Source organism: Burkholderia sp. Bp9015 (genome assembly GCF_003853505.1).
Lineage (GTDB): Bacteria > Pseudomonadota > Gammaproteobacteria > Burkholderiales > Burkholderiaceae > Burkholderia.
Map to the genome: position 1 here is coordinate 1 of NZ_QTPZ01000047.1, position 57,671 is coordinate 57,671.

45 protein-coding genes and 3 pseudogenes are annotated in these 57,671 nt (G+C 62.5%); 16 read left to right on the forward strand and 32 right to left on the reverse strand.

What is annotated here, in order from left to right; all coding sequences use genetic code 11:
* A partial coding sequence (locus DIE12_RS33595) for a WcaI family glycosyltransferase (protein WP_124489083.1) occupies positions 1–758 on the forward strand: 758 nt, incomplete at its 5' end.
* A 31-nt stretch (positions 759–789) separates the two neighbouring features.
* Entirely contained in the window at positions 790–2,199 is a 1,410-nt protein-coding gene (locus tag DIE12_RS33600) for a UDP-glucose/GDP-mannose dehydrogenase family protein (protein WP_124489084.1), read from the forward strand.
* A 260-nt stretch (positions 2,200–2,459) separates the two neighbouring features.
* Here the strand turns inward: DIE12_RS33600 and DIE12_RS33605 are convergent.
* From DIE12_RS33605 to DIE12_RS33615, 3 genes and pseudogenes are all read right to left on the reverse strand, one after another.
* A pseudogene (locus DIE12_RS33605) lies at positions 2,460–3,792 on the reverse strand (IS4 family transposase).
* A gap of 231 nt (positions 3,793–4,023) precedes the next feature.
* Positions 4,024–4,854, reverse strand: a complete 831-nt coding sequence (locus tag DIE12_RS33610; RefSeq protein ID WP_124489085.1) for a glycosyltransferase family 2 protein — start codon at positions 4,852–4,854, stop codon at positions 4,024–4,026.
* On the reverse strand, positions 4,851–5,273 hold the full coding sequence (locus DIE12_RS33615) for a putative colanic acid biosynthesis acetyltransferase (protein ID WP_311766908.1): 423 nt from the start codon (positions 5,271–5,273) through the stop codon (positions 4,851–4,853). The genes DIE12_RS33610 and DIE12_RS33615 overlap by 4 nt, the downstream gene beginning before the upstream one ends.
* 318 nt (positions 5,274–5,591) lie before the next feature.
* Between DIE12_RS33615 and DIE12_RS33620 the strand changes: the two genes are divergently transcribed.
* Positions 5,592–6,335, forward strand: a complete 744-nt coding sequence (locus tag DIE12_RS33620; RefSeq protein ID WP_260427350.1) for a WcaI family glycosyltransferase — start codon at positions 5,592–5,594, stop codon at positions 6,333–6,335.
* Positions 6,328–6,468 (forward strand): annotated as a pseudogene (locus DIE12_RS38820) (hypothetical protein); the annotation flags it as partial. The gene DIE12_RS33620 and the pseudogene DIE12_RS38820, both read left to right, overlap by 8 nt.
* A gap of 611 nt (positions 6,469–7,079) precedes the next feature.
* On the opposite strand, the gene DIE12_RS33630 reads toward DIE12_RS38820, so the two are convergent.
* The gene (locus DIE12_RS33630; protein ID WP_124489087.1) at positions 7,080–7,907 is read right to left on the reverse strand and encodes a hypothetical protein; all 828 of its coding nucleotides are present in this window, start codon (positions 7,905–7,907) and stop codon (positions 7,080–7,082) included.
* A 257-nt stretch (positions 7,908–8,164) separates the two neighbouring features.
* On the opposite strand from DIE12_RS33630, the gene DIE12_RS33635 reads away from it, so the two are divergent.
* The 3 genes and pseudogenes from DIE12_RS33635 to DIE12_RS33650 all read left to right on the forward strand — a co-directional run.
* On the forward strand, positions 8,165–9,478 hold the full coding sequence (locus tag DIE12_RS33635; RefSeq protein ID WP_185641040.1) for an O-antigen ligase: 1,314 nt from the start codon (positions 8,165–8,167) through the stop codon (positions 9,476–9,478).
* Between the two features lie 768 nt (positions 9,479–10,246).
* Positions 10,247–10,846 (forward strand): hypothetical protein, encoded by a 600-nt coding sequence (locus DIE12_RS33645; RefSeq protein ID WP_124489089.1) that lies wholly within the window; start codon positions 10,247–10,249, stop codon positions 10,844–10,846.
* A 173-nt stretch (positions 10,847–11,019) separates the two neighbouring features.
* Positions 11,020–11,631, forward strand: a pseudogene (locus DIE12_RS33650) (IS5 family transposase); the annotation flags it as partial.
* Positions 11,632–11,817: 186 nt separating this feature from the next.
* Here the strand turns inward: DIE12_RS33650 and DIE12_RS33655 are convergent.
* The 13 genes from DIE12_RS33655 to DIE12_RS33715 form a co-directional block, all read right to left on the reverse strand.
* On the reverse strand, positions 11,818–13,029 hold the full coding sequence (locus DIE12_RS33655; protein WP_124489090.1) for a glycosyltransferase: 1,212 nt from the start codon (positions 13,027–13,029) through the stop codon (positions 11,818–11,820).
* Positions 13,026–14,261, reverse strand: coding sequence for a polysaccharide pyruvyl transferase family protein (locus DIE12_RS33660; RefSeq protein ID WP_124489091.1), 1,236 nt, complete (start codon positions 14,259–14,261; stop codon positions 13,026–13,028). Before DIE12_RS33660 ends, DIE12_RS33655 begins: the two co-directional genes overlap by 4 nt.
* Positions 14,258–15,400: a glycosyltransferase family 4 protein gene (locus DIE12_RS33665; protein ID WP_124489092.1), complete on the reverse strand. Its 1,143-nt coding sequence runs from the start codon at positions 15,398–15,400 to the stop codon at positions 14,258–14,260. Before DIE12_RS33665 ends, DIE12_RS33660 begins: the two co-directional genes overlap by 4 nt.
* The gene (locus DIE12_RS33670; RefSeq protein WP_124489093.1) at positions 15,375–16,685 is read right to left on the reverse strand and encodes a lipopolysaccharide biosynthesis protein; all 1,311 of its coding nucleotides are present in this window, start codon (positions 16,683–16,685) and stop codon (positions 15,375–15,377) included. The genes DIE12_RS33665 and DIE12_RS33670 overlap by 26 nt, the downstream gene beginning before the upstream one ends.
* 756 nt (positions 16,686–17,441) lie before the next feature.
* Entirely contained in the window at positions 17,442–18,392 is a 951-nt protein-coding gene (locus DIE12_RS33675) for a GDP-L-fucose synthase (RefSeq protein WP_124489094.1), read from the reverse strand.
* A 5-nt stretch (positions 18,393–18,397) separates the two neighbouring features.
* Complete coding sequence (gene gmd / locus DIE12_RS33680; protein ID WP_124489095.1) at positions 18,398–19,516, reverse strand: GDP-mannose 4,6-dehydratase; 1,119 nt, start codon at positions 19,514–19,516, stop codon at positions 18,398–18,400.
* A gap of 65 nt (positions 19,517–19,581) precedes the next feature.
* Positions 19,582–21,795, reverse strand: coding sequence for a polysaccharide biosynthesis tyrosine autokinase (locus tag DIE12_RS33685; RefSeq protein ID WP_124489096.1), 2,214 nt, complete (start codon positions 21,793–21,795; stop codon positions 19,582–19,584).
* A 2-nt stretch (positions 21,796–21,797) separates the two neighbouring features.
* A complete protein-coding gene (locus tag DIE12_RS33690) occupies positions 21,798–22,238 on the reverse strand; it encodes a low molecular weight protein-tyrosine-phosphatase (protein WP_124489097.1) in 441 nt (146 codons plus the stop codon).
* Positions 22,235–23,326 (reverse strand): polysaccharide biosynthesis/export family protein, encoded by a 1,092-nt coding sequence (locus DIE12_RS33695; protein WP_260427351.1) that lies wholly within the window; start codon positions 23,324–23,326, stop codon positions 22,235–22,237. The genes DIE12_RS33690 and DIE12_RS33695 overlap by 4 nt, the downstream gene beginning before the upstream one ends.
* 137 nt (positions 23,327–23,463) lie before the next feature.
* Positions 23,464–24,843, reverse strand: coding sequence for an undecaprenyl-phosphate glucose phosphotransferase (locus tag DIE12_RS33700; RefSeq protein ID WP_124489099.1), 1,380 nt, complete (start codon positions 24,841–24,843; stop codon positions 23,464–23,466).
* A 45-nt stretch (positions 24,844–24,888) separates the two neighbouring features.
* Complete coding sequence (locus DIE12_RS33705; RefSeq protein WP_124523752.1) at positions 24,889–26,406, reverse strand: mannose-1-phosphate guanylyltransferase/mannose-6-phosphate isomerase; 1,518 nt, start codon at positions 26,404–26,406, stop codon at positions 24,889–24,891.
* 89 nt (positions 26,407–26,495) lie between these two features.
* Positions 26,496–27,470 carry a GlxA family transcriptional regulator gene (locus DIE12_RS33710; RefSeq protein ID WP_044846979.1) on the reverse strand — a complete coding sequence of 325 codons (975 nt, stop codon included), beginning with the start codon at positions 27,468–27,470 and terminating at the stop codon, positions 26,496–26,498.
* 660 nt (positions 27,471–28,130) lie between these two features.
* Positions 28,131–28,388 carry a hypothetical protein gene (locus DIE12_RS33715; protein ID WP_124489101.1) on the reverse strand — a complete coding sequence of 86 codons (258 nt, stop codon included), beginning with the start codon at positions 28,386–28,388 and terminating at the stop codon, positions 28,131–28,133.
* A 703-nt stretch (positions 28,389–29,091) separates the two neighbouring features.
* Between DIE12_RS33715 and DIE12_RS33720 the strand changes: the two genes are divergently transcribed.
* Entirely contained in the window at positions 29,092–29,553 is a 462-nt protein-coding gene (locus DIE12_RS33720) for a GDP-mannose mannosyl hydrolase (RefSeq protein WP_059681343.1), read from the forward strand.
* A gap of 68 nt (positions 29,554–29,621) precedes the next feature.
* Here DIE12_RS33720 and DIE12_RS33725 read toward each other — a convergent pair whose 3' ends face one another.
* Entirely contained in the window at positions 29,622–30,665 is a 1,044-nt protein-coding gene (locus DIE12_RS33725) for a GlxA family transcriptional regulator (protein ID WP_185641041.1), read from the reverse strand.
* A gap of 1,646 nt (positions 30,666–32,311) precedes the next feature.
* Between DIE12_RS33725 and DIE12_RS33730 the strand changes: the two genes are divergently transcribed.
* Complete coding sequence (locus tag DIE12_RS33730; protein ID WP_124523754.1) at positions 32,312–33,472, forward strand: porin; 1,161 nt, start codon at positions 32,312–32,314, stop codon at positions 33,470–33,472.
* Between the two features lie 137 nt (positions 33,473–33,609).
* On the forward strand, positions 33,610–33,774 hold the full coding sequence (locus tag DIE12_RS38300) for a hypothetical protein (protein WP_185641042.1): 165 nt from the start codon (positions 33,610–33,612) through the stop codon (positions 33,772–33,774).
* A 3-nt stretch (positions 33,775–33,777) separates the two neighbouring features.
* Here DIE12_RS38300 and yjfF read toward each other — a convergent pair whose 3' ends face one another.
* The 4 genes from yjfF to DIE12_RS33750 form a co-directional block, all read right to left on the reverse strand.
* Positions 33,778–34,896, reverse strand: coding sequence for a galactofuranose ABC transporter, permease protein YjfF (gene yjfF, locus DIE12_RS33735; RefSeq protein WP_124523756.1), 1,119 nt, complete (start codon positions 34,894–34,896; stop codon positions 33,778–33,780).
* A complete protein-coding gene (locus DIE12_RS33740; RefSeq protein ID WP_124523758.1) occupies positions 34,893–35,933 on the reverse strand; it encodes an ABC transporter permease in 1,041 nt (346 codons plus the stop codon). Before DIE12_RS33740 ends, yjfF begins: the two co-directional genes overlap by 4 nt.
* Entirely contained in the window at positions 35,930–37,444 is a 1,515-nt protein-coding gene (locus tag DIE12_RS33745) for a sugar ABC transporter ATP-binding protein (protein WP_124523760.1), read from the reverse strand. Before DIE12_RS33745 ends, DIE12_RS33740 begins: the two co-directional genes overlap by 4 nt.
* Before the next feature lie 68 nt (positions 37,445–37,512).
* Positions 37,513–38,475 (reverse strand): ABC transporter substrate-binding protein, encoded by a 963-nt coding sequence (locus tag DIE12_RS33750; RefSeq protein ID WP_124523762.1) that lies wholly within the window; start codon positions 38,473–38,475, stop codon positions 37,513–37,515.
* Between the two features lie 475 nt (positions 38,476–38,950).
* On the opposite strand from DIE12_RS33750, the gene DIE12_RS33755 reads away from it, so the two are divergent.
* Positions 38,951–40,015: a DNA topoisomerase IB gene (locus tag DIE12_RS33755; RefSeq protein WP_124523776.1), complete on the forward strand. Its 1,065-nt coding sequence runs from the start codon at positions 38,951–38,953 to the stop codon at positions 40,013–40,015.
* A 28-nt stretch (positions 40,016–40,043) separates the two neighbouring features.
* Here the strand turns inward: DIE12_RS33755 and pqqE are convergent, their stop codons facing one another.
* From pqqE to DIE12_RS33785, 6 genes are all read right to left on the reverse strand, one after another.
* Complete coding sequence (gene pqqE, locus DIE12_RS33760; RefSeq protein ID WP_124523763.1) at positions 40,044–41,162, reverse strand: pyrroloquinoline quinone biosynthesis protein PqqE; 1,119 nt, start codon at positions 41,160–41,162, stop codon at positions 40,044–40,046.
* 7 nt (positions 41,163–41,169) lie between these two features.
* Positions 41,170–41,451 carry a pyrroloquinoline quinone biosynthesis peptide chaperone PqqD gene (gene pqqD / locus DIE12_RS33765; protein ID WP_124489108.1) on the reverse strand — a complete coding sequence of 94 codons (282 nt, stop codon included), beginning with the start codon at positions 41,449–41,451 and terminating at the stop codon, positions 41,170–41,172.
* Entirely contained in the window at positions 41,448–42,167 is a 720-nt protein-coding gene (gene pqqC / locus DIE12_RS33770) for a pyrroloquinoline-quinone synthase PqqC (RefSeq protein WP_124523765.1), read from the reverse strand. Before pqqC ends, pqqD begins: the two co-directional genes overlap by 4 nt.
* A gap of 2 nt (positions 42,168–42,169) precedes the next feature.
* On the reverse strand, positions 42,170–43,093 hold the full coding sequence (gene pqqB, locus DIE12_RS33775) for a pyrroloquinoline quinone biosynthesis protein PqqB (RefSeq protein WP_124489110.1): 924 nt from the start codon (positions 43,091–43,093) through the stop codon (positions 42,170–42,172).
* A gap of 64 nt (positions 43,094–43,157) precedes the next feature.
* Positions 43,158–43,232: a pyrroloquinoline quinone precursor peptide PqqA gene (gene pqqA, locus DIE12_RS33780; RefSeq protein ID WP_006410019.1), complete on the reverse strand. Its 75-nt coding sequence runs from the start codon at positions 43,230–43,232 to the stop codon at positions 43,158–43,160.
* 302 nt (positions 43,233–43,534) lie between these two features.
* Positions 43,535–45,550 (reverse strand): sigma-54-dependent Fis family transcriptional regulator, encoded by a 2,016-nt coding sequence (locus DIE12_RS33785; protein ID WP_124523766.1) that lies wholly within the window; start codon positions 45,548–45,550, stop codon positions 43,535–43,537.
* A 330-nt stretch (positions 45,551–45,880) separates the two neighbouring features.
* Here DIE12_RS33785 and DIE12_RS33790 point away from each other — a divergent pair, with 330 nt between their 5' ends.
* The gene (locus DIE12_RS33790) at positions 45,881–46,876 is read left to right on the forward strand and encodes an alpha/beta fold hydrolase (protein ID WP_124523768.1); all 996 of its coding nucleotides are present in this window, start codon (positions 45,881–45,883) and stop codon (positions 46,874–46,876) included.
* On the opposite strand, the gene DIE12_RS33795 is transcribed toward DIE12_RS33790, so the two are convergent.
* The 4 genes from DIE12_RS33795 to DIE12_RS38825 form a co-directional block, all read right to left on the reverse strand.
* Positions 46,861–49,161 carry a TonB-dependent receptor gene (locus DIE12_RS33795; RefSeq protein WP_124523770.1) on the reverse strand — a complete coding sequence of 767 codons (2,301 nt, stop codon included), beginning with the start codon at positions 49,159–49,161 and terminating at the stop codon, positions 46,861–46,863. The two genes, DIE12_RS33790 and DIE12_RS33795, sit on opposite strands and share 16 nt — an antisense overlap.
* 88 nt (positions 49,162–49,249) lie before the next feature.
* Positions 49,250–49,678, reverse strand: coding sequence for a biopolymer transporter ExbD (locus DIE12_RS33800; protein WP_124489114.1), 429 nt, complete (start codon positions 49,676–49,678; stop codon positions 49,250–49,252).
* Positions 49,675–50,391: a MotA/TolQ/ExbB proton channel family protein gene (locus DIE12_RS33805; RefSeq protein ID WP_124523772.1), complete on the reverse strand. Its 717-nt coding sequence runs from the start codon at positions 50,389–50,391 to the stop codon at positions 49,675–49,677. Before DIE12_RS33805 ends, DIE12_RS33800 begins: the two co-directional genes overlap by 4 nt.
* A gap of 10 nt (positions 50,392–50,401) precedes the next feature.
* Positions 50,402–51,283 (reverse strand): energy transducer TonB, encoded by an 882-nt coding sequence (locus DIE12_RS38825; protein WP_260429069.1) that lies wholly within the window; start codon positions 51,281–51,283, stop codon positions 50,402–50,404.
* A 652-nt stretch (positions 51,284–51,935) separates the two neighbouring features.
* Here DIE12_RS38825 and DIE12_RS33815 point away from each other — a divergent pair.
* From DIE12_RS33815 to DIE12_RS33830, 4 genes are all read left to right on the forward strand, one after another.
* Complete coding sequence (locus DIE12_RS33815; protein ID WP_044849070.1) at positions 51,936–53,663, forward strand: methanol/ethanol family PQQ-dependent dehydrogenase; 1,728 nt, start codon at positions 51,936–51,938, stop codon at positions 53,661–53,663.
* Positions 53,664–53,745: 82 nt separating this feature from the next.
* A complete protein-coding gene (locus tag DIE12_RS33820) occupies positions 53,746–55,002 on the forward strand; it encodes a c-type cytochrome (protein ID WP_124523774.1) in 1,257 nt (418 codons plus the stop codon).
* A gap of 76 nt (positions 55,003–55,078) precedes the next feature.
* On the forward strand, positions 55,079–55,396 hold the full coding sequence (locus DIE12_RS33825) for a high-potential iron-sulfur protein (RefSeq protein WP_124489117.1): 318 nt from the start codon (positions 55,079–55,081) through the stop codon (positions 55,394–55,396).
* Between the two features lie 16 nt (positions 55,397–55,412).
* Positions 55,413–57,266 (forward strand): sigma-70 family RNA polymerase sigma factor, encoded by a 1,854-nt coding sequence (locus DIE12_RS33830; RefSeq protein ID WP_124523779.1) that lies wholly within the window; start codon positions 55,413–55,415, stop codon positions 57,264–57,266.
* The last annotated feature ends 405 nt before the right edge of the window (positions 57,267–57,671 follow it).

Consider the following 57,671-nt stretch of genomic DNA (forward strand, 5'->3'; position numbering starts at 1 on the left):
AACGCTTCGATACCGTGTCGACGATTTCCGGGAAGATGATCCAGCACGCGATGCGCAAGGGCATTCATCCGCACAAGCTCGTGCATTTCGCGAACTGGGCCGACACCCACTCGATTCATCCGCTCAAACGTCCAAGCGAATTGCGAGCGACGCTACACATATCGCCCAGCGCAACCGTGGTGCTGTATTCCGGCAACATGGGTGCCAAGCAAGGGCTGGAGATACTGGCTGAAGCGGCACAAAGGCTCGCATTGCGCGACAACCTCGTGTTCGTCTTCTGCGGCAACGGGCCCGCGCGCGACGATCTGATCGCGCGCTGCGGCAGCCTCAGGAACTGCCGGTTCATGGACCTGCAGCCCGCCAACCGGCTCAATGAGCTGCTCAATCTGGCCGACATTCACGTGCTTCCGCAACGTGCCGACGCTGCCGATCTTGTCATGCCGTCGAAGCTGACCGGTATGTTCGCGAGCGGCCGCGCGGTGATTGCGATGGCGAGCCCGGGGACGGAGCTGCATGACGTGGTGTCGCGGCGTGGCGTCGTGGTGCCGCCTGGCGAACCGGATGCGCTGGCGTCGGCGATTGATGCGCTGGCCGTCAACGCAGCAGAGCGCAGCCGGCTGGGGTTGACCGGGCGCCAATTCGCCGAGGCCGTGCTGTCGCGCGAGGCCGTTCTGAACGAATTCGACGCCAGGCTGCGCACATTGCGCGCCGCTCCGTCCAGCACCACTGTGTCCGGTACGCAGCATCCGGATTTCTGAAACCGCATTCGATCCTTCTACACACGGCAACATGAAAATCACCATCATCGGCACCGGCTATGTGGGCCTCGTCACGGGCGCATGCCTTGCCGAGATGGGCAACGACGTCTTTTGCGTCGACGTCGATCAACGCAAGATCGACATCCTGAACGACGGCGGCGTGCCGATTCACGAGCCCGGCTTGAAGGAGCTGATCGATCGCAATCGTGCAAGCCAGAGGCTGCACTTCTCGACCGACATCGAGGCCAGCGTCGCGCATGGCGATATCCAGTTCATCGCGATCGGCACGCCTCCCGACGAGGACGGTTCCGCCAATCTTCAGTATGTGCTCGCCGCAGCGCGCAATATCGGCCTGTACATGGACGGCCCGAAGGTGGTCGTCGACAAGTCGACCGTCCCGGTCGGCACCGCGCTGCATGTGCGCGATGCGATCGCCACGGAGCTCACGCGCCGCGGGCTGCGCCACGAATTCTCGGTCGTTTCAAACCCGGAGTTTCTGAAGGAAGGTGCGGCCGTTGACGACTTCATGCGGCCCGACCGCATCGTGATCGGCACCGACGGCGACGACGCTGGTGAGCGTTCGCGTGAGCAGATGAAGCGGCTTTACGCACCGTTCAACCGGAACCATGAGCGCACGCGCTATATGGACGTGCGCTCCGCGGAGTTCACCAAGTATGCGGCGAACGCAATGCTGGCGACGCGGATCTCTTTCATGAACGATCTCGCGAATCTCGCGGGTCAGGTCGGGGCAAATATCGAAGCGGTGCGGCGGGGGATCGGCTCGGATCCGCGCATCGGGTATGACTTCCTTTACGCCGGTGTGGGATACGGCGGCTCGTGTTTTCCGAAGGATGTGCGCGCGCTGGTGCAGACCGCTGCCGAGTACGGCCGGTCGCTGCGGATTCTCGAGGCGGTTGAAGCGGTCAACGACGCGCAGAAGAAGGTGCTGCTCGAGAAGATCAACGAGCGGTTTGGTGACGATCTGTCGGGGCTCACGTTCGGGCTGTGGGGGCTTGCGTTCAAGCCGAATACGGACGATATGCGTGAGGCACCGAGCCGTGAGTTGGTGGCCGGGCTCCTGAAGCGCGGTGCGAGCGTACGGGCTTACGACCCGATCGCGACGGATGAAGCGCGGAGAGTGCTCGCGATCGATCTGGGAGACGATCCGGCGGCGCATTCGCGACTTGAGTTCGTGACGACGTCGGAATACGCCGCGGCCGGCGCCGATGCGCTCGTGATCGTCACCGAATGGAAGGTGTTCAAGAGCCCGAATTTCGCGGCGCTGGTCGAGTTGCTGAGCGAACCGGTGATCTTCGATGGCCGGAATCTGTATGAACCGGAGACGATGGCCGAGCTGGGGATTGAGTATTACAGCATTGGGCGGCCGTATGTGACGGGAATGCGTAAAGCGGTGAGGACGTTGAGAGTCGCAAAAGGGTGAAAATGCCGCCCGAGCGTTCAGGGTCGCGGTCCCGTCGCAACGGCCTTTGGCGAAGGTGCGTGCGTTTGTCGAGGTAATGCGGGAAAGGATCGGTGAGATGCCGGGGCGAACCGCGAAGGACCGCAAACTTCGCGGCCCCACACCGTTTACAACGCCGTGATGACCAGCCTGCCAGGCTCGATCGCTATACGTGCCTTTCGGCCTGGGACAAAACCTGCGTCATTAATGATCCAAATTCCACCTACCCTGAACCCGTCGGCTTATACACAATTTCCATCGTGACCGCCGGCACGCAACTTCTGCAATGTCTTGGCAGTGACATGAACCTGTTTGAGTCCCAGCCAAATAGCTTTTGCGCCGGGTTCGCCGTCGCCCTTGCGGCCGAGTAATCCGCCCAAGCGCGCGATCAAGCGCAGCACCTCGTTGAGTTTTGGCTTGGCCCGCAGCTTGACGTCAGTCAGCAAATACGCACCGCGAATTTCATCGGTATCGAAGAACAGTTTGGCATCCAGATCGGGGCAACGGCGGCCCATGTGCATCAGATGAGTGATCCCCAAGCCACGACCAGAAACAGCGCCAGCGCGCATTCGAGCCGGTCGATCGCGCCCAATTGCAATGCCTCGATACGGTAACCGTTCGTCAGCACGTTGAACAAAATCTCGATTTCCCAGCGCGCCCGATACCAGTCGATCAGTTCAATTGCTTGCTGCAGCGTCGTGGCGTCGCGATTGGTCAGCAAGCGCCATTCGATCGGCTTGACGCCGCTTGGCGCATCGAACTCGCGCGCCACCAGACAGATGGCCGCCACGCTTTGTCCCACGCCGGCCGGCAGTTCGATGCGCTGCAGCCACACGCGCTGACGCACTTGGCGGGCCTTCACGCCGTGACGCGATCCCAGCGTGAAGGCGATCTCGCCAAGCGGTATGCCTTGTGTCGTCGTCGCCCACAGCTTCGCCGCCTCGGGCAACGCGCGGTCGTGGGTCCAGCGAATCAGCCAATCCGCCGGCGTGCCCAATTCTTGCGCTCGCACCATCAGCGCAATCACGTCCGCCTCGTGATCAGCGACGTACACCGGCCGTGTGTTCGGCAAGCGCGATGCCGTTTCCGCAACCCGCTCGTAACCCCCGATCCAGCGCAGGCTTTCCTTGAGCCCGCCACGCTTGCCCTGCGCGTCCTTGGGCTCGCGTGCCCACATCCACGCGTCCAGCACGCCCAGCGGCACGCGCTCGGGCGTCACTGCGTAGGTCGGATGCAAATACATCCCGCGCTGCGCCTCGTAAGACAACGGCCCAAGGCCCATCGCGTGCCGGCCGTTGAAATCCAGTTCCGTCGTGTCCTGCAGGCACAGCACGACCGACTGAGCGGCCATCCGTTGCTCGGTCTGCCGCCAGTGGGGCTCCAGAATCGCTCCCCACTCGGCCTCGTCGTTGTCGAAGAAGCGGTACGCTGCCATCGTCTCGCCCCGGCCCCGACATGCCCGCGGTACGCCGGCCGTCGGCCGTCGGCCGTCGGCTTCGACGACAATCGTTCCATCAATGTCTTCGCTCGCCTGTTCAAGCGCGCGTCGCCAAGGTCGAGGTCGGCAAATTCGATTTCCGTCCAGCCGGGTGCTTCCAGAGCCAAGGCGTTCACGCAAAAAAGCGAAAGTAAACGCGATGCGCAGAAAGTTTACAAGCCCCGGTCCATCTCATTGCTCGGCAGCAGTTTGTTTCGGCCTACGGTTGCGGAGGGGCGACTTGTGTATAAGCCGATGCTTTAAACCAGCTTCTGAAAAGCGGCAGGAGCATCCGCTGTTGTAAGGCTACCCGCGACGCAACACATTGGTCATTGACCTGCGTCGCGTTTCTGAAGCTCGACGGCTTTCACCGAGATCAAATACTCGTATACACACTGCAGAAATGTGTAGTGCCACCCGGCAGACCCGTCGAGAAACGACCGGCGAACAATCAGCATGTAGAAAAACTTGAACAGCGGCCGACATGGCATCCGGTAAAAAAGCGCTTTTTGATGAAACCGCCGCACGTTGAAGTCACGATCGAACAACGCCTTGACCAGCGAATATTCGGTCCTCCGGCGTTGGAGCAACTCGCCCGCTTCCATCGATGAGTAAACATTGTGCTTACCGATCCAATGAGACATGCCCTTCGAAAATGGAAAATGGATCAGCGGCCCCGACAACTCGTGAATATGTCCATCCACGATCAGCACTTCGTTGACTTCGCGCTCGTAATGAACACGCGACGGCCGAACGAGCCGGACAAAGTACGGCGAAATCTGTGCATGCTTCAGCCATGTTCCCAGAAAATAGTCTCTTCGACGCAGGCGAGCTGCCGCGACGTCATGCGGCACATCCAGCACGAATTTCCGGATTTCACTCAGCAATTCCGGAGAAGGCCGCTCATCCGCATCGAGGATCAGCAGCCACTCGTACTTGAAGTCAAAATTCCGCAGCGCATGGTTTCGCTGCGCCGCAAAGCCATCGAACTTTCTCGACACGACGTGTGCACCAAATGACTTCGCGATCTCTACCGTCCGGTCTTCGCTGATCGAATCCAGAATCCAGACGTCGTCGACGCCGGCGATGCTCTCGAGGCATCCCGGCAAGTCGCGCTCTTCATTCTTCGCCAGGATCAGGACAGAAATTCCGTTCGTCATTCCACCACTCTCCGCACGCGCGTGTTGATCCGGCGGGCAGGCATCCCTGCATACACTGCCCACTGCTCCTTTGGCGATCGCGATACGACCGACCTCGCCCCGACCACCGCACCCTCGGGAATGACGACCCCAGGCGCTAGAAAGGCCTCCGCGCAGATCCACGCGTGGTCGCCCACCGTGATCGGACTGGCGATGAGTTGGAAGTTCTTCGAATTGATATCGTGCGATCCGCCACACAAGTGTGCGCCCTGTGACACGACAGCGTAATTTCCGATCTTGATATCCGCCATGTTGTAGATGACCGCGTCGTCCGCAATGCCAACATACGAACCAATCTCCAGCTTCCACGGCGCCCAGATCTTCACTCGCGGATAAACGTGCACATGACGGCCCAGCTTGGCCCCAAACAATCTCAGCACGAACGACCTCCATCGGTGAAATGGCCGGGGGCTGAATCTGAATAAGACAATATACGCGACACCCCATACAGAGCGAAGCAACCGGTTCGAGAAACCGAACGACGGTTGAGTGGTTGGATCGTTACCGTCAATAATCATACGATCAGAAAATGGAGATAGGTACTGAGACCGGACGGGTCAGCACGGTACCGCGCGCCGCGAAGCCGCAACGGATGTGCCGATTTGTAAGTCTACCGTCGCGCCTCACACACCAAATCGCATCAATCCGCCAAAATCTAGCTCTCCTTGCACATCGCGCTCAGGTAACGCTTCGATACCGTGTCGACGATTTCCGGGAAGATGATCCAGCACGCGATGCGCAAGGGCATTCATCCGCACAAGCTCGTGCATTTCGCGAACTGGGCCGACACCCACTCGATTCATCCGCTCAAACGTCCAAGCGAATTGCGAGCGACGCTACACATATCGCCCAGCGCAACCGTGGTGCTGTATTCCGGCAACATGGGTGCCAAGCAAGGGCTGGAGATACTGGCTGAAGCGGCACAAAGGCTCGCATTGCGCGACAACCTCGTGTTCGTCTTCTGCGGCAACGGGCCCGCGCGCGACGATCTGATCGCGCGCTGCGGCAGCCTCAGGAACTGCCGGTTCATGGACCTGCAGCCCGCCAACCGGCTCAATGAGCTGCTCAATCTGGCCGACATTCACGTGCTTCCGCAACGTGCCGACGCTGCCGATCTTGTCATGCCGTCGAAGCTGACCGGTATGTTCGCGAGCGGCCGCGCGGTGATTGCGATGGCGAGCCCGGGGACGGAGCTGCATGACGTGGTGTCGCGGCGTGGCGTCGTGGTGCCGCCTGGCGAACCGGATGCGCTGGCGTCGGCGATTGATGCGCTGGCCGTCAACGCAGCAGAGCGCAGCCGGCTGGGGTTGACCGGGCGCCAATTCGCCGAGGCCGTGCTGTCGCGCGAGGCCGTTCTGAACGAATTCGACGCCAGGCTGCGCACATTGCGCGCCGCTCCGTCCAGCACCACTGTGTCCGGTACGCAGCATCCGGATTTCTGAAACCGCATTCGATCCTTCTACACACGGCAACATGAAAATCACCATCATCGGCACCGGCTATGTGGGCCTCGTCACGGGCGCATGCCTTGCCGAGATCGGAGTCAGTATCAGATCGTACTGCACCAAGTCTGACAATGTCGCCCAATTCGTTGAGCAACTCGAGTCGAGCCGATCCAAGCGCCAGCATCTTTCGATCTCCTTGGCAATCGGCCCTGACCGTGTCAAAGAAGCTCCGGATATCGGTATCTAGAATCCCGCTCACAGGCCGCCACCTGATCGCTGCCGCCAGTGCATCGAGCGCGTCGTGCTTGCGTCGCCCCATGTAGCGCGAACGCGCCAGTTCGCGGTTGGAATCCCCCTGGCGCATGCGCACGAGAACCTGTCGATATTGGTGCATCTCGATTCTCCGCCCGCCCATCGCTGCCCCCCTTGGGGGATCACGCACCACAAGTTAAGCCGGCAATGAGCGTCACGATTTGAGATTCCCGTTTCCTTCCTGGCTCCTTTATGCCGAAAGTCGATTGGCTCCTATATGGCGGAACATGACAGCTAGTGTCAGCATCCCTGAGACTAGTTAATTCACCGTGGCGATCGTACATAGAAATCACCGAGTTCGATTGGGATTGGCGGAACCCACCAGTATCTTGACGGGTTTGCGAGAGAAGCGTTGATTCATTGGCCGCGGCAGTCATCAATGAGGCCCAGCCAGTGCGTTTGGTACCTTCGAGAAAATATGAACACAGCCTACTGCCGCGCAGCAGGAAGCTGAGACGACTGCGGCACGAATGCACGGATCCGCCGAACAATCATCGTGTACTCCATGCGTTTTCCATGTGTCTGGGCACTCATGATGAGATAGAAATGCTGGCGCGCAGCGATCTCGGGAACCTCTGGCCCGGCGGCGCTCATTTCCTCGACTCCGTCGACCCACCAAGTCACACGCCTCGCAATCGGATCGTAGCTGGCTCCATATGTGTGGAATTTCGTCGGGTCAACGCGGCGGCGAGACACGTTGTTGTGATTCTGGTGTCCGGAATAATGTGGCCATTCACCTTGCCAGTTGTGAACGGTCCCAGTAATGCCGGGACCATTCCCGCCCTCGTGCACATCGAGTTCCATCCAGCGTTCGAATCCGGGCGGATCCCCGGGATAGTGGTCCGTTTTTTTATTATCATGCTCGACCGGCAAAAGCCATAGTGCAGGCCAGTTGTCGCGGTCGTCGCGCGTCATCCTCGCTTCGAATTCGACGTAGAATCCTTCCCGCCCAGGAAGGAGAGGGATTGCCCCAAGCGAAAAATCTCTCGCAACGCTCACGAGATCTCCGCCTTGTGCGATCGCAAGCATCCCGTCTTGGTCCGAGTAGAGATCCATGGATGGCAGGGTCTTGGCGTACCATTTTCCGCTATAAAATTTATATTTCCCGTTTCCGTCCGGCGATATGTCTTTGATAGAAACTTTTTCGTTAAATACTAGTTTCGTGTATCCCAAATGCATGGCGCCCGGCGGTAAATTATTCTGACTTGCTAGAATGTTTGTGGGTTGACATAAAGTCAAAAAAAATAGAAACAACACGCTTAATTCGAACCCCAAAAATCTCATATTCCACCTCCGCGTTATTCAACAAAATAATATTGCCCGAGACGGACAAAATATAGTATTGATCAGACAATGATGTTGGGCGTGTTCTTTGCTGGGCTGACTGAAGCATAATTGCATCCGAATTCTATACGCGCGAGGGGTGCGAAATGCTCGTTTTGAGAAGAAGTGGTGGCCGCTTGGCCCTCGTAAACGTATTGCGCTCCCGATCTGAAGGGAAGATACATCTTCCCTTGCTGATTGCTTTCATCGGCGGATCCTGCTATGGAACTAAAAACTCGATCGCCGAGGCAATGCTGATACTGCCTTCCGCGATTCTCGCGGCGCTTGCTGTTTTGTTCGCGGTCGTACGGCCAAGCAAGGCTGATACTGCGATGGGCCGCACGGTCGTCGTTGGAGTTGCTATCGCATGCTTTGGTCTGGTAGGGGCCCTGTTTCAAAGTGATGCACAGAGTGCTGTGTTCGCGGCCATCTTTTTGGGGACGTGGCTTTCCATCGCCGCATGTGCCGGTGCACTCGAAATTGCAGACGTCACAAAATCATTCGCCTTGTCCGGCGCAATCGTGATGCTAGGTTTCGTAGCCATAGACCACGCGAATATCTCCACATCGCTCAGTGTGACCGGCGTTGGGAAAGACATTCTTTCACGCTATATGGGGCCATTTGGGGCCCACCCGAACCTAATGGGTCATATTGCAGGCAGTTACCTAGTGGCAATGTTCTGGCAGGCGCGCGACGAGCGCTTTGTCGTAAAGATCATGCTCTGGGCTGGCATGGTGGCGAGCGCACTTATCTGTGTCGCCGCGTCGTCTCGAGGAGGTCTGTTCGCCGCGATCGGCTCTTGCATGCTCGTGTACGCGTATGAGAAGTCGAAATCACTGAAGGGAACCCTTGGCCTCGCCGTTATGGCAACTGCAGCGCTCGTTGCGACAATTCTGTTCTTCCCGAATATTCTGGAGCGGACGGATATTCTGCTCGACCTCTCGAATTCACAGCGCGGCCTCAACAGCGGTTTTTCTGGTCGTACACAAATGTGGCAGGTTGTGCTCGACCAGTTCGGAACGGCTAATGAGCCTTTAGTGTGGGGGGCTGGTTTTCGAAGCACTTGGCTCACCCAACTGACGGACGCAATCGACAATGGATACCTTATGATTGCTGCGGAGATTGGTGTTATTGGTCTGGCTCTTTGGCTGTATCAGGTCCTTCGGTCTCTTCGGGGCGCATACATGGCATCGAGGGCGACCGGTAGCACCGTCAATCTGATGATCCTCTCAATCATTATTTTCTTTCTCGCAGAATCGATTGTTGCACGATATTTTCTTGCGATCGGAAATGGCGCATCAGTATTCTTCATGATTCTGATCATCTTGATTCCGAGTCAATTCAAGTTCCGGCGCGTAGTAAGTGTTAGGGGTACGCCGTCGGAGCATCGGGCACCACGATCATCAGCGACGATTCCGCACAAATTCGGTCATGGTAAGTCCCGCTCCACCGGACTCGACGATACGCAGCTCGCCTCGTCTTCGCCAGGCTGTGAATCGCTTTAGAGGGTGCTCCCAAAGGAGAGGCTCGGAACTGTTTGCTCCGGACCTAACGTGCTCACATCGCCCGCGGTAATCAACGGACCGAGGAGGCGGGCATAGCCCCCAATACCGCTGAGCGTGCGCGCCTCGGCAAAGCCGGGCGCGATTTCGCTCCTGCAGGGTTGTCACGCGATGCCGTACTACGTGCGTTCAAAGCCAAGCTGTACTCGCTGCGCTCCGTATCATCCGATACCTAGCGTGCTTTTGAACAGCACCCCGTCTTGACGAACCGGGGCCGGCGCGGAGGATTTGGTATGCGTCATGTTGTGAGTAAGGCAGTCGCGCACAAGATCACGCGTTTCGCAGTCTGGTGTCGGCGCCAAAAATCTTGCAGAAGATCACGGCATGCAATCGAGCACCCGCCAGACACTCGAGCGGCCGATGAAACCATCATTTTGGCGAAAGGCTTATTGAATCGCAAAAGCGCTTGATTGACCAGTTGCAGGATCGGTCGCATCGGGTGATCAGTTGGAACAAAGTCCTCCAACTTGACTATCGTTGGCTGCGGATTTTGCGTTTTTTAATTTCTAACGTCTCATTCACCGCCATAGTCCACGAAAACAAAGTTCCTACGGCGCACCCTAAGAGTCGGCCTACACCGGGATCAATCCGAGGTGCTTTGTTGACGGCAGTCGAACTATTCTTTAACATTTGCAAAAATCAAGTGAATTTTAAATCGATCTCGACACATATATCTTCCGGTAAAAAATACATATGACTAATAGAATTTTAATGATCACTATTGCGCTGGCAATATCTATTTCTGACTGCACATCAGCCAACGCGCAGAGTGCATCAAATGATAGGCAGGCGCGTCGTCAGTGGCGCAACCTGGCAACGCCCGCGGGAACGTTGATGTCGCCTCATTTTGGAGCAACGCAAGGGAATAAGGATTGGGGAAACGGTGTCGCTGGTCGCGCAAATAATCAAGCTGCGTCAGGCAACCATCAGGCGCAAAAGTCGAAAATGACTCCCCGAACATCCATGATTCCGTTGTTCGGCGCACCGAAGGACTATGACGAGAGATACGAATCGAATCTCGGTGACGAACTTGGTAATACACGATTTTCCAAGCAGACGGAAGGCTACAGCCTCACGCCGAATGAACGGTTGATTTCACCCGAATCTGCTACGCGCGCGGTGGACGCCTGGACCGATGTAAACGGCTCTGCTGGCCGGAGTGTCAAGGGAGGGGGCAGAGCACAAAGCAAGAAATTTAACGTGAATGCTGCGGTGACTTCGTCTGCGTTGCACGATGCATCACAGTTCGGATCATTCAACAACGCACACGGTGCAGATACTGGAAACAGCGTTTACCGCTCACCTTGGTAAGCGAACTAAAAGGTAGGTTAAAAAGACCCCTCCGAACGTAAGGGAAACTCTAAAAAATGGCCGGTGATTGTGCTTGCAACGAATCGTCAAGCTAGCGAGCATGTAACGCATGCAACAAACTGACCTTGGACTGAACTTTTCGACGAAGCGCGGGTGCAAACGAGAATTCCTGGATCCTCGCGGTGGTCAACGACATCGTGCGCGACAAAGGGTTGACGCTGCGTGCGGGCACAGTGGTAGACGCGACGCTGATCAGTGCCCCGAGTTCGACCGCGAACGCCTCGGGCGAACGTGCCCCGGCGTTGCACCAGAGCAAGACAGGGAGCCAGTGATATTTCGGCATGAAAGCGCATATTGGTGGCGATGCTGCAAGCTGACTGGCACACACCGTTCGAGGCACGTCGGGCAACATCAGCGACGTGCTCGAAGCCTACAGTCTGCTTCATGACGAGGAACCCGACGCGTTTGGCGATGCGAGCTATCAGGGCGTGCAAAAGCGCCCGACCGCGCGAGGGGCTGTGAAGTGGCATGTAGCGATGAAGCCAGACAAGCGTCGCGCTCTGGACAAAAGCAAGCCGCATGACCCGCTCAGCGAACGAGTCGAGCGAATCAAGGCCGACATTCGGACTACGGGTCGAGCACCCGTTCCGAATGTCAAACGGCAGTTCGGCCACCCCAAGGTCCGCTATCGAGGCCTGAGGAAGAACACCGCGCAACTTACAACCTTGTTTGCGCTGTCCAACCTATGTGTGGCGCACAGCAAGTCGCTTGATGCTGGGGCATGAGCGCATCTCTGGCGCGTGCCGATGCCATACGCCGCCCGCAAAGCTGCTCGGCGCGCGCCCGCCAGCTTGGCTTCGGGTTGATAGATTGGCGACCTGACGCATTCACTTCCTAGTTAAACCATCAAGCACACCTAATCCGAATTTGCGAAAACCACCCTTAACGAATTTTCCCAATTCTTAATTTTATCAATCGATAACAAAAGCTGGTTTTTTTTCAATTCCAATCAGCCAGTTATATACGCCTGCCATTTGCATCGCAATTGCATTCCAAGAAAATTTTTCTTCAGCAAGCGATCTCCCGAGCTCACCCATTTCTCTGAGCTGCGCATCAGTTACGCCACAAAGTTCCACAATAAAATTTCGCAATTCTTCGACTGAATTTCCAATTTCGAACGCAGCGCCGCGCTCAACTCCAATTGGCAAATTGCACTCACGCGTGATTGCAACTGGTTTTCGGAAAGACCATGACTCCAGTGGCACCATTGGCAATCCCTCGCTGAATGAAGGCAAAATTACGCAGTCGCATGCCGCATAAGTTCTCGCCTTGTCCGCGCCGAACTGTGATCCAATAAAATGGACGCCGTCAGCGTTTACTCCTTCGCCGACCATACTCCGCAATTTATCGGTATAAGATGCGCTACCCCATCCCCCAACAATCAAATTCCAACGGTCTTTAATAGATCCATTTTTAACACATTCCTTCCAAGCAGAGAGCAAATTTTCGATGCCTTTCTTCGGATGTAATCTGCCAAAATACAACAATAAATTTTTCGACGAGAAACCGTCTTGCCACCAGGATGGTAGTTCATTACCGTTAGTATCATGAATCACTACTCCATTAGGTACTACCGCAATCGGCTGCTTAAGTCCGGCTGCGCGAATCGCATCTGCCTCTTCAAAATTAAGGGCATGAAAGCAAGCGGCTCGATTCAAATGACTACGCTCGTAGGCACGCAATGCTATCCACTTCTTTAACCTAGAACGATTGAGAATCCATGGATCGAGCATGCCGTGCGGCGAAATAATATAAGGCTTACTTTGTCGTCGGTGCCATGCAATGACGTCAGCCGACGGATGCATCCAGATTCCGTGCGTATGAATAAGATGCACATCTGTCGCCAATAGCGCCTCACGCAACTGGGGGGAATAGCCGAGCATCGCGGGTCCAACTGGATCGAATGTCGTAACTTGAACGCCGCCCCACTGCGCAAGATCCTCCTCAGTGTGAGCGTCCCGCAGAGCGAACACTTGAGGTGTCACTCCCGCCCCCGGAAGATCGAGCGCGAGCCCACGCATCGCGTCAAAAAGACCGCCGCCCGAGCGCGAGGCGGATGCGGTGACGAATCCGACGCGATGGCTCACACGGCGTTCGGACTTTGTTGCAGGCGACAACTTCATACATTCTCCCGCAGCAAGTCCGCAAACCGCGGGTATTGGCCCCTATAGCGCCGAACCGCCAAATCGATAGCCTCCCGTCCCTCGGAAGGGTCGTTGTAATCGGAAATCATTCTTTTCGCGACCAGTGGGACATCGAAGGTGTCGATGTCGTGGACACGCGAGCTAAGTCCCAAGTCAGCCATGATGCCACTTGTCTTTGGTAAGTACGAAAGCGCAACCAGAGGCAATCCTGCAATCAATCCGAAAATACATGAATGAAAACGGCTTCCCAGAAATACGGAAGCACCCGCGATGATTCGTCTGACATCGGCGACCGGACGATCTTTCTGATCCAAGATAACGAACCCCGGACAGCGCGTCACTATCTCACGCCCAACCGGCAAATCGGAGGCAACCTGATTCACGATGACAACTCGGACATCTAGTGTCTTATGCAAAATATTCAAGAGCTCGCACAGCTTCCGCACATATCTTTCCTTGGCTTCAACTCGATCGCCTGCCAGGGGGAAGGCCCATTCAATCACTGAGACAGCGATATATCGCTCGTGCGGACCGATTCCAAATTCCGACTCCACCAACTCTCTTGCCGCGGGTACCGCCTCATGCCAGAACGCGAGATCGCCGGTCCGGACCACGCGATCTTCCGACAGCGCCAGCGTCTCTACCGCGAAGTTGTAAGACTCACTTTCGCGCGCGCAGACAAGATTTGCCTTCGAAAGAATCTTTGACGCAAACCATTGTCCAACGCGCGACCTGATGGGGCCAACGCTTTGCGGGGCGAGGATGATCTTTGTCCCGAACCTCGCTGCCGCCCAAATTTGAATCAAATTTGCATAATAAGATGGGTTCGAGTCCTCAAGATAACCACCAGGGCAACTTATCAAAATATCAGCCTCCCTGATTGCGCTTATTGCCTTTCTCTGTTCGTAGGGAATCAACAAGCCCAACAGCCATGGCTGCCCAAAAAGAACATAGCCGATCGTGACTCCTTGACGGACAACATTACAAATTCGCCTTCGCCACACATTTTTCGACATGCAATTCCCAAGGCGCTCATACCAGATAACCTGAGGAAGGTGAGCACGTTGCACCGCAGGTTGATAAGCGATGCCACTGACCGACGCACCTGGAAATGCATCGTAAATTTCGTCAATGCACACTTCGATCAGCGCCGCATCACCCTTATTCACGGCACCAAATACATTCGCCACAACCACGTTGCCAACTTTCATTTTGAAAGACCTTTAGCGAAATTTAATACATTTTCTGAGAACCTCTGAAGATTCCAATCATGGAGATTCCATGGATAGCAACTCTTTAGTTTTATTAAAATGTCGTCGTCTAGTAACGTGCTTACGCCCAAATCTATATCCGACTCCGTTCCATCCGTCACGAAACCGTTCTCACCATGTCTAACTAGCTCGTGTGCCGCGCCACACCGATCCGTACACAGAACCGGAGTTCCGCATGCCAACGCCTCGTTCAAACACAGGCCCCACTGGTCGTAGTCACTCAGAAGCATCAAAAATCTTGCCAAAGATAAAAAAATGGGCATATCACGATTAGGCACAACTTTCCTGAATATCACCCAATCGGCGAGACCTTGCCGATCACAACGCGCACGCAATTCTTGCTCCAGTTCTCCAGAACCAATGATGACCAAGAAAACCCCTTTGTCTCTCGCCTGAGAGCGGGCATACGTATCGATGACTCTATCAACACGCTTACGCGCGATAAGCCGTGAGACGCAAACAATATATTTTTCCGGCAACTCCAATTGCGCTCGATGTTCAGCCTCGCGCTGACGTGCGGCCGCCGCTGCTCTCATAAAGACATCGTTATCCACGACGTCGTAGCCGATACGTATATTTTCCCCGGGAATTCCCAGAAATTGAAAATAATAGCTCTGCCTACGTCCCGCCACGATCGCACCATCATACATACGTGCGAGCAATGCCTTTAAAACCTCTCGACTCGGTCGACGCAAGCCGTCGTCGAATTTACTGTCAGCACAAAATATGATTCTGGCATTTCTTTTAAATAATCTATAAATCAACCCAATACATGAATATGAAAAATTATATCCAATCGTTACTATCAAATCCGGAGCTTCTCGTGATATTTCGTCAAGTAGCCGAGCCACGAACTTCACGCGCCCTCGCTGTCGCCCGCCTTCATCCAGGTACCTCCAATTTCTTTCGCGAGCGTCATTCTCAGAATTTTTGTATTCCCGATGAAGATAATCCCCTGAATTACAACTCATAATCAGCACGCCAAGGCTAATCCTCTCTCTCGACAGCCGATCTTCAAGGTCTTTCAGGCGAGCCGTATGATAATCTCCAACGCTACCGATTAAAAACAGGACCTTCATGCTTTTTCTCGCTGTATTTTTGAGATATTTCGTATTCACCGAACAAGACCAAGAAAATATCGAGACCAAGTAAGCAAATCGCAACAGACAAAAGCCCACCACGGTGAACAGCGACTAGCGCAAACACAATCACACCAATCGCAGAAATTAGATAAGCAAGTGCGAAGCGCATATGACGATTAATCGCAATTACGAATATAGAAGCCGACTGCCACATCGAATTTGCAATCATGGATAGCAACAGCACGTCAAAGAGCGACGAATCAAATGAGACGTGCTTTCCGGTCCACGACTCATAGAACCGCTCACCGAGAAAGCTCATTCCAATTCCAATTGCCCCCGCTACTAAAATCGTTACAAGCATCAACCGCCTCTTTATTTTTTTCACTTCATTTATTTTTCCCGTGGCGTACATTTTTGACACTTCCGACCATACCGAATTCGACAGCAGATTCATCATTTGCACGGCCACACGTGTTAGCGTTCTCATTGTCGAAAACACCGTCACCTGCGCCGGCCCCAGCGCGGTCCCAATTACCCATAGGACGCCCTGAAAGTTCAATCCATTACTTAACGGAAATCCTAAAAATGCTAGCGAAGGGATTATGGATTTTTTGATCCAGGCCCAGTCGATCGCAATCGGAAATAACGTAGCCCAAGGGCAATATCGATTCTTTACAATTTGCTGCACAAAAAATCCGACCAATCTTGCGACTGTCATTCCTAGAGCTACGGCGACCGGCGTCTTGAACACCAGAAGCGCCACGAGTCCAAACGCCAACGCCATGAATCGGGTAGAATTCAGGATCGCAATCGACAACGCATAACAATTGGCACTACGCAATGCCGCCGTATTGGGTCCGTACATCACACTCAAACAGACGTCGCAAATAAGAATCAATGCAACAAACCGCACCTCGTCCGACGTCATGTATTGGAACACTTGAAATCCTGCCCCGAACGCCCACCACACGACCCCCGAGACGATAAATACAAATGAAACAAAGAGCGCAACTGTGGCCGTTAGCGTTCGATAAATAATTTGAAGGCGATCATAATCTCCAACCGTGGCGCGCTGGTCCATCTCGTTTGCCGCGACAGTCGATAGCCCGAGATCGCTTAACGCCAAGTAAGTAGGGATTGTGGAGATAAGAATCCATTCCCCGTACTTCGCCGCCCCCCAGACGGACAGAAATAGAGGAATCGATACCACTTGCGCGAAAATACTTACGACCGGGCCGAGGCCGTGGGCAAAAAATGCCTTGATAACGCGATTTTCCGTCATGGTGGGATCCTGCGTATGCCTGTAACTATCAGCTAGTCATACCGGGACTAGACAGTACTTTTTTGCATTCTTATCTCGTATTTGTACTCAAATTTTTTGTTTCCGTATGTGTGACTACACGTGTTCACGGGATGACCGGTGAAATTCAATTCGTTCAGAATTCAGCCCACCCTATTTAATTGTATTAACGCTAGCTTGATTTCTCTCGCCGCGCCCACACTAGAGAGCGACACCAACAGAGTAAATTCCTCCAGGCACCCCGATAACTAGCAAGTACTTTACTGTCAACACTGGCCTCTACAAGCACGTTGTCGCATTCTGCCCACCATCCCATCAAGGTTCCTTCGAGATTCGGATGCAGCAGCAGATCGGCAGCAATAGATGGCAGTTGGCCGGTGGGGGTGAAGTCGAAACATCTGACCATGGCATCTCGCCGAATACCGACATCACAACGTTCAAGACGAAGCTCTTAGTGTCGTATCGCACACTATGATTGCCGTCCACTGTACGTCCAGGCTGCATCGATCAAGCAACTCAATCTGTAGGATCAGCGTATGGCTCCAATCCATTTCAGTCGGCGATTCCGCATATGAGACAATTATCAGACTGAGGTAGTCGGATCGGTCGACTCCGACAGGTGTGCCAGAAGAGGGAACCTGAGTGCCGCGAGTGGACACGACAATCGTTGTCACACGAACACGTCGATAGGACAGCTCTCATCAAGTCACATCGCCGCCGTCCACTGTCGCTACCCGATCAAACTCGCTCGGCTACCTGTGCTTCATTACACTGCAGAAAGTCCCGGTAAGTGGAAGCCAGTCCGTCGTCCAGACCGATCTTCGCCGTCCACCCCAACTCGTCGAGCTTGCCCACATCGAGCAGTTTCTGAGGCGTGCCGTCCGGCTTCGTCGTGTCGAATTCGATATGTCCGTCGAAGCCGACGGCCCGCATCGCAGCGCGCGCCAGTTCCTCGATTGTCACGTCCGCACCGCAGCCGACGTTGTATAGGCCCGAGTCAATGCCCTTCTCCAGGATAAAGACGGTTGCATCGGCCATGTCGTCGACATGCAGGAACTCGCGGCGTGCACGGCCAGTGCCCCATACCTGGAGGCTGTCCCGCCCTTCAAGTTTCGCCTCGTGTGCCTTGCGCAGAAGCGCTGGCAGCACATGGCTGGTTTTCAGGTCGTAGTTGTCGTTCGGGCCATAGAGGTTCGTCGGCATCAGCGACACATATTTCGTTCCGTACTGCCGGTTGTACGACTCGCACAGCTTGATGCCCGCGATCTTCGCGATCGCATACGGCTCGTTCGTCTTCTCCAGCGGACCGGTCAGCAGATATGCTTCCTTGATCGGCTGAGGGCACTCGCGCGGATAGATGCACGACGAACCGAGGAATGCCAGCCGCTCGACGCCTGCCCGATAGGCTGCGTGTATCACGTTGGCTTCGATCATCAGGTTCAGGTACAGGAAATCGGCCGGATACGTATCATTGGCCAGAATCCCGCCTACTTTGGCGGCCGCGAGTACCACGACGTCGATTGCGCCGTCGCGGAAAAATGCTTCGACGGCGGCCTGATCGGTCAAATCGAGCTCGGATCGGCTACGCGTTACGACATTGCGATAACCCTTCGCCTCAAGATCGCGCACGACTGCCGAACCGACCATTCCGCGGTGTCCGGCAACGAAAATTCGCGTGTCCTTGTCCATGGCTCTCACTCGTTGTATTCGAACGTCTTGAAGCCAGCGAGCGTCACGAGCGCGTCGCGCTTCGCCACCTGATAGTCCGATCGCACCATTTCAGTGACCAGCGACTCGAACGACGTTGTCGGCTTCCAGCCCAGTTTCTCGTGCGCTTTGGTCGGATCGCCCAGCAACGTTTCAACTTCAGTCGGACGGAAGTAACGCGGATCGACACGCACGATCACAGTGCCGGGAGCCACTTTCGCTTCTGAGCCCTCGACTTTTTCGACGATGCCAATCTCGTCTACGCCTTCGCCCTCGAATCGCACGGTAATACCGAGTTCCGCGGCCGCCTGATTGACGAAATCACGCACGCTGTATTGCACGCCCGTTGCGATCACGAAGTCTTCCGGCTGCTCTTGCTGCAGCATCATCCATTGCATTTCGACGTAGTCACGTGCATGCCCCCAGTCACGCAGCGCGGACAGATTGCCCAGGTACAGGCAATCCTGCAGACCGGTTGCGATACGCGCGATGGCGCGCGTGATCTTGCGCGTCACGAAGGTTTCGCCGCGCACCGGCGATTCATGGTTGAACAGGATGCCATTGCACGCGTAGATACCGTATGCCTCGCGGTAGTTGACGGTAATCCAGTACGCGTACATCTTGGCGACTGCATACGGGCTGCGTGGATAGAACGGTGTCGTCTCCTTCTGGGGGATTTCCTGCACGAGACCATAGAGTTCTGACGTCGACGCCTGGTAGAAGCGTGTCTTCTTCTCGAGCCCGAGAATACGGATGGCCTCGAGAATCCGCAGCGCGCCAATGCCGTCGGCGTTCGCCGTATATTCCGGCTCCTCGAACGAAACGGCGACGTGGCTCTGAGCGGCGAGGTTATAAATCTCGTCAGGCTGCACACGTTGGATGATGCGCACGAGGCTCGTCGAATCCGTCAAATCACCGTGATGCAGCACGAAGCGCCGGTCGGATACATGCGGGTCTTGATAGAGATGGTCGATCCGGTCAGTGTTGAATAGTGACGCGCGGCGCTTGATGCCGTGTACTTCGTAGCCTTTGTTCAGCAGCAGCTCTGCGAGATACGATCCGTCTTGCCCCGTCACACCGGTAATCAAAGCAACTTTACGATTCATGGTTTGATACTCCTATTGGGACGTGCTGCGCGTGTCGATGTCTCGCACACAGTCCGCGATGTTGTTCACTCTGAAACGCTCTCGTATCCGTAGTAGCCGGAGTAGTAACTGCCGTAGCCGAATCGATGACGCGGCACGTCAGTCAGCAGCGCACCCTTCAGCGCCGCGCCGCCACCGCGAAGTCGATTCGCACATTCGATGAGTTCCGCGCGCGGATGCTGGCCATGCCGCACCACGAGCAGCGTGGCTCCCGCATGCCGGCCAATCACCGTCGAGTCGGTCACTGCCAGCACCGGCGGGGTATCGACGATGACAATGTCGTAGCGTCGCGAAACCTCGTCGAGGAGTGCCTTGAACCGATCACTCAGCAGCAGCTCGGCCGGATTGGGCGGCAACGATCCCTTCGGAAGCAGGTCCACACCCGTCACGACATCACGCTGCAATGCGTCGTCGAGGTTGAAGCCCGTAATGACGTCCGATAGCCCAGGCTGTTTTGTCACCCCGAGATATGAGTGAACGTTGCCGCGCCGCATGTCCGCATCGATCAGCAATACGCGCGTGCCACCGCTCGCGAGCACGGCAGAGAGGTTCACCGAGACGAATGATTTGCCAACATCCGGACGGGGGCCAGTGATCACGATCACGTTGTTGGAAGCGTCGAGCAAACCGAACTGCAACGCCGTGCGCAGGCTGCGTATACCTTCGATAGCCAGGTCCTCGGACTCGAGCGATGCAAGTACGTGCGGCCCAGCCCGACCGCGATCCATCGCCAGTTGCAGTTCGATCTGCGCCTGACTGTGAGGAATCGTCGCGTAGACTGGTAGGTCGATGACCTTTTCGATTTCGTCACTGTGCTTCAGACCACCGAACAGCGCATGCTTTGCGAACGCCGTCACCGTGCCGATGACGAGCCCGAGGAACGCAGCCAGCGCGATGACGAGCGGCCGCTTTGGCTTCACCGGGTCATCGGCCACCACGGCAAAGTCGACGACGCGAACGTTTCCGACCTGACCGGCCTTGACGATGCGCAGTTGCTGCGCGCTGTCCAGCAAGTTCGTGTAGAGCTCAGTGTTCACGCGTACGTCGCGCAACAAACGCAATGCCGATTGTTCGGTATCCGGCAGGGTCAACACGCGCTTATTTAGCTGTTCTTGCTGCGCGTTGAGAGCTGCAATCTGGGCCGTCAACGCGGCAAGGGCTGGGTGCTCGCCCGTGAAGCGCTGTGCCATTTCAACGCGTTGTTGCTCCAGATCGACGAGCTTTGTCTTGCCGTCGACAATTTGCTGCAGCAATAGGCGGCTCTCTTCGGACAGGTCGACGGTGCCCTTCTGGTTGCGGAACGCGTTGTACCTGTCCTCGGATTGATCGAGCTGCTTGCGCAATTGCGGCAGTTGCTGATCAAGGAACGCAAGTGTGTGCTCCGCCTCGGCAGACTTCCGGTCAATGTTCTGTTGCACATATGCGGATGCAAGCGTATTGAGGATTTCAGCCGTCCGCGCACTATCGACACCATCCAGCGAAACGCCGATCACGCCGGATTGCTTTGTTTTCTCGCCAATGACAAGATCGTCCTGCAGTCGCTTGATCGTCGCCTGCGTCGATGCGCGACTGAGCACAAATTCCGAATTCGGGCGGGCTCGAAGACGCGCCACCATCAGTTCGACCGGGCCGTACTGATCCATACCGCGTGCGATCTTGCCGACCGTTCCCTTCAGGACGACGTCGCCCTCCGGGTCGACCAGTTCATAACCGCTTCCGTCGCGGGCGATCAGCTTGTAATTCGCGTCGTAGCGTTCCTTCGGGACCTCGAACCGGGTGACTTCGATCTTCTCGCCGCCCCATGCGAAGCTTGTCATCCCGAACCACGGCGAAGCCAGTTCCTTATTTCCGGCCAAGCGCGCCAGCATGGCCCCAACTGCCGGGAAATAACGTGGCTGCGCCGATATGTCGAGGTGCAGCGCCTCGACCGTGTGACCGACCACAAGGCGCGAACGAATCAGTTCGATCTCTGCGTCGGCGGTCTGCTTCGTGTCGAAGATCGATGCGAGCTCGCCCAGTGCATTCTGCGCTGAGTTAGCACTGTCTTCTACCTGAATCATCACGTCCGCACGATAAGCCGGCCTCGCAACGAACGCGTAGACCGTGCCAAGTAGGAGCACGAACGCGGCAGTCACAACAATGAGTTTCCAGCTCTCGGCGACCACGGCGATATAGTCTGACAGGTGAATCTCGTCACCATCCTGCATATCGATGATTCTGGATTTATTTACGGATTCCATAGTCAATTCTTGATCCGATTCATTTTGTCAACCCAACGCTTCATACTCTTTTCGATTTGATTCAGCGCCAATTCAAAAACCGATCGTCCTCGCCGGTATGGATCGATAACGTCGATCTTTTCGAACTCGCCGATACGAAAAACTCGGCCCTTCGAGAATGGATAGCCGGCTTCGATTCTTCTTCGCTGGCTCTCCGTCATCGTGAGAATCAGGTCCGCTGACCGCATGTGCTGCAGGTTCAAATCGATTGCGATGTGTTCACCAAGGTCAATACCGCGCTCAGCCATCAATTCGACGGCCAGTGGATCTGCGCGCCGCCCTGCCAGCGCCGAACATCCAGCTGATCCAACTCGAGCCGACGGCAATTCCCGGGCCAGCAGCGCTTGCGCCATCGGGCTCCGGCAAATGTTCCCTTCACACACGACAAGGATGTTGTCGATCATTTCGCCAACACTGCGCCGGTCAAACCTGCATTGATTGCGGGCAGCAGCAGGCTCAGCACGCGACTGACACGCACCAGCGCGTTACCGTCGACATACACGACATCCTTTGGCTGCAGTTCAAATTGGTTCGCTAGCACCATCGAAACTGGCGAGCGAGCATTGAGATGAAAAACCTGAGGGTTGGCTTCCGACGCTCCGCGAATCACGTACAACTGAGCAGCATCCGCACTGGCGCTATTCACACTGCCAGCCTGGGAGAGTGCATCACTCAACGTGAGCCGTCCGTTCCTCAACGGCAGTGCCGTAATTGGCTTGTTGACTTCGCCCATGACGAAAGCACCGTTGTCTTCTCGTGAGACGATGCGTAGCAGATCCCCGTTTCTAAGCAAAATTCTCGAGGGATTCACGTTTCGGTCCAGCATCCGCGTGAGGTCGATCCGGTACGACTTGCCATTCCGCACGACAACCATCCGGCTCTGGTCTGCCGTTGGATTGAATCCGCCCGCTCGGTTGATCGCCTCGTTCAACGTCATGGGGACATCATTGACTGCCACGACACCGGGTGTATGGACTTCTCCGTCGACGTAAACTTGCTTCGCCCGGAACGAAGAGACGCGCACCGAAACCTGCGGCCTCACAAAAACGCGTTGCAACGCGGACTGGACGGCGCGTTGAGCTTGTTCGATACGCATACCGGAAACATGCACGTTGCCGGCGTATGGAACCTGTACGTTGCCGTTATCGTCGATGACGAAGCCCTGAACAGGGTCGTTCGGCCGTGAGTTCGTCGACGTTTGCGCACCCTGTGCAACAGCAAGTTCGGGGTGATCCCAGACCGTGATCTGCAATACGTCACCCACGCCGAGCGTGTACGGCTCCGGTTTTCCTATCAGGTCTTCAAACTGCGTTTCGCCTGTCCGTTTCCCCTCCTCGCGCATCTCCTGAATCAACGCCATGTTGATATCAGTAATCGGAATATGAAGTTCCTGCTGCGACGTGTTTTCATCGCCAGCAGTCACCGGCAATGTCGCTTGCGACGACATACGCATACCCGGCGCAACAGCACAAGCCGACAGCACCGCGCTCATCGTTGCACCGATCACGATTCGGGCGCCATGACGGCGAAATTCCGCTGCCCGGCTTTCGCGCCGATCCCAAATACATCTCATCTCGTCTTCCCCGGTTTATGTTTAGAGATGCGACAAATCACGACGTCGAAACCCGCTCAGTAAGCATTCGCATTCACCAACCCCTTCGCCACCGTCGCCAACACGATCCGCATATCCAGCGCGAACGACCAGTTCCGCAGGTAATAGAGGTCATACTCGACACGCTTCTGCATCTTCTCGAGACGATCGGTTTCCCCGCGATACCCGTTCACCTGGGCCCATCCGGTGATCCCCGGCTTGATCCGATAGCGATGGATGTACCCGTCGACGACTTTCTGATAAAGCCGATCGTGCTCGATCGCATGCGGCCTCGGCCCGACCACCGACATCTCCCCGCGCAGCACGTTGAGAAACTGCGGCAGCTCGTCCAGACTGGTTCGCCTGAGAAAGCGTCCGACACGGGTGATGCGCGAGTCGCTCTTCGTCGCCTGCGTGACCACGCCAGCCTGTTCGGCGTGCACGCGCATCGTGCGGAACTTCAGGATCTGGAACTTGCGCCCGTCCGCACCCTTGCGGTATTGCTTGAAGAACACCGGCCCGCGCGACGACAACTTCACCGCGATGGCGATCAGCACCATCAGCGGCATCAGCGCCACCAGCGCGACTGCGGCGAACAGGCGATCGAACACCTCCTTCTGCCACATCGCATGACGCGGAAGCGGCGACGCCACGAGATTGATCGCCGGCGCGCCGATGAGGTCGATCATCGCGCCGTCGAACAGCGCGACGCTGCGCACGTCGGGAATGAAGCGGATGTTCACGAGATCGTCGCCGAACGTATTGACGAACCGCAGAACGGTCGCCTCCTCCGACAAAGGCAGCGCGAGCCAGATTTCCTGGACACCGTTCTCCCGGACGAACTGCGCGAACGCGTCGAGCTCCGTGAATACCGGCAAGCGATGCGAAGCATTCGCGGCAACCGGGCGCAGGTCGAATACAGCCGCCGGCCGGAATCCGCTCGCCGGCGACTCCTCGATGTTTCGAACCACCTGTTGGCAGTGCTGAGCGTGTCCTACAACCGCGACACTGCGCAGGTTGATGCCCGCATGACGAACACTGCGCAGAAACAGATGCGTGCCGATTCGCGACGCGATCAGTGCGCCCCCAGTCATCGCGGTCCAGTACACGAACCACAGCCTGGAAATCACGTCCGAGCGATGGAGCGAGAACATCAACACGATCCCGCACGCCTGAACGACGAGCCACGCGAGCGAGATCTTCCCGCTCAACCTCAGCATCGACCGTCCCCGCCACGATTCGTACACGCCGAATACCGGAAACAGCACCAGCGTGAACGCGATCGCGAACGTGACGAGCGCGCTGTCGAAGTGCCCCTCGGAAACCGTCTGATAGCGAAATTGCGACGCAAGCAACGAGCCGGCGACGATCAACGCGATATCCACGAGTCGAGCCATCAAGCCTTGTAGACCGAACATTTCAATCTCCCGTCTGACGCCAACGATCACAGTCGAATCGGGGCATTACGCACGCCCGTACGTATCGTCGAACCGCACGATGTCGTCCTCGCCGAGATACGATCCCGATTGCACTTCGATGAGCTCGAGCGGCAACTTTCCCGGGTTCTCGAGCCGATGCGTCACACCAAGCGGAATGAAGGTGGACTCGTTTTCGCCGAGCATGAATTGCTCGTCGCCGCGGGTAACGAGCGCAGTTCCGCTCACGACGATCCAGTGCTCGGCACGGTGGTGGTGCAGCTGGAGCGACAACCGTCCGCCCGGATGCACGACGATGCGCTTCACCTGGAATCGGGCGCCGTGATCGATCGAGTCGTAGTAGCCCCACGGGCGGCGCACCTTCCGGTGCGTGTCGGCTTCCGGCGCCTGTTGCGCGCGGATCCGGTTCACGAGGCCCTTCACGTCCTGGACGCGCGAGCGGTCCGCCACCAGCACCGCGTCGGCGGTTTCGACCACCACCGCATTGGTCATGCCGACACATGCGACGAGCCGCCCTTCCGAATGCACGAAGCTCGACGTCGCACCTTCGAACACGACCTTGCCGCGCCCGACGTTGCCGTCCGCATCCTTGTCGAGCGCCTCCCAAACCGCATCCCACGAGCCGAGATCCGACCAGCCGGCATCGAGCGGCACGACCACGCCCTCCACCAGGCTCGCGTCGGACACGAGGCGTTCCATCACCGCGTAGTCGATCGAATCCGACGGCGACTTGAGAAAGGCATCCTCATGCGGCCGGAAGAAAGGACCATCGTGCTTGCCGTGTACATGTGCCGCGAGGCATGCGGCGTGCATATCGGGCTGGAGCGTGCGCAACGTGTCGAGCCAGACGCTCGCGCGCACGACGAAGATGCCGCTGTTCCACCAGTACGAGCCCGATTCGACGTACTGCGCCGCGAGTTCGGCGGCCGGCTTCTCGACGAATCGCTCGATGCGGTGCGCACCGGCGCCAAGGGCCTCGCCGATCTTGATGTAGCCGAACCCCGAATCGGGCCGGGTCGGCGGCACGCCAAGCGTCGCGATCGCGCCGCGCCGCGCATGCTCCACCGCGAGTGCAATCGCACGATGAAACGCGGCGGTATCGGCAATGGCGTGATCGGCCGGCATCGCGACGACGATCGCGTCCTTCCCGTCCGCACTGGCGGCAGCGACCGCCAGCGTCAGTGCGGGCGCCGTATCGCGCCGGGTCGGCTCGACGATGACGCGGGCATCGAGCCCGCTGGCCCGAAGCTGCTCCGCCGTAACGAAACGATGCTCGTCGCCGCAAACGACGATGGGCGCCGACACATCGCCTTCCTCGATCGAAAAACCCGTCATGCGCTGGACGGTTGCCTGCAGCAGAGAATCCGCACCCAGTACGCCGATCAGCTGCTTCGGATACTGTTCGCGCGACATGGGCCACAAGCGCGACCCCGATCCGCCCGCGAGAACGACAGGCGCGACGCTGACCTTCACGTCGACTGCGTCGCCGCGACCGGAGCCGACCGGTCCTGTTTCGCCGTGCTCTGTTTCGATGGATGCCGACATAATCTGCACTCCTATTCTCTCAGGCAATAATTCGATCTGAAAATCCGGGAATGAGCTCCGTCCCTTCGCCGAAGCTGATTCAGCCTTCTCTACAACTCCAGTTCCGTCTGGCTCGAGCGCGCCTGGAACCGGTATTCCGAGGGTGTCACGTCGAGGTGTCGCCGAAAAATCTTGGCCAGGCGATCACCGTTCCCCCACCCGCATTGCCGTGCGATCGTGCCGATCGGCAAGTCGGTTTCCATCAACATCTGCACCGTGCGCTCCAGGCGAACCCGCAGCAGAAATTCGGACGGCGTCATGCCGATTTCCTGCTTGAAATGCCGCAGGAAGTTCCGTTCGCTCATTGCAGCAACCCGCACTGCATCGCTGACGGATATGGCTCTTCCACAGTTCTTGCGCAACCAGCTCGCCGTCGCGCGGACCCGATCGGCTGGCGTGCCATTGCGCACTTCACCCTCCTGCTCGGCCGGCTCGAATGCGTCGCCCAGCGCGAGCCGCGCCACAATGCCTCGCACCGCATCGCCACCCAGGTCGCGTTCGATGAGCGCCAATGCGGCTCTTGCCGGCTCGTAGCCGCCGCGACCCACGCGCACCGCATCCACTGCATCGATCACGTGCGAGCCATTCAGCGCCGCATCGATCAACATCCTGCCTTCGCCGATCGTCTCGACCATGCCCGCCTTCGGCAGCACGATCCGCAACCAGTCGATCACCCGGGCGTCGCGCGACGCGCGCCTCGCACCTTCGCCACCCGCGACGAACAGCGCATCGAATGCGTGCGCCGTGCCCGCATCGCATGCGAATGTCCGCACGCTGATGGCCGACGACCAGACGATGTTTCCACCCTTCGACGAATAGAAGCGAATGTCGTACAGCGGAAGTCCTGTCGCGCGCGGCGCATAGATTTCATTGGCTACTTCGAACACCTCGAATACCGCGCCCGCCGCAAACAACGAGAACCCGTCGAAGACGACAACGCCGATATCCCGATTCCTGCGTGACCGCTTTCCCCCAACATCTGCTGCCGCTTCATCTCCCGAATGATCGACACTCGTGTGCGTCATGGCGTGCTCTCGGACAATCAGTCCAATCAACTTCGGTCGTCGTTTTTTACTCCGTTGCGACGCATCATACCGAGGGCGCCGAATGGCGTTTAAACACTGGCCGATTCGAACAAACAGTCGTCGGATTAGTCTGCGGGAATTCCCTGATCGGCCAAATGTTGGCGGTTTCCGACTACCTCGCGGCAGCGAAACGGATGACGAAGAGCTTGCAGAAACAGCGGCGCTCGCATGACGAGCGAGTGATATCCGACGGCAGTCGTTCGGTGATCGAAGCGTCGTGGGGCGCCCACGGGCCGTCAGGCGTTCGGCAAGATGCGCGGCACCTTCGTGCATGAATCACAACGGCAAGCAATGTGGTGCGACATGATCATGTGCTGGCGAGCATCGCTGTGGAGCAGCAGTCGATTCGGCCCTCGAACTCGACAGTACGGTGGCGCAACGCGATCGGCGTCGTTGACGATCAGCCTGCATCGATGCGTCGTATTCGGCCACGGGTGCCGCGCAAGGCCGATTAGCCCGGATCCGCCAGCCCGGCGCCTGGCGAAACGCGCTGACGACGCGATGCAGCAATCCGCCGCCCCTTCAGTTCCTTGTATTTTTTTGTTCGAGCCGGCCGGTACTCGCTCCAGCCGCATGACGACGCACACGCGAGCCGGGCGTCTACGACATCACCGCGCTCGCAACGAGCGATGCAATCGCCACGGGTAGCGCGAGCAGCGCCGACAGCGCCATCCTTTTCAAGATTCGAGCTCGCGCCACCTCACGCGAGCCGCGGGCCCGGCGCGACTGAAATTCGAGCAGCAGCAGCCCCTGACCATGTCGTGCGCCGGCCCAAAGGCCGGACGCGGTGCTGAAGACGAGGTAGACGAGAATCCAGACGAAGCAAATCCTCGAGAAGATAAGAAGCGCGACGTTCATGGCGGCGATGCTCCGTTTTCGGCGAGATACCGCGCATCAGATGGCGCGCGGTTCGATGCCGATAGCGTACATTGCAATGCAGCATGCCGGACATGACAATTGATCCGACGATTCCGCCAACCGGTTACCGTACGTTTCCTCCGGGCGGCGCGCGACGCGAAGCACCGCGCGCGTGCAACAACGTTCGCACTGCTTCGTAATGTTCGAAGCCAGGCCACACGGATCGTCTTGCGGATCCACGACTCGAACGACGGCGACTGACATTCACCGTACGCGCAGCTCGACCCGTGATGAATAAAAAGGCCTGCGTGCCACACGGCACGCAGGCAAAATTCCGAGGAGAGTTCCGGGGTGAACGCGTCTCCTCGAAAGGCCAGACAAAAGCGTAACGTCGAATCGACCGTTTCAAAACGAGATGGCGGCTTCGACCACGATCATGGCCGAATGAAAATGTATTGATGCACGCGCACACGTTTCTCGACGGGCATTGCGCCGTCACGCCCGATCCGCTTCCTGCAATTGGCGGATTGCTTCGGTGTTTTGGCCGACGAGCGCAACCTCGACTGGCCATGATGAGATTCGTGCAGACGGACATTCAACGTTCGCTCATCGACGAAGCCGGCATGTCATCGTCGTGACCGAGTCGCCTCGAACGCGCAACGATGCCGGTGCACTTCGACAGACTTCCAGGAGCCCATCCGCCATGCTTCCGCTGGACACTTTCTTGCGCGTCGTCGACGCAACCCCGCTCGTTGCGATCGACCTGATCATCTCGAACGGCGATGGCGCGTATCTACTCGGTCACCGTGTCAATCGTCCCGCGCAGGGTTTCTGGTTCGTGCCGGGCGGCCGGATTCGCAAGAACGAGCGTCTCGACGATGCGTTCAATCGCATCGCGCGCGACGAACTCGGATGTAGCGGTCTGGAACGTGCGGATGCCGAACTGATCGGCATCTACGATCACCTCTACGAAGACAACTTTGGCGGCGAACCGGGCATCTCGACGCACTATGTGGTGATGGGATACAAGCTCCGGGGCAAGTTCGACCTCGTGTCGCTGCCGAATGCCCAGCACACTGCCTACCGATGGGCGACCGCCGACGAGATCGTCGCCGACCAAACGGTCCATTCGAATACGCGAACCTACTTCGGCACGTCCGCCTGAAATCGGGCGAACGCTGCTCCGGCGGACAAATCGACTACCCGACGCCGGTCGTTAGCCCGGCGCGAGCATCAAAGCGACGATGTACCGTTGCGCATGTCCGAGCCGCCGACCGACGCGAACATTCTGTCCCGAGCGGCCGCGCGATACTCCGTCGGCGACATCGACAGATGCTGGCGGAACAGCTTGGCCAGCCGGTCTCCACTACCGAGGCCGACCCGCCGCGCGACCTTGTCGGCGGGCAAATCCGTCTCGACCAGCATGGAGCATGCCTTTTCGAGCCGCACCCGCAGCACGAATTCGGTTGGCGTCACGCCGATTTCGTTCTTGAAGCGCCGCAGGAAATTCCGCTCGCTCATCGCAGCGGCCTGCGCAGCATTGGCGATCGAGATGCGATTCGCACTGTTGGCTCGAAGATGCTGAGCGGCCGCGCGAATCAATTCACTGGCTCGCGCCTCCTGCGCCCCGAACAGGACGCTCGCAAATTTCCGGTTCGCCCCCGGCATCATGTACGAAACGATCTCTTGCGCGACTTCGTAGCCGGCGTCACGCACGACGATCGACAACGCGGCCGCGAACATGCCTTCGCCATCGTCGTCGGATGGCCCCGATTCGCCCGTACCGCCAACGGCAAGCACCGCCTGCGGCACGACTTCCGGAACTTTCTGGTTCAGGCGAATCGCCGTCAGCATTTCGGCGCCGGCATTGTCGCCCTTGACCACGCGGGCGCGCTGATGGGCATGCTGCAACCAGCTGATGAACGCATCGTCGAGGCCGCTTGCCCGCCCCTGTCCACCGAGCACGAACATGGCCTGCACACTGCTCGCATCGAGCGGGCGGGCCGCTTCCGTCCAGATCTGTACACCCGACGACGAACGAACGGCACCGCCGTGACTGGAATAAAGCCGCAATTCATAGCGATCGGCAAACGCGACGTTCACGCCTTCGAGCTGATTTGCAAGTTCGAATACCGCGGCCAGCCGGCCCATTTGCATGATCGAAAATCCGTCGAGCAGCAGGATGATGACGCTGTCCCGCCGACGACCGACGCTTCTTCCCCGGTCACCACTCACTCTGAACCCCGTAGTCGTTTCGTTCGGCGCTATTTGCATCATCTCGGCCTCTTAACAATTTTTTGCATTTTCTGCAGCGCATCATATGCGGCTAAATCGTCGGCCGATCCGTCGGTGTCCGATCCCGCCTCATTGTTGACGGAATCAGTCAAGGCGATGATATGGAACCAATTATTTGTTGATAATCAGGAATAGGAGCTGGCGTGACGGCACAAAGTCATGGAGATTTGATCCAGATCATTGACGAAACATTTTTGCAACACAACGAGCAGCGCATGTTTCACTCCGGAAATAGAACATGCGTTCAGTTCCTTACAGATCCTTACAGCATGGGTCATAAGGAATCGACGCGTTCGCGTTGTCCGCCGCCTCGACGGCTGGAGGGATGAGACAAAAAATATGCGCAATGCCTCCCTCTGCGGGAGGGGATATTACCTTGCAAGCTTTACCATGCAAGCGCGATACGAAAAAATCATAGATGGCAAGCGCTTTAACGTTTGCCTATATTAAGTAAATTCTTCCAGATGCATTCGAAATATTATTTGACGATGATAGCCGAATTTCGGCAGATAAATCCGCGCGACTGGGAATGCCCGAATATTTCGTAACATCAAACCCGACGTGCGCCACGGCCCGCGCGTCACATCACCAGGGCCATCGGTTTCCGGAACATGCGACTCTGCCGCCGGCCGATCGTGATGCTTGCCGGGTCGTCGACCGCTCGAAGGCGCATGCGGCAACTCGCGAATCGGAGATATCGCCCTGCCAATCGCTAAGGAAACCGAATTGTCACGGGCGTGATCGTACGACGTGCGCGTTGACATCCGACGCTTGGCGGCGCCCGCCTCAACCAATCACGCTCGGGAATCGAATTCCTGCCGGCATGACTTCGGTCGCGATGATTGCTCTCGCTGTGAAGCATCGTCGAACAGGCTTTACATACACCATTCGATCGGACGGTCGACCCGCACATCGATCTCGCTCATCGTGCAGCGATTATCGGCTCGCCATCGTCTTCGAATTTTCCGGCCACTGATTCCTGCGTCTTCAACGCCCATAACCGGGAATTTTCCAATGTGGGACGCAGTTTGAAAACGCCTTCCTTCCCGGATGATGTCGCTTGCGGAACAACCATGAGTTAATACCGCAGCGCCTGTAGACCAAGCATGCAGAATGCACTGCACCCCAGCCTCGGAAATGAGCGTGTCTGCACCACCATCACTCGATGCGGTTTCCTTGCCGGTCCGACTCCGCACGTCTCGCCCCGGATCTTTCGATACGCCTCGGCACGGTTTCCCGAAGAGTCGGCACATACCCCGGACGATGAGGCTGCACGATGAACGAGAGTGCCGACTCCGCGCCGGCTCGCCCCGGACTCGCCAATAATAAAATCGAAAATCGCTCCCAAAAAACCATGAAGTCCGATTAAATCAAATCATTGGCGTATCACGACTATGTTATCCCGCCGCACCCTCATTTATTCATCGAAAAAAATCACCCTCCCTTCTCTCCGCAAACTCCACTTCGATCAAAGACATCGTCAATTCGACCAGCCTGCACGAACCGAAATGCATCACTCTCCGTTATTTTTTTGAGACACCTCGCCATTTTAATTTCGCACTAGAAATCTCTCGATGTAGTCTGCTTCCGTTCATTTGAACGCAGGCATGCTTGCAAAAGGAGAGACCATGAAACACGCATTTTTTCCTGTCCTTGCGATCGCGTCGGTCACGATGGGCGGCGTAGCCCACGCGCAGTCGAGCGTGACGCTTTACGGGACGATCGACACGTCGCTCACGTACGTGCGCAACGCCGATGGCGGCAAGAACCTTTGGGCGCTCGGCAACAGCAGCGCCGGCAATCTGTCGGGCAGTCGTTGGGGGCTCAAGGGTTCGGAAGATCTCGGCGGCGGCCTGGCGGCGATCTTCCAGCTGGAAAACGGTTTCAATCCGAGTACGGGCGGCCTCGGTCAGGGCAGCCGCATTTTCGGCCGCCAGGCCTATGTCGGGTTGACCAGCAACCAGTATGGCTCGCTCACGCTCGGTCGCCAATACGATCCGCTGATCGACCTCGTGCAGCCGATTACCGCCGACAACTACTTCGGCAGCGTGTTCGCCACCGCCGGTGATGTCGACAACTACGACAACAGCTTCCGCGTCGACAACGCGGTCAAATACACGTCGCCCGTCATCGCCGGACTCCAGTTCGAGGCGATGTATTCGCTGGGCGGTGTCGCGGGCAGCACCGGCTCGAAGCAGTCGTATTCGGCCGGCGTGTCGTACGCCAACGGTCCGCTGAGTCTCGCCGGCGGCTACTTCTATGCAGCCAACGCGAATCCCGTCACGGGCAATCGCACGACATGGTCGAGCACGTCGGACGGCACGTTCGACGGCGCGATCAATACCGGCTACCAGACGGCCCATTCCATCGGCATCGCTCGCGTGGCCGGTCAGTATGTGATCGGTGCGTTCACCGTGGGCGCCGGCTACAGCAACGCCCAGTATCGACGCGACGGCGCATCGGTGTTCGCGAAGAACGAACACTACAACACCGCCCAGGGCTTCCTGAACTATCAGGCGTCCGCGGCGCTGCTCGTCGGGGTCGGCTACAGCTTCACGAAGTCGGGCGGCGACACCTCGGCGAACTACCACCAGGCATCCGTCGGTGCCGATTACAACCTGTCGAAGCGGACGGATGTCTACATGACGGCCGCTTATCAGCACGCAAGCGGGAATACCGCGAACGGTGCCGGCGGTGCAATGCCGGCACAGGCGTCGATCGGTTCATACGGCTACAACGGCACGAAAAAGCAGGCCCTGGTCAATTTGGGGCTGCGTCATCGGTTCTGATCGTCACTTCGGGGCGCCGGCATGTCCGGCGGTCGTCCCCAAACACTTGTGACGGCCGGCCGGCGCGGCGCTCGACGAACCGGCCGTGCTCGCCGGCAACGGCCGCCTTGCCGATATCGTGGCATGACTCGACGAGCATGCATGCGGCGTTCGTGCAGACGGTACGGGAGCCGCTCGATGCGCTGGACCTGCACGCGATCGAGCAGCTGACCGCGTTGCTGAAACACATCGGCATCGCCGATGCGTCGAAACATACGCCGTTCAACGCCGAACCAGAGATGGATATGCCCGAACCTGCATAACCGTCACCGGCGCGCCGCCGACGGCGTGAAGCGCCACACCCGCCGCATCGTCGACACCAGCGCCGCATCGTCACCCGGCGCAGCTGACCCGGCCTGCGCGACTTCCCGCTTGCGCCGTTTCGGATCGAGCCCGGTGCCGCCGCTCCGCCGCCGCGCCGCATGCCGCTCGATGATCCGCTGCAGCAGGCAGAACACGCACAGCAGCGCGCCGATCACGATCCGCGTCCACCACGAGCTCAGCGTGCCGTCGAACGTGATCAGCACCTGGATCGTGCCGAGGATGCCGACGCCGAACACCGAGCCGATCACGTACCCAACTCCGCCGGTGAGCAGCGTGCCGCCGATCACGGTCGCGGCGATCGCATCGAGTTCCATTCCCTGCGCCTGCAGCCCGTAGCCGGACAGCACGTACAGCGTGAACACCACGCCGCCGAGCGCCGAGCAGAAGCCGCTCAGCGCATACACGCCGACCTTCGTGCGCGCGACCGGCAGCCCCATCAGCAGCGCCGAGCGCTCGTTGCCACCGATCGCATACACGTTGCGGCCGAAGCGCGTGAAATGCGCGACGTAGAGCGCGGCGGCCAGCGTCGCGAGCGCGATCAGCGCGCCCGCGCTCAGCGTCCCGCCGCCCGCCGGCACGCTGATGCCCGCGAGCGCATGAAAGGTCGGCTCGTTGATCGTAATCGACTGCGTCGTGATCAGGAAGCACGCGCCGCGCGCGAGAAACATCCCGGCCAGCGTGACGATGAACGGCTGCAGCCGGAAGTAATGAATCAGCGCGCCCATCGCCGCACCGTACAACGCGCCGAACACGAGCACGAGCGGCACGATCGCCCAGACGGGCCAGTGCCATCGCTCGGCGCCGACCGCGCAGAAGATCGTTGTCAGAGCAACGACCGAGCCGACCGACAGGTCGATGCCGCCCGACACGATCACGAACGTCATCCCGATCGCGACGATCAGCAGGAATGCGTTGTCGACGAGCAGCCCGGTCAGCACCTGCATCGAGAAGAAACCCGTATACATCACGGATCCGAAGCCGAACAGCGCGGCGAACAGCACGATCGTCACGACGATCGGCAGCGTGCGCGGGTCGGCGAGCCGTGCGAGAAATCGGTTCATCGCGGCGTCGCTCCGGTGGTGGCGCGCGAACGCGCGGAAGGCAGCAGCCGCGACGCGTGCCGGACGACCAGCGCGCGCGCCGCGTCCGACTGGATCAGCGTCACGACGATCACGACCATCGCCTTCACGACGAGCGTCGCCTCCGGCGGCACGCCGATCGAATAGGTCGTGTAGGTGAGTGTCTGGATGATCAGCGCGCCGAGCACGGAGCCGGCGAGGCTGAAGCGGCCGCCGAGCAGCGACGTGCCGCCGAGCGTCACCGCGAGGATCGCGTCGAGCTCGAGCAGCAGCCCCGCGTTGTTGCCGTCGGCGCTGCGCACGTTCGAGCTGGCGAGGATGCCGGCGAGCGCCGACATCACGCCGGAGCACAGATACACGCCGAACACGACCGCCCCCGCGCGCAAGCCCACGAGCCGCGTCGCGACCGGGTTCACGCCGATCGCGCGGATGAACAGGCCGAGCGCCGTACGGTTCACCAGCAGCGCGGTCGCCGCGATCGTCGCGAGCGCGATCCAGACCGCGCACGGCACGGCCGCGAGATAGCCGCCGCCGAGTGCGAGGTAGCCGGGCGCACCGATCGGGATGATCTGCCCGCCGGTCAGCAGCTGCGCGATGCCGCGTCCGGCGACCATCAGGATCAGCGTCGCGATGATCGGCTGCATCCCGACGAACGCGACGAGCACGCCGTTCCACGCGCCGGCGAGCAACCCGACGCCGAGCGCGGCGGCGAGCGCCGTGCCGACCCGCGCTGGATCGCCGTCGAGCACGATCGCCGCGGCGGCGCCCGCGATCGCGACGATCGCACCGACCGAGATGTCGATCCCGCGCGTCGCGATCACGAGCGTCATGCCGAGCGACACGATCACGAGCGGCGCCGCGCGATTCAGGATGTCGACCGGCGCGCCGAACAGGTGACCGTCGAGCAGCGCGATCGCCAGGAAGCCCGGCCGATGCGCGACGTCGAGCGCGAACAGCAGCGCGAGCGTCAGCACCGGCCACACGAGCGGATGACGAAGCAATCCACGGAGCCGCATCATGACCGGCCTCCCGCAATCAGTTGGTACACGTGTTCCTCCGACGCGTCGGCACCGGTCAGTTCGGCGACCTTGCGGCGGTCGCGCAGCACCGCGATCCGGTGGCTCACGCGCACCACTTCGCTGATCTCCGACGAGATGAACAGGATCGCGAGCCCTTGCGCGCACAGCGCGAGCACGCGCTCCATGATGTCGAATTTCGCGGCGACGTCGATGCCGCGGGTCGGCTCGTCGAGGATCAGCAGCTTCGGCTCCGTCGCGAGCCAGCGCGCGAGCAGCACTTTCTGCTGGTTGCCGCCCGACAGCAGCCCGATCGGCTGCTCCGCGTCGCGCGCCTTGATGCCGAGCCGCGCGATGTACGTGTCGGCGAGCTCGCGCTGGCGCGCACGGCTGATCAGCCGCCACCAGCCGCGCCGCGCCTGCAGCGCGAGGACGATGTTCTCGCGGATCGACAGCGCGGCGACGATGCCCTCCTTCTTGCGATCCTCCGGGCAATACGCGATCCCGTTTCGGACCGCGTCGTGCGGCGACGCGAGCCGCGTGCGTGCGCCGTCGATCTCGATCGCGCCGGTGTCGGTGCGCTCGGCCGCGAACGCGAGCCGCGCGGTCTCCGTGCGCCCCGAGCCGAGCAGCCCGGCCAGCCCGACGATTTCGCCGGGCCGCACGTCGAGATCGAGCGGGCTCATCATCCCGCGCCGGCCGACCTGCCGCATCGACAGGAACGGCGCGGCCGCATCGGCATCGCGCTGCACGGCCGCCGCGCCCGCCTGCAGCGTGCCGGACATCGGCTCACGGCCGGTCATCTTCGCGACCAGCAGGTCGACCGGCAGGTCGCGCGCGAGGTACTCGCCCTCGCGCTCGCCGTTGCGCATCACGGTGAGCCGGTCGGACACCGCGTAGGTCTGTTCGAGAAAGTGCGTGACGAACAGGATCGCGATGCCCGACGCCTTCAGCCGGCGCAGCACGTCGAACAGCCGCGCGACCTCGCCGTCGTCGAGGCTCGACGTCGGTTCGTCCAGAATCAGCACGCGCGCGTCGACCGACACGGCCCGCGCGATCGCGACCATCTGCTGCACCGCGATCGGATACGCGTCGAGCGAGCGCGTGACGTCGAGCGACAGGTCGAGCTCGGCGAGCGCATCGCGTGCCCGCGCGTGGATCGTCTTCCAGTCGATCGCGCCGCGCCGCATCGGCTGCCGGCCCGCGAAGATGTTCTCCGCGACCGACAGGTTCGCGCACAGGTTCACTTCCTGGTACAGCGTCTGGATCCCGGCCGCCTCGGCCTCGCGCGGCGCGGCGAAACTCACCGGCGCACCGCCGACGCGAATCTCGCCCGCGTCGTGCGCGTGCACGCCGGTCAGCACGTTGATCAGCGTCGACTTGCCGGCGCCGTTCTGGCCCATCAGCGCGTGGATCTCGCCCGGAAACAGCCGGAAGTTCACGCGCTGCAGCGCGTGGACACCCGGAAACGCCTTGTCGATGCCGATCATCTCGACCACCGGCGGACTCGTCATGGATCGCCCTCGATTCGAAGCGGCGGCCGGACGGCGGCGAACGCGCCGCCGTCCGCGTGCGCCGGGATTCAGTACTTGCGGGTCGGCAGCACCTGCGCCGCGACGCTCATCGGGAACACCGTCTCGTTCGTGACGATGCGCTTCGGCAGCTGCTTGCCGGCGACCACGTCCTTCACCGCGGTCATCAGCTGCGGGCCGAGCAGCGGGCTGCATTCGACGTCGACGTTGATCTTGCCGGCGACCATCGCCTGGAAGCCGCCCTTGGTCGCATCGAACGACACGACGCTCACGTCCTTGCCGGGCTTGATGCCGGCCTCTTCCATCGCCTGGATCGCGCCGAGCGCCATGTCGTCGTTGTGCGCGTAGACGACGTTGATCTGCTTGCCGTAGGTCTTCGCGAACGCTTCCATCACCTGCTTGCCGCCGGCGAGCGTGAAGTCGCCGCTTTGCGACGCGATCACCTTGAACTTCGGATTGTTCTTGATCACTTCGAGCAGGCCCGCGCGGCGGTCGTTGGCGGGCGCCGAGCCGACCGTGCCCTGCAGCTCGACGATGTTGACCGGGCCCGCATCGTTCCTGTAGCGCTCTTCCAGCCAGTGGCCCGCGCGCCGCCCTTCCTCGAGGAAGTCGGAGCCGATCATCGTCACGTACAGCGACGGATCCTTCACGTCGACGCCGCGATCGGTCAGGATCACCGGGATACGGGCCGCCTTCGCTTCGGTCAGCACCGGCTCCCAGCCCGACTCGACGACCGGCGAGAACGCGATCACGTCGACCTTCTGCGCGATGAACGAGCGGATCGCGCGGATCTGGTTCTCCTGCTTCTGCTGCGCGTCCGAGAATTTCAGGTTGATGCCGGCCTCCTTCGCCGCGCCCTTCACCGACACGGTGTTCGCGGTGCGCCACGCGCTTTCCGCGCCGACCTGCGAGAACCCGAGCGTGATCGGCTTTTGCTGCGCGTGCGCGCCGGTGGCCAGCACCGTCGCCGCGGCGACGATCGCGCCGGCCGCCAGCTTCCTGATGAATGTCATGGTCCGTCTCCGATGGTGTCGTTGTATGCCGCGGCGCCGGCCTGGCGCGGTGCCGTGTCGTGCTGTTGTGGTTCTGCGTGGCACGGGCGCGGTTCGGGGCGAGGCGGCCCGGCCGTTGCGGCCGGCCCGAGATGTACGCCCCGGATCAGTCTAGGAACAAGTCCGATAACCTTCCAATGAAATATTGGATTGAAGCGATATCGGTATCGGCATACGTATAAACACCTAAGCGGGCGGGGCGGCGTCGTCAAATGAACTCGGGGCGATCAACGAGAACGCCACCCGGATTGTTTTTCTCCATGGTCGGCCGGCGCAACGGTAACGGCATGGCGCCGCAAGCACGGCGCACGCTTCTTGCTGTCACGCTCCGAATCGCGCGAACGACAAGGAGAAGACGATGCCAGCAGCAGCGACGAGCGGAGCCCGCCGCGCCGATGCGCGGATCGACCGCGCGCGTCGATCGACGCATCGCAGCATGAAGACGCGCACGCCCCGCGCGGCACCTCCGGACGCGGACGTGTCCGCCGCCCCGCTGCGCCACGTCGACGACCGGCGCCCCGGCTACACGCGCCGGCGGCTGCGCAACGGCTTCGCGTACTACGCGCCGGACGGCACGCGGATCCGCGACGCCGACGAGATCGCCCGCATCAACGCGCTCGCGATTCCGCCCGCTTACACCGACGTGTGGATCTGCACGGACCCGCGCGGCCATTTGCAGGCGACGGGGCGCGACGCGCGCGGACGCAAGCAGTATCGTTATCACCCGCAGTGGCGCGCGACACGCGACGCGAACAAGTACGCACGGATGGCTGAATTCGCCCGCGCGCTGCCGCGCATCCGCGCACGCGTCGCGCGCGATCTCGCGCTGCCCGGCATGCCGCGCGCGAAGATCGTCGCGACGGTCGTCCGGCTGCTCGACACGACGCTCGCGCGGATCGGCAACGCCGAGTATGCGCGCGAGAACGCGTCGTACGGGCTGACGACGCTGCGCAAGCGCCACGTGACGATCGGTCCGGGCCAGGTGCGGCTGCGCTTCACGGGCAAGAGCGGGATCGAGCACGACGTGACGGTCGACGACCCGCGCGTCGGCCGTATCGTGCGCCGTTGCGCGGAGCTGCCGGGACACGAGCTGTTCCAATATCTGGACGAAGACGGCACGCGCCATTCGGTCGGCTCGTGCGACGTGAACGACTATCTGCGCGACGCAGCGGGCGCGGCGTTCACGGCCAAGGATTACCGGACGTGGGCAGGCAGCGTGCAGGCGCTCGCGTTGCTGCGGCGCGTCCCGCAGCAGGACGTCGCGCACGCCAGCAAGCAGATCGTCGAAACGGTGCGCACCGTCGCCGAGGTCTTGCGCAACACGCCGGCCGTGTGCCGGCGCTGCTACATTCATCCGGTGGTGCTCGATACGTTCGAGGCCGGGATGCTCGCGGCGCTGCAGGTGCGCCGCACGCCGAGGGGGCTGCGCGTCGACGAAGCGGCGTTCGCGGCGCTGCTCGAGCAGGCGGCGCGGCAAGCGGTCAAGCGGTCGAACAAGTGAGGCTCACCGACATGCCGCCCGCTGCCGCTCAGCTCGCGATCGAATTCGCAATACTGCGAAAGATCAGCGGCCGCTCGTCCTCGCGCCCTGCCCGCCGCGCGAACTGCACGACTTGTTCGACCCGGCCGTGATGTTCGGACTTCGCGCAGACCGGATCGGCCTGCGCCGGATCGCCGGCCAGCATGTACGCCTGGCAGCGGCACCCGCCGTGATCCGTGTGACGCTCGTCGCAGGTGCGGCACGGATCGCGCATCCACCCGTCGCCGCGAAACGCGTTGAATGCGTCGCTGTCGTACCAGATCTCCTGCAGCGACCGGTCGCGCACGTTCGGCAGCGCGAGGCCCGGCAAGCCGCGCGCGGCATGGCACGGCAGCGCGGTGCCGTCCGGCGCGACGCCGAGGAACACCGAGCCCCAGCCGTTCATGCAGGCCTTCGGCCGCTGCTCGAAGTAGTCGGGCACGACGAACAGGATCTTGCACCGTTCGCCGACGAGCTTCCGGTAGCGGTTGACCGTTTCCTCCGCTTCGCGCAGCTGTTCGGCGGTCGGCATCAGCTGGTCGCGATTCAGCATCGCCCAGCCGTAATACTGCGTGTTGGCAAGCTCGAGAAAATCCGCGCCGAGGTCGAGCGCCATCTCGATGATCTGGCCGACGTGCGGCAGGTTGTACCGGTGCAGCACGCAGTTCAGCACCATCGGATAGCCATGCGACTTGATCAGCCGCCCGACGCCGCGCTTGAGGTCGAAGGTGCGCGTGCTGGTCAGGAAGTCGTTCAGCTCGCGCGTCGAATCCTGCAGCGACAACTGGACATGATCGAGGCCGGCCGCCTTGAGCCGGCCGATGCGCGTGGCATTCAGGCCCACGCCCGACGTGATCAGGTTGGTATAGAAACCCAGCGACCGCGCATGCTCGACCAGCACCTCCAGATCGTCGCGCTGCAGCGGTTCGCCGCCGGAAAAGCCGATCTGCGCGGCGCCGAGCGCGCGCGCGTCGCTGATCACCGTGCGCCACGCGTCGGTGTCGAGCTCCGCGCCGTGCGTCGCGAAGTCGACGGGGTTGTAGCAGAACGCGCAGTGCAGCGGACAGCGGTACGTGAGCTCGGCGAGCAGCCACAGCGGCGCGCTCGGGCGGTTCGGAGGCGGTGTCATGTCCATGTCAGTCGAGCCAGCCGCGCAGTCGCGCATGATCGAGGAAGCGATAGACGTCCGACGCGAGGTCCGACGTGCTGAACAGCCGCTCGAGCTCGTCGATGATGTCGTCGAGCTCGCGCTTGCCGTCGCAGCGCGCGAGGATCTCGCCCGCGCTCGGGTTGAGCCGGACCATTCCTTCCGGATACAGGAGCACGTACGCATCCTGGGCCGCCTCCCACTGCAGACGGTACATGCCCCTCAGCGAGGGGCGCAGCGGCACGCCGCTGACGGCTTCGTTGGAGTTCATGCGGGGTACGCCTTTTCAATCGCATCGAGAATCGACCACAGCACATCCAGCTTGAACGACAGGATGTCGAGCGCGCGCCGTTGCGCGTCCGGTGTCGTGAAATGGCTCAGCGTCACCGCGAGCCCGTGTTCGACGTCGCGCTGCGCGAGCGGCACGCGGCTGCGGAAATACTGCAGCCCGTCCGCCTCGATCCACGGATAGTGGGACGGCCAGCCCGCGAGCCGGTCGAGGTGGATCTGCGGCGCGAACATCTCGGTCAGCGACGAGCACACGGCCTCCTGCCATGGTGCGTGCCGCGCGAAATTGACGTAGGCGTCGACCGCGAACCGCACGCCGGGCAGCACGTGCGCGAGCGACCACAGCTCCGAGCGCTCGATGCCGACCGCCTCGCCGAGCCGCGCCCAGGCCTCGATCCCGCCTTCCTGACCGCCGTGACCGTCGTGGTCGAGAATCCGCTCGACCCACAGCCGGCGCGTGTCGCGGTCCGGACAATTGGACAGGATCGCCGCGTCCTTCAGCGGAATGCTGACCTGATAGTAGAAGCGGTTCGCGACCCAGCCGCGGATCTGCGCCGGCGAGCACGCGCCGGTGTTCAAGCGCCGGTTGAACGGATGATGGATGTGGTAGCGCGATTCGAGCGCGCGCAGGCGCGCCTCGAACTCCTGCGCACTCCAGGGCGTCGCGTGCAGCGCCGCGGCGGGAATCGGTGCGTTCATGGTCAGACCTCGAATTGCATGCCGTCGTGGGCGACCTCGATGCCGTGCTCGCGCAACTGCGCGCGCTGCGCGGAACCTGGGTCGAGAATCGGATTCGTGTTGTTGATGTGCGTGAGGACCTTGCGCGTGTGCGCCGGCAACTGCCGCAGCTGCTCGATCATCCCCGGCCGCGCCGCGTCGCCGCACTGCGCGAGATGCCCCATGTCGGCCGCGTGCTTCGACGACAGGCCGAGGTCGATCATCTCGGTGCCGGTCCAGAAGGTGCCGTCCACCAGCACGAGATCGGCGTCGCGCATCGCGGCGCGCGCGCCGTCGTCGACGTCGGCGAGCCCCGGCGCGTAGAACGCGTGCCGGCCGGTCGCCGTATCTTCGATCAGGAGTGCGATGTTGTCGCCCGGCACGCTCGCCTCGCGGCGCGGCGAATACGGCGGCGGCTTGCTGTCGACCGGCACGGCGGTGAAGCGAAGGCCGCCGGCGCCCGCGATCGCGAACGGCTGGCCCGGCGCGATCGGGTGGACGTCGACCCCGCAGTAGTGGCCGAGCAGCGGCACGAGCGGCAGCCCGGTCGACAGGTCGTCGAGCACCGGTGCGCTCGCGTACAGCGGCAGCGGCGACGTGCGTTCGCGCAGCATCAGCAGGCCCGTCACGTGATCGATCTGCGCGTCGCACAGCACGACGGCGACGATCGCGCTGTCGCGGATCGCGCGGGCGGGCTGCAGGTCGGGGGCCGCGCGCAGTTGCGCGAGGATGTCCGGCGACGCGTTCACCAGCACCCAGTCGCTGCCGTCGCCGCTGACGGCGATCGACGATTGCGTGCGCGGCACGATGCCGTCGGTGCCGGCCCGCGCGCGACGGCAGTTGCCGCAGTTGCAGTTCCATTGCGGCAGTCCGCCGCCGGCGCCCGAGCCGAGTATCTTGATCTTCATCTGCGTGTGCTCCGGGTGCCGCCCGCATCGTGTCCGTCGATGCGGGCGGCACTGCGCGCGTCGATCAGCGGTTGGCGATGTACATCGTGATTTCGAAACCGAAACGCAGGTCGGTATAAGCCGGGGTGGTCCACTGCATGATGTGTCTCCTTGTTGAGTTGGTGAGTCGAACAAACCGCATCGATCGAGCGGCCGATACCCATTCAGCAAGGAGCGTGCCGGGGCCGGATTTGCGTCGCGCGGCGGTGTGCGCAGGCGTGCGGCCACCGCCGGGTGGTCACGGCACCGGAATCCTTACGATTGACCGACATAAATATTTCAGAATCCGTCGAGCGACGGTTCACGATGCGCGCGGCCTGGTGAGCAAGTGTTGAATCCTTGAACACCGGGTGTTGCAACCTGACACACCGGTGTGACAGTCGCGGCTTCCGTCAGGGTTCGTCAGGGTTCGTCCGGCTCCAGCGCATCCGGCCCGGCGGCCGGCATCTTGCGGTAGATCGTGTTGCGCGACACGCCGAGCGCGCGTGCGGCGGCGGACACGTTGCCGCCATGACGCGCAAGCGCGGCCGCGATCGCGGATGCGGCCACGTCCTGCAACCGCGCATCACCGGCCGTGGTCGCGTTCGCGAACGCTGGCGCTTCCGCTGCGAGCGCTGGCGGCGCAGCGGCGCCCTGCGCCGCCGCGCCGCCGTCGCGCCGCACGTCGTCGAAGAAGTCGTCCGGCAAATGCTCGCAGCGGATCTCGCAGTCGTCGTCGACCATCGCGGCCGCGGTGCGCAGCAGGTTCGCGAGCTGCCGGAAGTTGCCCGGCCACGCGCAACGCTCGAACAGCGCCATCACGTCGGGCGCGACGCTCAACGGTCGGCGTCCGGGCCCCGACAGCGTCTCCCGCTGCAGCATCTTCTGGACGACCACCGCGAGGTCCGTGCGGTCGCGCAGCGGCGGCAGCCGTACGACGAGGCCGTTGAGCCGGTAGTACAGGTCCTCGCGGAAGCGGTTCTGCGCGATCATCTCGCGCAGGTCGCGGTGGGTCGCGCAGATGATCGCGATGTCGACGCCGATCGCCTTCGTCGAGCCGAGCGGGTTGACGATGCGCTCCTGCAGCACGCGCAGCAGCCGCACCTGCAGCGGATACGGCATGTCGCCGATTTCGTCGAGAAACAGCGTGCCGCCGTTGGCCTGCAGCAGCTTGCCGGTCGCGCCCTTGCGGCGGGCGCCGGTAAACGCGCCCTCCTCATAGCCGAACAGTTCGGATTCGATCAGCGTCTCCGGAATCGACGCGCAGTTGACGGCGACGAACGGCCCGTCGCGGCGCGGCGAGTCGTTGTGGATCGCCTGCGCGAGCAGTTCCTTGCCGGTGCCGGTTTCGCCGGTGATCAGCACCGGAATGTCCTTGCCGATCACCTTGCGGACCTTCGCGATCACCGCCGCGACCTGCGGATCGCCGGTGTCGAGATAGCTGAGGCGCGACAGGCTCGCCGCGCCCTGCGCGGCAGGCGGCCGCGCGGCGGGGGCGGCGCCGTCGTGCACCTCGGCGGGCCGGCTGCCCTCGGCCCGCAACGCGCGCCGGAACTGCACGCGCGCACAGACCACCGCGCCGTTGCCGAGGTTCAGCGACACGTGCGGCTCGGTGCTCGCGCGCATCCGGTCGATCAGTTGCGCGCTCGTCACGTCGAACAGCGACGCGAGCGTATGCGCGCGCAGCGCGGCGAGCGGCATCCCGAGCTGGAACTGCGCGCTGCGGTTGGCCGACAGGAAGCGGCCGTCCGCGGTGAACGCGACGATCCCTTCCATCAGCGTGCCGAGGAATTCGGGGCGGCCGTGGAACGACACCTGCAGCGTTTCCTGGAAGGTCGTCGTGAACAGGTGGTTCTCGATCATCTGCACCGACATCTTCGCGAGCGCCATCGTGTGCTGGTGATAGCTGCGGTGGTCGCCCGTCACGTCGAGCACGCCGATCGCGTCGCCGTACGGATCGAGAATCGGCACGCTCGAGCAGGTCAGGAAATGGTTCGCGGCCAGGAAGTGCTGGTCGCCGTGCACGACCATCGGACACAGCTCCGCGAGCGCGGTGCCGATCGCGTTGGTGCCCTGCCGGTTCTCGGCCCAGTTCGCGCCGGGGCGCAGCGCGACCCGCTCCGCGCGCCGCAGGAAGTCATCGTCGCCGATCGAATGCAGGATCAGCCCTTCCGCATCGGTCAGCACGATCATGCTCTGCGTGTTGACGATCTGCTCGTGCAGCGTCTCCATCACGGGCATCGCATGCACGCACAGCACGCGGTTCTGCTCGCGCTTGAGCGCCAGCGCGGCGCCGGACAGCAGGTCGTAGTCGGGACGTGCCGACGCCTGCAGGCCGAACGTCTCGGACCGCTCATGGGACTTCTGGATCGTCGGCGTCGGCCAGCCGGGCGCATGCGTGGCCCGTGCGTTGGCCGTCGGATGAACGTCATCGCGCATTGTCTCCTCCGGGGATCCTTCCGGTCGCTGCCGGACTGTTTGCGCTTGATGCAAGCAAACATCGGGCCACGATGGGATGCGCGCACGATCTGGTTTCGTTGCATCGCCGCGCCGACCGAAATTGAAAGGGAAATGAAATGACGGCACTGGCTTGCCGTCGATGCGGCGTCCCGAGCGCGTGATCGACGTGATAACGTGAAACGCACGCGTGCCGCCACCCGGACGAATCCCTATCTTCATCGCCGGCGCGAATCTGGCTTCATACGGGTCGGGCGTGGCCGCATCGCGCGATTGCCTTTCCCGCTCCGTCTCCCTCTACGCCCGGCCGACATGTCGCAATCACGCAGCCACCGCTCCGCCTTCCCCGTGCGCCGCCTGTCCCGCGATGCATGCACGATCGCGTGGACCGAGGCCGGCAACCCGCGCGGCGCTCCGGTCGTCGTGCTGCACGGCGGGCCCGGCAGCGGCAGCCGGCCGGCCGTGCTGCGCCTGTTCGACCTGACGCGCACACGCGTCGTGCTGGTCGACCAGCGCGGCGCGGGTGCATCGACGCCGCGCGGCGGCCTGCGTCACAACGACACGATGCGACTGATCGGCGATCTCGACGCGCTGCGCGCGCGGCTCGGCATCGCACGCTGGGGCGTCGTCGGCGGGTCGTGGGGCGCGGCGCTCGCGCTCGCCTACGCGGGACGGCATCCGTCGCGCGTCACCGGCGTCGTGCTGCGCGGGTTGTTCCTCACGTCGTCGCGCGAAGTGCGCGGCCTGTTCGTCGGTGCACGCGCACGCGCGCCGCGGGCCTGGCAGCGCCTGACGGCCGCCGCCGGCACCGCGCGCGCCGATCGCCTGATCGCCTGCTGCGCGCGGCGTCTCCAGCCGGGCGCCGACGCGGCGCGGCAGCGCGCGGTCGCGCTCGCATGGAACGCGTATGAAGACGCGATCCTGTCCGGGCGGCCGGCGCGCGGCGCGCGGCCGGCGCAAGCCGCGATCGACCGGCTGATCGACAAGTACCGGATCCAGGCGCACTACCTGCAACGCCATTGCTGGCTCGGCGAACGCCGCTTGCTGGCGCTCGCCCGGCAAGCCGCGCAAGCCGGCGTGCCGATACATGCCGTGCACGGCACGCGCGACCGCGTGTGCCCGGTCGACAACGTCGATCGACTCGCGCGCGCGGTGCCGGCCGCCATCGTCGAGCGTGTGCCGGCCGGGCATCTCGCGAGCGATGCTGCGCTCGCGCGTGGCATCGCCCGCGCGGTACGCAAGATGCTCGACGTCGCGGCGGCAGACGCACCACAACATGCCGAGCCGCCCGTTCAGTCCCACGCATAGCGCGCGCCGACCCATGCGCCGCGCGGCGCGCCCGGCCCGACGAACTGTTCGTTGACGGCATTGAGCCCGTCGAACGAATGGTCCGGACCATTGAAGACGTTCCGGCCGAGCATCCCGAAGCTCGCATAGCGCTTGTCGAGCAGGTTGGTCACCGACGCGAACAGCTGCAGCTGCTTCGTGACCTGCCAGGTCGTGTCGAGGTCGATGAGGAAATAGCCGGGCACCTTGCCATTTTCGTCCTGGTTGTTCTCGTCGCCGCGCGCGAACACGCCGCTGCGATACGTGATGCGGGTGCCCACGGTCCACTTCGGCGTCGCCGCATAGTCGAGCCGCAGCTTCACGGTGCTCGACGGAATCCCCGGAATGCGGTCGCCGGAGCGGACGACGATGTTGCCGCGCGCATCGGCGCTCGAATTGCTCGCGCTGCTTTCGGTCCACGTCGAGCGGTAGCTGGCGTCGACATAGCTGTAGCTGACGCCGATGCCGAGCGGCCCGAGCTGCGTATGGCCCGCGAGTTCGAAGCCTTGCCGGCGCGTCTTGCCGACGTTCTGGAAATAACCGAGCGTGCTCGCGCCGCCGTTGCTGCTGATGAACTGGATGTCGTCGTCGAGCGTCGTGCGGTAGACGGCCGCGCTCCATGTCGTCGCCTGGCCCACCCGGCCGCGCGCGCCCAGCTCGATCGTCTTCGCGATCACGGGCTTCAGTGCCGGATCGGCGAGAAAGTCGTTCGGCAACGAGCACGGCGCGGCCGGATCGGCGCACGCGAGCTCGATCGCGGTCGGCGAGCGCATTCCTTCGTTGTACGTCGCATACGCGGTGAAGCCCGGCGCCGGATTCCACGTGACGCCGACGGCCGGATTGAACCGCGCGAACGTATGGCGCGCGGTCAGCAGCGGCTGCAGGCCGCTCACGTCCTCGATCGCCGCGCGCGACACGTTGTAGCGCCCGGCCAGTGTCAGCGACCATTGCCGCGTCAGCGCGAGCGTGTCGTCGAAGTAGACGCCGTAGTTCGCGTTGCGCGTCTTCGCGCGCGTCGTCTGCGTGAAGTCGCCGATGCCGACCGTCGCGCGCGTCGCCGTGAACATCGCATCCTGCGACGATTGCTCGAACCCCGAGTTCGCGAGATCGGCGGATGCGCCCGCCACGAACTGGTTGTCCATGCCGGCGAGCTTGCCGAGCAGCGTCAGCTGCAGGTTCGCGCCGTAGCTGTCGGTCGCGATCACCGAGCGCGCGTTGGTCGCCTGCACGGTGTCGGTGGCGCCGCTGCCGTCGACGCTGCCGAAATCGTCGTTCACGTTGCTGCTGATGTTGGTGTTGCGATAGTGCCGGTAATAGACGTTGCCGCTCAGCTGCACGCGGTCGCCGAACGAATGGTCGCCCGCCACGGTGACGTATGCGGCGCTGTTGCGGTTCAGGTCGGGATAGGTGTAGGCCTGCGCGCGATTGTCGAGAAACGTGCGCGGAATCGTCTGCGAGCCTTGCAGCGCGTTGTCCGCGCCGCCGGCCGAGATCGACAGCGTCGTATCGGCGTCCGTGTAGCGCAGCTTGCCGAAGCCCTGCCGCACGCGGCTCGCGTTGTGATCGGCCCAGCCGTTGTCGTTCGCGACGTTGCCCGTCACGTAATAGTCGAGGTGGCTGCCGATGCGTCCGCCCTGCTCGATCTGCGCGGTCTTGCGTCCCCACGAGCCGATCGATACCTGCGCGGCGCCGCCCGGGCTCGTCCTGCCGTTCTTCGTCGTGATCGCGAGCGCGCCGCCGAGCGTGTTGAGGCCGTAGGTCGGATTGGAACCGGGGATCAGCTGCATCGTGTCGATCGCCGCTTGCGGGATCAGGTCCCAGTTCACGACGTCGCCGAACGGCTCGTTGACACGCACGCCGTCGACGAACACCGACAGCCCCTGCGGCGTGCCGACGACCGGCGACGCGGTGAAGCCGCGGTAGTTCACGTCCGTCTGGTACGGATTGCCCTGTGCCTCGTTGATGTCGACGCTCGAGACGTTCTTCTCGAAGTAGTCGGTCAACACGCTGTCGTGCTGGCGCGCGAGGTCCTCGCCGCGAATCGTCTGCACGTTGGCCGGCACGCGCGAGAGCGGCGTGCCGATCCCGAGCAGCGGCGTCGTGCCGACGACGACGATCGGCGCGAGCGTCGGCGCATCGGCGTTGCCGGCCGGTTCGACCTGCGCCGACGCGGGCGCGAGCCAGCCGCCGAGCATGCCGCCGAAGCACAGCGTCACGCCCGCGCGCCGTGCGGCGAAGCGGCGCTTCGCCCCATCGGTTTCCTTCATGTCCACGTCTCCTCTTTTCTTGTCGTCGCGTCGTTATATCGTTGTCCGTATCGATAGGTCGGCGGCCATCTCCGCCGCCCCCGTTCGCTCATGGCGCCGGCCCGGCAGCGCCGTCCGCCGTCGCGATCGCGACATGCGCGACACGCGCGCGTCCGATCGACGCGATGACGCCGGCCACGGTGCCGAACGGCTCGTTGCGGTCCGCGTGCAGGCTCACGCTCGTCTGCGGGTCGTGCGCGACGCGGCGTGTCAGCACGGCTTCGACCTCGGCCGGCGCGGCCGGCGTGCCGTCGATCCGGATCGCGCCGTGCGCGTCGACGGTCACGGTGACGGTCGACGCACGCGGGTCGCGCGCGGGCGCGGCTGCCTTCGGCAGGTCGACGCGGATCGCATGCGTCATCAGCGGCGCCGCGACCATGAAGATCACCAGCAACACGAGGACGACGTCCACGAGCGGCGTCACGTTGATCTCGCCGAGCGGTTCGCCCGCGTCGGCTTCGCGCTCGTCCGTCCTCATACGGCCGCCCGGCGCACGCCCGCATTGCTTGCCGCCGGCAGCGCGGCATGCACCGGCGCGTCGATCCGGAAGCGGCGCTGTTCGGCCAGCGCGATCAGGTCCTGCCCGAACTCGTCGAGCCCGGCCGTCACGGTCTTGAGCTGCCGCAGGAACAGGTTGTAAGCCAGCACCGCCGGAATCGCGACGCCGATCCCGATCCCGGTCGCGACCAGCGCCTGGCCGATCGGCCCCGCGATCGCATCGATGCCGTTCGTGGCCGACGCCGTCATCGACTGCAACGTGTGGACGATGCCGAACACAGTGCCGAACAGCCCGACGAATGGCGCGACATTCGCAATCGACGCGAGCACGGTGAGCCCGCGCTCGAGCGGCCGCCGTTCGCGCCGGATCGCGCGCGCGAGCGTGCGTTCGAGCAGGTCGCGGCGGTCCCACGCAACCAATGTGGCCGGGGCGTGCGGCTCGGGTGCGTCGAGATCGCGCAATGCGGCGCACACGGCGCGCTGCAGGCGCGCGTTGGAGCTGGCGGCCGCCTCGTCGTCCGTCGGCATCGACAGTGCCGTGCGATCGCCGCGGCCCGCGGCAAAGCGGCGGTTGCCGAGCACGACGCGCGCATGCAGCAGTGCCTTGACGACGATCAGCGTCCAGGTGAGCGCCGACAGCACCGCGAGGAGCGCAAACGCGCCGACGACCGCGTAGTGGATGTAGTCAGACATGAAGGACTCCCTAGTTTCCGAGTTTGAACACGACCGGCACCCTGACCCAGCCGTCGATCGATTCCGTGCCGCGTTTCGCCGGCACGAAGCGCCAGTCCGTGACCGCCGCGACGGCCGCCTCGTCGAGCGCGTCGTGTCCGCTGCTCGCCGACAGCAGGACCTGGTCGGGCCGGCCGCTCGCGAGCACATGCACGTTCAGGAACGCGGTGCCTTCCCAGCCGCGCCGCTGCGCGGCGTCCGGATAGTCGGGCGCAGGATTGCGCAGGTAGGCCGCCGCGAAGCGCGGTGCGGTGACGGGTTCGGGCGCGGTTGCCGATGGTGCGGCGGGCGCCGCGTGCGCAGGCACCGTCGCGGTATCGGCCGATGCGTGTGCGGCGGCCGGCGACGCCGGTTCCGGTACCGCCCCGGCTCGCTGCAATTCGCCGTCCGGCCGCGCCACGGCGGTTGCGGCTGGGGGCTGGCGCGAAGGACTTGTGCGATCGACCCGACGCGGCACCGTCGGGTTCGGCCGAATCTCCCGAGGCATGACCGTTTCGCGGCGCGCATGCGAAGGCCCGTGCACGGGAGGAACCGGTGTTGCGCGATCCGTACGGCGCTGCTCGCCCGGTTCGGCCACCCGCGCGGATTCGCTCGCGTCCACCTCGACGGCGAGCGCACGGGCTAGCGTCGGGCGGGCAGCTGGCACCCATGCATGCCACAGCGCGACCGTGATGGCCGCGTGGACGGCGAATACCGCCAGCGCGACCGTGTGCAGCGGTTCGCGTGCGCGCACGGCCTGCGACATCGCGATCGTCGCCGCATCCGCGCCGACGGGCGCGATGCCGTATGCGAGCGCGACCACGCGGCGGCGCTCGGACCTGCGATTGGCATCGAACGGCATCGGGACAGGCATGGCGGTTTCTCGCTGCGCGGAATCGTTGCCGGTGCGAACGGCAAGAAGCATGCCGATGCCCGCATCGCCCGCCTGGCGCCGGTCGAAGCCGCCACGCGTCGATCCGCAACCGCCGACCTGTTGCAGTTCGTGCCACCGCTGTTGCACCTGTGTCAATTTGGATCAACGGTACGGCGCTCGCGCAGTCGTATGCGTGAGCGCCGTTCGGATCGAGCGCGCCGCCGCGGGCGCGCGGTCCGTTGCATGCGTGCGTCGCACCGGGTAACGGCGCGCCATCGACTCACACAGTCGACGACGATCGCCGTCCCTGCGCCGCACCGTCATCCATTCAGGCATGCCCTCGCGCATGACCGCCGCGATTGGCCGTGCGCCACGTATCGCATGCGCGCGGCTCCCGTCCGCTCACGGCGTTGTCATGTTTCGCAACACTCGGCCCGCGGCTGTCCCCGAACGCAACACCCGCGGATCACCCGCGCCGCGCCGCCCGCGTCGCCGCAACGCGCGCAATCGGCCGCTGCGCCTTGCCCGGCAAGGCGCGCGCCGCAGTGGCATGCGATTTGCATGACTGGCTGCGCACTGGACCCGGATCCCCACCCTGCCGGCCCGGCCATGTGTTGGCCGCGGTGCGACCACAATGACTCAGGAGACAACCATGAAAAAACTCTCGGCTTCGACGAGCCGACTGGCAACGATCGGCATCGCGGCGGCTGCCGCGATCGCCTTGAATCCCGGCCTGGTGGACGCTGCCGCGGATTATCCGGCCGTCACGTACCAGCGGCTCACGGATGCACAACGCGATCCGGGCTGGCTCACCTACTACCGCACGTACAGCGGCCAGGCGCATTCGCCGCTCAAGCAGATCGACGCGTCGAACGTGAAGCAGCTCACGCAGGCGTGGAGCTACAAGTTTCCGGCCGAGCTGAAGCAGGGTTTCGAGGCCACGCCGATCGTCAACGGCCGCTACCTGTTCGTGACCACGCCGAAGGACAACGTGTACGCGTTCGACGCGGCCACCGGCGCACAGCTGTGGAAATACGAACCGAAGCTCGGCGCGGAATCGTTCAAGACGGCCTGCTGCGACGTCGTGAACCGCGGCGTCGCGCTATACGGCAAGAACGTCTACGTCGCGATGCTGAGCGGCGAGGTGGCCGCGCTCGACGCGCAGACCGGCGCGCTCGTGTGGAAGAAGCAGATGTTCGAACCAGGGCTCGGCTACGCGTTCTCGCTCGCCCCGCTCGCGCTCGACGGCGCGATCGTGGTCGGCAGCTCGGGCGGCGAATACGGCGCACGCGGCTTCATCGCGGCGCTCAGCCCGAACGACGGCACGCTGCTGTGGAAGCGCTTCACGATCCCCGGCCAGGGCGAGAAGCACGCCGATACCTGGCCCGACGGCATGCAGGCGCACGGCGGCGCACCGGCCTGGCTGACCGGCACCTACGACGCGGCGACGCGCACGCTGTACTGGGGCGTCGGCAACCCGGGGCCGTGGCTCGCAGACCTGCGGCCGGGCGACAACCTGTACTCCGATTCGCTGCTCGCGCTGGATCCGAAGAACGGCGACCTCAAGTGGCACTACCAGTACACCAAGCACGACACCTGGGACTACGACGGCGTCAACACACCGGTGCTCGCGACGATCAAGTACAAGGGCAAGGAACACGACGCGATTGTCCATGCCGACCGCAACGGCTACTTCCATGCGATCGACCGCGACACCGGCAAGCTGATCTATGCGGAGCCGTTCGTGAAGGCCACGTCGGTCACCGGCTACACGGAAGACGGCGCGCCGATCCAGGATCCCGCGAAGTATCCGAAGGTCGGCACGACGATCGACACGTGCCCGAGCTTCCTCGGCGGCAAGAACTGGTGGTCGATGTCGTACGACCCCGTGCGCCATCTCGCGATCGTCCCGGCGCTGCATGCGTGCATGAGCCTGTCGGGCAAGTCGGTCAACTACATGGAAGGGCTGCCGTATCTCGGCGAAGGCTTCGAGATCAAGCCGGAGCCGGGCAGCGAAGGCTACGGCGAACTCCAGGCGATCGACGTGAACACCGGCAAGAAGGTGTGGAGCCACTGGAGCAAGCTGCCGTGGAACGGCGGCGTCGCGACGACCGCCAGCGGCCTCGCGTTCAGCGGCTCGCTCGACGGCCACCTGTACGCGTTCGACGTGTCGACCGGCAAGGTGCTGTGGGAGAGCCCGAAGCTCGCGAGCGGGATCATCGCGCAGCCGTCCGTCTTCGAAGTCGACGGCAAGGAGTACGTAGCAGTGCTCGCCGGCTACGGCGGCGCCAACCCGATCTGGGGCGGCCCGATGGCCAAGGCGGCGGACGACGTGCCGCGCGGCGGCACGCTGTACGTGTTCGCCCTCGACCGCGGCTGATCGACGTCCGTTCAACCGCATCGCACCCGCGCCGCCGGCGCGGGTGCCGCCTCCCTTCTCCTTTTCAACCGAGCGTACGATCATGAACCTCCGACTTTCCCGCCTCGCCGTGGCCAGTGCGCTCGCGGCAGGCACGGCGCTGACCCCGGTGCCGTCCACGGCCGCGACGGCGGTACGCGTCTGCTCGCTGCCCGGCACGCCGACGGCCGCGCTCGACAAGGCGGTCGCCCGCGAGGTGTTCCGCACGGCCGGCATCGCCGCCAGCTTCGCCGCACACGACGCGGGCGGCAGCGACGACGACGGCGTATCCGCGCACGAACTGGCCGGCATCCTCGAACGCGATTGCGACGTGCTCGCCGGCTTCCCGCGCTCGGCCATCGCCGACGCATCCGACACGAAGCTGCTGTTCTCGCAGGGCTACCTGCGCTCGGGCTACGTGAGCGTCACGCGCCGCGACGCCGGCACGCCGCCGACCGGCCGGGAAATCGTCGCGGCCACCTACGCGAGCCCCGCGCAACTGATCGCGGTGCAGCAGAAGAACGCGCGCTTCGATCTCGAGAACACGTCCGAGCAAACAGTCGACGCGGTCGCCCGCGGCCGCGCGCATCGCGCGATCGTCTGGTATCCGGCGGTCGTCGCGTACCAGGCCGCGCATCCGAAACAGGCGTTCCGCATCGGCGCGACCGCGTCGCCGTATGCGGAGTGGCAGCTCACGTTCGCGTTCGCGCCGCGCTCGGCCGCGTTGCAGCAGCGGATCGACGCGGCACTCACGCGGATGAAGGACAACGGCCGGCTGGCCGCGCTGACCCGCAAGTGGGCACTGCCCGGCAGCGCGCTCGAAGCGCACCAGTCGAGCACGCCGTCGCGTTTCCTCGACGGCGCGACGGCGAGCGCAGGCCGCGCGCCCGGTAGCCTGCTGCGCGCGCGCAACGTGCCCGCAGGCGGCTTCATCCGCGTCGCCGCGAGCACCGGCGACGCCGCGCCGACGTTCGACGCGGCCCAGGTCGCACACGGCAAGGAAATCTACGGCAATGCGTGCGCGAAGTGCCACGGCGCCGACCTCGAAGGCAACACCGCGCCCGCGCTGAGCGGCCCGTCGTTCGCGCCGCTGTCGCATTCGCACCTGACGATCGGCGGCGTGTTCGGCTACATGGCGACCAACATGCCGGCGGACCAGCCCGGCAAGCTGAAGGACGAAGACTACGCGGACCTGATGGCCTTCCTGCTCGCGTCGAACGGCTATGCCGCCGGCAAGAGCAAGTTGACGGCCGATACCGCCCACGCATCGACCGCGCCGCTCATTGCCGGTCCCGCCGCGCACAAGGACGCGAGCCAGTAACACCGGGGCAAGCGGCTCCGCCACGCGATGCGGGCCGCGCCCTTCCCCACGATTTCATCTTCACCAGGAAACGACCGTGACGTACCCGACCTCCCGCAGAACCTTCATCATCCATACCATCGGCCTGTGCGCGACGCTCGCCGCCGCACGCACGGCACTCGCGGCGCCGCCGCTCGTCGACGAGAACGACGCCGCCGCGAAGACGCTCGGCTATCGCGCGCGTGCATCCAGCGTCGACGCCGCGCAGTTCCCGAAATACCAGGCCGGCCAGCGCTGCGTGAACTGCCGCTTCTACAAGGGCGAAGCGGCGGATGCCGCCGGCACGTGTCCGATGTTCGGCGGCAAGCTGGTCGCGGCGGACGGCTGGTGCAACGTGTATGCGAAGCGCGCGTGACGCGTCGCGCGACGGGATGCCGGCGCGGCACGCACCGGCGCCCGCGGCCGGCATCGACGACGGCGCGCCGCCGCGCGCCGTCGCGCATCTGCACGCGCTGATCGCGACCGGCCTGTCGCGCGGCTTCGTCACGCGCGGCGACATCATCGACGCGCTGCCCGACGACGATGCGAGCGACAGCGGCATCGATGCCGCCGCCGCGGTGCTCGCCGAACTCGGCATCGCGGTGTGCGACAGCGCCGATACCGCGAGCGGCTGGACGATCGACCGCTACTTCCGGCCCGCGCCGCCCGCGCGTGCATGGGCCGACGGCGCCGGCACGCTCGCCGCGGCCGACCTGCTCGCGCCGCGCACGACCGACCCGGTCCGGCTGTACCTGCGCGAGATGGGCACGACACCGCTCCTCACGCGCGACGAGGAATTCGCGTACGCGCAGCGCATCGAGCGCGGCCGCGCGGCGTCGGTCGCGGTGCTGTGCGGCGATCCCGATGCACTCGACGCGCTGGTGTCGATCCGCACCGAGATCGCCGAATGCCGGACCGCCGCATCGACCTACGTGATCTTTCTCGCCGACGGCCCGCGCGACGATCGACCTGCGGACAGAGTCGATGCGGACGCTTCGCCCGCTTCCACCGGCGAACCCGCACGCGACGACGAGACGCCGCCGGAGGATTCGGCCTGGCGCGACGCCGTCGTGGCACGGCTCGCCCGCATCGACGCGCTCGCCGGCGGCATGCGCGCGGCGCTGCTGTCGGGCGGCACCGCTTCCGCCGCGTATCGCGCGCAAGTCCGCGACGTCGCGGCGCTGCTCGGCACGGTGAGCCTGTCCGCCCGCGCACTCGAACGGATGAGCGAACCGTTGCGCAAGCGCGCATGCCGGCAGCGCGCGCTGCGGGGCCGGCTGGCGCGGATGCTGGCCGACGTGGGCGTCCCGCCGTCGTTTGCGCGGTCGACCGACGACGACCACGCGGGCTGGCTCGCGTCGTGCATCGCCGCCCATCCGGCCTGCGGGCCGACGCTGACGCGGCGCGCGGCCGAGTTCGTCGACGCACGCGCCGCGATCGTGCGCGATGCCCCGGCGTCGGCGCTGCCGCCCGGCGCGACCGCGTCTCTCGATGCGCGGCTCGCTGCGATCGAGCGCGCGATGCAGCCGGCGAGGACGGGACTGTTCGACGCGAACCTTCGCCTCGTCGTGTCGATCGCAAAGCGCTATCCCGATCGCGGGCTGCCGTTCGCCGACCTGATCCAGGAAGGCAACATCGGCCTGTTGAAGGCGATCGAGCGCTACGACTACCGGCGCGGTTTCCGTTTCTCGACCTACGCGACCTGGTGGATCCGGCAGGCGATCACGCATGCGCTCGCCGACCTCGGCCGCACGATCCGCGTGCCGACGCATACGGTCGACGCGCTGAACAAGCTGACGCGGCTCGCGCGCGAGCATCGGCAACGCACGGGCACGGCCGCGACGCCGGCCGAACTGGCCGTCCACATGGGCGAGCCGGTCGACAAGGTGCGCGACCTGATGGCGATCGTGAAGGAGCCGGTGTCGGCGGATTTGCCGGTGTCGCCGGAAGGCGACATGACGTTCGCCGACGTCGCGCCGGACCTGTCGTCGCCGTCGCCCGAAGACGCGGCCGGCGCCGCCCAGTTGCGCCATACGATCGCCGCCGCGATCGACCGGCTGCCGCCGCGCGAGGCGACGGTCCTGCGGTTGCGCTACGGACTGCACGCGGACGAAGGCTGCTCGCTGCGCGACATCGGCCGCCAGTTGAACCTGTCCGCCGAACGCGTGCGGCAGATCGAGGCGTCGGCGCTCGCGCGGCTTCGCGCATCCGACGCGCTCGGCACGCTCCGGTCGTTCATCGCGTAGCGCGGCGTCCGGCCAGTGGCCTGCACGCCGCGCATCGTGTGCCGTGTTGACGCCTGCAACACCCGCTGCTGCATTTCGACGCAACGCGCAGGCCGGCAAGCGCACCGAGTGCCTGGTCTTTTTATGCTTTGCACTGCATATCGATCTACGTGAACCGCACTGCAACGCGCACGCACGCCGCTCCGGCCGAATACCCGTTCGATTGGCATGCAAGTTGCGTTTCAACAGTCAGGCCGCACACCAACGATTTCCACGGAGAACACCTTGACTGCCCTCGTATCGATCCTGCAGGAACACCGAATCTTCGAACCGTCGGCCGACGCACGCGAGCGCGCCAACATCTCCGGCATACCGGCCTACCGCGCGCTGGTCGCCGAAGCCGAGCAGGATTACGAAGGCTTCTGG

Coding starts and splice junctions, on each gene's coding strand:
- DIE12_RS33600 (WP_124489084.1), top strand. CDS start 790: ATGAAAATCACCATCATCGGCACCGGCTATGTGGGCCTCGTCACGGGC.
- DIE12_RS33610 (WP_124489085.1), bottom strand. CDS start 4,854: ATGACGAACGGAATTTCTGTCCTGATCCTGGCGAAGAATGAAGAGCGC.
- DIE12_RS33645 (WP_124489089.1), top strand. CDS start 10,247: ATGATCACTATTGCGCTGGCAATATCTATTTCTGACTGCACATCAGCC.
- DIE12_RS33655 (WP_124489090.1), bottom strand. CDS start 13,029: ATGAAGTTGTCGCCTGCAACAAAGTCCGAACGCCGTGTGAGCCATCGC.
- DIE12_RS33660 (WP_124489091.1), bottom strand. CDS start 14,261: ATGAAAGTTGGCAACGTGGTTGTGGCGAATGTATTTGGTGCCGTGAAT.
- DIE12_RS33665 (WP_124489092.1), bottom strand. CDS start 15,400: ATGAAGGTCCTGTTTTTAATCGGTAGCGTTGGAGATTATCATACGGCT.
- DIE12_RS33670 (WP_124489093.1), bottom strand. CDS start 16,685: ATGACGGAAAATCGCGTTATCAAGGCATTTTTTGCCCACGGCCTCGGC.
- DIE12_RS33675 (WP_124489094.1), bottom strand. CDS start 18,392: ATGGACAAGGACACGCGAATTTTCGTTGCCGGACACCGCGGAATGGTC.
- gmd (WP_124489095.1), bottom strand. CDS start 19,516: ATGAATCGTAAAGTTGCTTTGATTACCGGTGTGACGGGGCAAGACGGA.
- DIE12_RS33685 (WP_124489096.1), bottom strand. CDS start 21,795: ATGGAATCCGTAAATAAATCCAGAATCATCGATATGCAGGATGGTGAC.
- DIE12_RS33690 (WP_124489097.1), bottom strand. CDS start 22,238: ATGATCGACAACATCCTTGTCGTGTGTGAAGGGAACATTTGCCGGAGC.
- DIE12_RS33695 (WP_260427351.1), bottom strand. CDS start 23,326: ATGAGCGCGGTGCTGTCGGCTTGTGCTGTTGCGCCGGGTATGCGTATG.
- DIE12_RS33700 (WP_124489099.1), bottom strand. CDS start 24,843: ATGTTCGGTCTACAAGGCTTGATGGCTCGACTCGTGGATATCGCGTTG.
- DIE12_RS33705 (WP_124523752.1), bottom strand. CDS start 26,406: ATGTCGGCATCCATCGAAACAGAGCACGGCGAAACAGGACCGGTCGGC.
- DIE12_RS33710 (WP_044846979.1), bottom strand. CDS start 27,470: ATGACGCACACGAGTGTCGATCATTCGGGAGATGAAGCGGCAGCAGAT.
- DIE12_RS33715 (WP_124489101.1), bottom strand. CDS start 28,388: ATGAACGTCGCGCTTCTTATCTTCTCGAGGATTTGCTTCGTCTGGATT.
- DIE12_RS33720 (WP_059681343.1), top strand. CDS start 29,092: ATGCTTCCGCTGGACACTTTCTTGCGCGTCGTCGACGCAACCCCGCTC.
- DIE12_RS33725 (WP_185641041.1), bottom strand. CDS start 30,665: ATGATGCAAATAGCGCCGAACGAAACGACTACGGGGTTCAGAGTGAGT.
- DIE12_RS33730 (WP_124523754.1), top strand. CDS start 32,312: ATGAAACACGCATTTTTTCCTGTCCTTGCGATCGCGTCGGTCACGATG.
- DIE12_RS38300 (WP_185641042.1), top strand. CDS start 33,610: ATGCATGCGGCGTTCGTGCAGACGGTACGGGAGCCGCTCGATGCGCTG.
- yjfF (WP_124523756.1), bottom strand. CDS start 34,896: ATGAACCGATTTCTCGCACGGCTCGCCGACCCGCGCACGCTGCCGATC.
- DIE12_RS33740 (WP_124523758.1), bottom strand. CDS start 35,933: ATGATGCGGCTCCGTGGATTGCTTCGTCATCCGCTCGTGTGGCCGGTG.
- DIE12_RS33745 (WP_124523760.1), bottom strand. CDS start 37,444: ATGACGAGTCCGCCGGTGGTCGAGATGATCGGCATCGACAAGGCGTTT.
- DIE12_RS33750 (WP_124523762.1), bottom strand. CDS start 38,475: ATGACATTCATCAGGAAGCTGGCGGCCGGCGCGATCGTCGCCGCGGCG.
- DIE12_RS33755 (WP_124523776.1), top strand. CDS start 38,951: ATGAAGACGCGCACGCCCCGCGCGGCACCTCCGGACGCGGACGTGTCC.
- pqqE (WP_124523763.1), bottom strand. CDS start 41,162: ATGACACCGCCTCCGAACCGCCCGAGCGCGCCGCTGTGGCTGCTCGCC.
- pqqD (WP_124489108.1), bottom strand. CDS start 41,451: ATGAACTCCAACGAAGCCGTCAGCGGCGTGCCGCTGCGCCCCTCGCTG.
- pqqC (WP_124523765.1), bottom strand. CDS start 42,167: ATGAACGCACCGATTCCCGCCGCGGCGCTGCACGCGACGCCCTGGAGT.
- pqqB (WP_124489110.1), bottom strand. CDS start 43,093: ATGAAGATCAAGATACTCGGCTCGGGCGCCGGCGGCGGACTGCCGCAA.
- DIE12_RS33785 (WP_124523766.1), bottom strand. CDS start 45,550: ATGCGCGATGACGTTCATCCGACGGCCAACGCACGGGCCACGCATGCG.
- DIE12_RS33790 (WP_124523768.1), top strand. CDS start 45,881: ATGTCGCAATCACGCAGCCACCGCTCCGCCTTCCCCGTGCGCCGCCTG.
- DIE12_RS33795 (WP_124523770.1), bottom strand. CDS start 49,161: ATGAAGGAAACCGATGGGGCGAAGCGCCGCTTCGCCGCACGGCGCGCG.
- DIE12_RS33800 (WP_124489114.1), bottom strand. CDS start 49,678: ATGAGGACGGACGAGCGCGAAGCCGACGCGGGCGAACCGCTCGGCGAG.
- DIE12_RS33805 (WP_124523772.1), bottom strand. CDS start 50,391: ATGTCTGACTACATCCACTACGCGGTCGTCGGCGCGTTTGCGCTCCTC.
- DIE12_RS38825 (WP_260429069.1), bottom strand. CDS start 51,283: ATGCCTGTCCCGATGCCGTTCGATGCCAATCGCAGGTCCGAGCGCCGC.
- DIE12_RS33815 (WP_044849070.1), top strand. CDS start 51,936: ATGAAAAAACTCTCGGCTTCGACGAGCCGACTGGCAACGATCGGCATC.
- DIE12_RS33820 (WP_124523774.1), top strand. CDS start 53,746: ATGAACCTCCGACTTTCCCGCCTCGCCGTGGCCAGTGCGCTCGCGGCA.
- DIE12_RS33830 (WP_124523779.1), top strand. CDS start 55,413: ATGCCGGCGCGGCACGCACCGGCGCCCGCGGCCGGCATCGACGACGGC.